This is a genomic window from Pirellulales bacterium (genome assembly GCA_019694435.1).
In the GTDB taxonomy this organism is placed as follows: domain Bacteria; phylum Planctomycetota; class Planctomycetia; order Pirellulales; family JAEUIK01; genus JAIBBZ01.
In genome coordinates this window covers 1-57,671 of sequence record JAIBBZ010000017.1, presented here as the reverse complement: position 1 = coordinate 57,671, position 57,671 = coordinate 1, and the positions used below count along the sequence as shown (strand labels likewise).

Here is a 57,671-nt window from a genome sequence, read left to right as displayed (position 1 = left end):
GCAGCCCAACGTACCTGGCGCGGTGCAGCAACACCCGGCAGCGCGTGCACCCCGCCGTGCGTGGCGATCGTATCGGTTTTGCGGCCGCCATGCTGGCATCCGGTGCGCGCCGTTGCTTGCCGCTCGGGGGAGCGAGGACTACATTGCGGGCTAACTTTTCTGGGTGCTCGTGCGTTGAACCACGCTTTCGTGACGCCGTGCACCGTGCTGTTCAGGGGTCGTCGTTCCAGGTGAGCTCGCGGCAATCATGCGGACTTTTCTCGTCACCGGCGGTGCAGGTTTCATCGGCTCACACATCGCAACGGCCCTGGTCGAGCGTGGCGACCGCGTGCGGGTGTTCGACGACTTCAGCACCGGTCATCGCCGCAACCTGGCCCACCTGGGCAACAAGATCGAGCTGGTCGAAGGCACGCTGACCGATCCGGCCGCCGTGCGCGGCGCCGTGGCCGGCATCGATTGCATCTTCCACGAGGCGGCCTTGGCGAGCGTGCCGCGCAGCGTCGAACGCCCTCTCGACACCAACGCAGCCTGCGTGACCGGCACGTTGTCGCTGATCGACGAGGCCCGCAAGGCGGGCGTGCGCCGGATCGTTTATGCAGCGTCGAGCAGCGCCTACGGCGATCAGCCGACCAGCTCGAAGCGCGAAAGCGATCTGCCCCGGCCGATCTCGCCGTATGGTGCCGCGAAGCTGGCCGGCGAGTTGTATTTGCAGGCGGCCTCGGCCACCTATGGCATCGAAACGGTGAGCCTGCGCTACTTCAACGTGTTCGGCCCGCGGCAAGATCCCGACAGCCAATATTCGGCCGTGATTCCACGGTTCATTACCGCGCTGTTAGCCGGCCGTCAGCCAGTGATTTACGGCGACGGACAACAGTCGCGCGACTTCACCTTCGTGGCGAACGTCGTTCACGGCAATCTCCTGGCGGCCGACGCTCCGAACGTCTCTGGCATGACGATCAATGTGGCCAATGGCCGCACGACGAACCTGTTGGAGCTGATTGGCGCGCTCAACGAGCTATTAGGCACGAAGGTCCAGCCGCTGCACGAACCGGCCCGGGCCGGCGATGTGCGCGAGAGCCTGGCCGACATCACGCTGGCGCGCAAGTACCTCGGCTACGAGCCCCAGGTCGGCTTTGAGGAAGGCCTGCGGCGGTCGATCAGCTACTACCGCGAGCTGGTCGGAGGGAAGAAATAGTCCCCCGGCGGCGACTCTGCCGCGGCGGCAGTGTAGCGGCCCGCAGCGGCGGATCTTCCGCCGTCAGTCATGAATTCCGCCGTGGCCGCCGTTATACTAGGCTGTTTTCCTGGCACCTGAGCCCGGCTCGTCGAAGCGTTTCCAGCCCCGGGCGAACCTTTCTCCGCACCCGCACCGCGCAATCCTATGTCTCAAGCACTTGAACAGGCGCTTCGCGAGAAGCGCGCCAAAATCGGCGTCGTGGGCCTTGGCTACGTGGGTCTGCCACTGATACAGGCCTTTACCAACGCTGGGTTCCGCACCCTCGGTTACGACGTCGATCAGAAGAAAGTCGACGCGCTGCTGCAGGGGAAGAGCTACATCGCGCACATCAAGTCGGAGTGGATCGCCGACTGCATTCGCAGCGAGAAATTCACGCCGACGGCAGACATGTCGCGGCTGGGAGAAGCCGACGCGGTGCTGATCTGCGTGCCGACGCCGCTGTCCGAGACGCGCGATCCCGATTTGAGCTATGTCGAGGGCACCGCCGAGCAGATCGCCAAGGCCTTACGGCCCGGGCAGCTGATCGTCCTGGAGAGCACGACGTATCCCGGCACGACGCGCGACGTGGTGCTGCCCATCCTGGAAAAGAGCGGTCTGAAGGCCGGCAAGGATTTCCACCTGGCCTATAGCCCCGAACGCGAAGACCCGGGCAACCCCCAGTTCGCCGCGAGCAACATTCCGAAAGTCGTCGGCGGCATCGACGCCACGAGCGCCCGTTTGGCCGAGCTGATGTACGGCGCGGCGGTCGTCCGCACCGTACCGGTCGGCAACTGTGAAGTGGCCGAGGCCTGCAAGATCCTGGAAAACACCTACCGCGCGATCAACATCGCCTTGGTCAACGAGCTGAAGGTGTTGTTCACGCGGATGGGGATCGACGTCTGGGAAGTGATCGACGCCGCCAAGACTAAGCCCTTCGGCTTCCAGGCGTTTTATCCCGGGCCGGGGCTCGGCGGGCACTGCATCCCGATCGACCCGTTCTATCTCACCTGGGTGGCGCGCAAATACGGGCAGAACACGAAGTTCATCGAGCTGGCCGGCGAGATCAATTCGTCGATGCCCGAATACGTCGTGGAACAGTGCATGGAGGTGCTCAACGCGCACGCCAAACCGCTGAAGGGAAGCAAGGTGGCGCTCTTGGGCGTCGCCTACAAGAAAGACGTCGACGACCCTCGCGAAAGCCCGTCGTTTGTGCTGATGGAAGGCCTGCTGGCGCGCGGGGCCGCATTGACCTATAACGACCCGCATGTGCCGAAGCTACCCAAGATGCGGGCCCACAACCTGCCGGCGATGGACAGCCAGGACCTCACGCCGGAGTATCTGGCTGCCCAGGACCTGGTGCTCATCGCCACGGATCACTCGGCCTACGATTACGACTTCATCGTCAAGCACGCGAAGTTGGTGATCGATACGCGCAACGCGACGAAGAACGTCACGCAGCACCGCGAGCGGATCCACAAGGCCTAAGCCGCGCGTGCCAGCACCGCGCATCGGGCTGACCGTCGGCCGCATTGGCGTTTACGCCGCCGGGAGCCGAGCGGTATCCTGCCGCGCAATCGGGCACCATCGCATTCCTGCGCGCACGGAGGCGCATGTCATGGCCACGGTTTCGCCACGTACCCCGGCGGCAATCGCCCTGGTCACAGTGCTGGCTGCTGTCAGTTCGATCCTGCCGGGGCCATCCGCGCAGGCACAATCGTGGCGGGCCGAGAATCGCGTCTATCGAGGCGACGAACGGAAGCCGATCAGCCACTCCGTCACCCTGGCTGAAGGCACGCAAATCTTCGACCAGCTAGTTGGCGAGGATCTGGCGACGGTTTACGACCAGGCCGGCAAACGCTGCACACTGCTCAACCCCGCCGGCGGCGTCCAAGTCGAGCTGAGTGCCGCGGAAGTCGCCGCGTTCGAACAGGGTCTCCGCACATGGTGCGGCCAGCAATCCGAGCCGGTGTTGCGATTCTTGGCCGACCCACGCTTCGAAGAGCGATTCGACGCGGAAGCGGGGCGACTTTCGCTCGAGCACCGCTGGCTGTCGTACCAGGCACAGGTAACCCCGGCACCGGCAGGCGTGACAGCCGCGGCTTATGTCGAATACACGAGCTTCCTCGCCCGAGTGAACGCCATGCTACATCCGGGTGGGCTGCCGCCGTTCGGGCGGCTGGCGCTCGATCGATCGCTGGCGGCGCATCGCGTGGTGGCCCAGTCGATCGAGCTGCGGTACACGGCGGGCACCGGCAAACAGGCGCGCACCGTCCGGCTGCGCAGCGAGCATGAGTTCTCCACCCAGCGCCTCGATGACGACGCTCAGCGCGTGCAAGGTCTGCGCCGGCAATTGGCGACGCTGCGCCGCGTTGGCTTCCCCGAATACCAGGCGAGCATTCAGCGCCAGGTGGCAAATCGTTAAGGTGCTACGCACCGTTTTGACTCCGCGGGCCCTGGGGCCAACAATGTCCGCGTGGGGGCCGGCGCTGTCGCCGGGGGGCCATTCAGCCACGGGGACGATTGCCGCATGGACCAGCGTCCGGAGTTTCTGGCCGCCTTGGGCTTGTTGCCGCCTTGCACGCCCGATGACGTTAAGCAGGCCTTTTTGCACAAGGTCAAAGCGGTGCATCCGGACCGCGGAGGCACGCGCGAACAATTCATCGCGCTGGAAGAGCATTACCAGCGGGCGCTGGAATATGCACAGTTTTTCGAAAGTCGGCGGCGTTGGATTGGTTCGGCCGTCGAGCGGTTCATCGTGCACGAGGCCTGCCTGGCCGACGTCGCGCGCTGGGGCGGCCACGTCGAGCTCGAACAGATCGACTGGTTGATCCACGAAATCGGTGAGGATTTCGCGCAGTTGCACGAGCGCATCGTCGGGATCGATCTATCGGCGCTGCCCGTGGGAGATGCCGAGTTGGAGACCCTGGCTCAGGAGCATCTTGCTTCGCTTTCGGCGCTGAGGCGGCTCGATCTGTCCGGAACCTTGGTCACCGACGAGGGCCTGGAAGTGCTGTTGCATTTTGTCAGCCTGCAACAAGTTGCCCTCGACGGCACCGACGTCGGTGGCGCCGTTCGGCAACTAGCAGAACTGCCGCGTCTCAACTGGCTGGGCGTTCGCGACACGCGCGTCGGCTGGCTCACGCTGCGGCACCTGAAAAAGGCCCTGCCCGACCTGGCGATCGGGCGTTAGCACGTGCGGCCCGCCCGGCGCCGGGTGTGTGGCGTCGCGCGGCCGGTTGGATTAGGATCGATCCCGCGCGGCGGCCAGGCGCCGTATCGAGCGCGAATCTTTGCAGAGGGAACAGGGAATATGAATCGGACCGTACTCACGCTTCCTGCGCCGTGCCGCGTTGTGGCCGTGGGCCTCGTGACGCTGGCATGCCTTGCCGTCGGCGCCGGACCGATCGTGGCCGCCGAATTGACCTTCGAGCAGGCCAACGACCGGGTCGTGATCCAGGTCGACGGCCAGCCCTTTGCGGAATACCTGACCAAGAGCGGGTCGAAGCCGATCGTCTGGCCGATTTTCGGTCCGCGGGGGCAGAAGATGACCAGGTCGTTCCCCATGGAAAAAGTCAAAGGCGAGAAGTTCGATCACGGCCATCACCGCTCGCTGTGGTTCACGCACGGCAGCGTCGACGGCGTCGACTTCTGGGCCGAGGGGCGCGGCAAGGGGCAAACCGTGCATCGCGAGTTCAAACGCGTCGAGCTGGCCGACGGCGCCGTGGTCGTCGAAACCGTCAACGACTGGGTCGATGCCGAGGGCAAAAAGCACCTCGAAGATCAGCGTGTGCTCGAGTTTCGTGCCGGTGATGATTGGCGCAGCATCGATTTCGACATCACGCTCCGCGCCGGCGACGCCGCGGTCGTGTTTGGCGACACGAAAGAAGGCACCCTGGGGCTGCGCGTCCCCACGGTGATGGACGTCGACGGTCGATTCCTGGACGAGAAGAAGTTTCGCCGCGAGCATGGCGACGAAGCGACGTTCACCGACCCGCTCGCTCGTCGCCTGGTCAACAGCCGTGGCCAGGCCGACGGCGAGGCCTGGGGCAAACCTGCCGAATGGGTCGACTACCAGGGCACCGTCGACGGACAACATGTCGGCGTCGCGATTCTCAATCACCCGTCGAGCTTCCGTTTCCCCACGTACTGGCACGTGCGGACCTATGGCCTGTTCGCGGCCAACCCGTTCGGCATTCGCGACTTCACCGGCGACGCAGCCGCGGATGGCTCCTACACGCTGCCGCCGGGCGAGTCGATCACGTTGCGCTATCGGTTCTTGTTCCACCTGGGCGAAGTCGAGCAGGGGCATGTCGCCGAGGCGTACGAGGAATACGCCAAGACACCGAAGTGACGCATCCGCGGCGCGCACGGAAGCAGCGCATTCGCTACCGCAGGGCGCCTTCGCTACAAGCGGCCTCGCGTCGGACCGCGCGCATCAGCGGCTGCAAGCACCCGTAAGACCAACTGCACCAAGCAGTACCGCGCACTAACACGAATCTTGCGCGTCAAATTTTTCGCAGCCCTCTTGGATTCGCCAAGCCAAGTAGCTTTCCCATTCTGCCGATAGCTATCTCTGGCGGCACCCACCCCACCCCCGCCGACCCATCGAGGTCAACTGGAATTGCATCCTTTGAGCATGTGCGAAGGAGCAGCCACCCTCATGCTGACCAGTTCTCCCGAACTGCACAACCTGGAACAACTCAGAACGTACGTCGTCGAAACGCTTAGCCAACACGATCAACTTGAACTCGGTGCCTTCCACCTGAGCGAACGCATTTTGGTTCGCGGAGGCCGGCCCTGTGGCATGTATTTCTGCCTGCATGGACCGCGTCAGGTGAAGTTCTCCGCGATCTGGGAAACCGATCGCAACACGATTCTGTTCTACGGCTCGACCGGAGAACGGTTTCAGAAGACGGTGCTTCGAGGCGCGCCGCAGCTCGCTGCGGCCGCGGCATGAAACTCCCAGAGCGACGGCTCGTGCTCTGCGAGGTGTGCACAAAACCAAAACACGCGCGGTGGCGACAAGCCGATGCGTCGCCGCGCAAGCAGCCGGATCGCTCATCGGCCAGCGGTTGGATTGCATCGCCCAGTACGCCGGGATGCTCGTCGACAGTGAGGTTGACGACGCCCCTGGGCTAAGTGTACATATATATACTATCATTCAACACGGAGGTGAATGCGATGTTGGTACTCTCGCGGAGGCAGAGCGAACGGATCAAATTGGGCGACTCGATCGTGGTCACCGTTGTCCGTGTTGCGGGCGACAAGGTGCGATTGGGCATCGAGGCTCCGGCCGACATGCTCGTGCTTCGCGCCGAGCTCGACGACGTCGAGTCGGCCCAGGCAATGTCGGTGGCTGCGAATCTGCCCGCCCGCTCGTAATCGGTCCGTCTGCCTGGCGCGGCGCTCGCGATCCGCGAAAATCCGAAAATCTTCCAGCCGGCCCGGGAAATCAGCTCCCGTGCCGGCTGTTCCTTTTCCCTCCCGGGGGGCCAAAGCGTTGGTGCCCATCTCGCAGTCCGTTGGCACCTCTGGGGGTCCTGCGTGCGAAACGGGGCGCTCGACCAATCTTGTCTGCGAAACTTGTTTGCGACATTGAACTTTGGACGTTCGACGGATCGCAAACCTTTGACAGCGCCCACCCGGTCGAGTAGTCTCAGTGGCGTTGCATCGTGGCAAGCGCCCGGCCGACGCGGACCATCGGCCAGGACTAAGCTTCGAGCAACCACGCCATCCGGTCCGCCACACCTACCCGAATCGATGCAGCAACCGGACTTGCGCATCGATTTTGCAGAGTTCACTCAACCAGGCACATGCGCGGCTGCGCTGACGCGCGCCCCCACGCGAGTTTGCGAATGGCTAAATTGTTTCATGCCGTGAATGCCATCAATTGGATGGAGAATCAACGATGATGGGACAGAGGATCTTGCAACGCGCCGTTCGACCCGGAGCGCTCGACCGGCGTGGATTTTTGACGGTGGGCGCCTTGGGCGGTCTGGGACTCACCCTCGGCGACTTGCTGCACATCAAGGCCGCGCGGGCTGACCAGAAGGCCTACGACTTTGTCGAGGCAAAGGCCAAGAGTGCAATCCACATCTTTCTGCCCGGTGGTATCGCCCATCAGGAAACGTTCGATCCGAAGCCGTACGCGCCCGTCGAATATCGCGGCGAGTTGGGCACGGTCCAGACGACAATTCCCGGCCAGGTGTTTTGCGACACGCTGCCCAACACGGCCCAGTTGGCCGACAAGCTGTGCGTCATCCGCTCGATGACCCACGGCGAAGCGGCGCACGAGCGCGGCACGCACAACATGTTTACCGGCTATCGGCCGAGCCCGGCGCTGGTGTTTCCCAGCATCGGCAGTGTGATCAGTCACGAGTATGGGCCGCGAAACAACCTGCCGCCTTATGTTTGCATCCCGAATCAGCCCAACGAGTTTGCCGGCACCGGCTATCTGAGTTCGTCGTTTGCCCCCTTCAGCCTGGGTTCGGACCCCGCCTCGAACGGTTTCCGCGTGCTCGATTTGAACCTGCCCGAGGGTGTCGACGATGCTCGCTTCGGCCGGCGCCGTTCGGCACTCGAGGCGGTGAACGACTATTTCGCCAAGCGCGAAAAGGCCGATTCGGTCGACGCGATGAACACGTTCTACGACCGGGCTTACAGCCTGATCAGCTCGCCGCAGGCCCGCGAGGCGTTTAATATCGACGCCGAACCTGCCGCGATTCGCGATGAATACGGTCGCCATGAAGCCGGCCAGCGGATGCTCATGGCGCGGCGGCTGGTGGCCGCAGGCGTGCGGCTTGTCACGCTGACCTACGGCGGCTGGGACATGCACAACTCGATCGCGTCGGGGATGCGTGGCCAGATGCCGGCCTTCGATCAGGCGTTTGCCACCCTGATTCGCGATCTCGACAGGAGCGGTCTATTGAGCGAGACGCTGGTGATGGTGTCGAGCGAATTCGGCCGCACGCCGAAGATCAACGGCACCGCCGGCCGCGATCACTGGCCGAAGGTATTCAGCGTGGTGCTCGCCGGTGGCGGCGTCAAACCGGGCACGATCTTCGGCAGCTCGAATTCGACGGCCAGCGAACCGGAGGACGACCCCATCGAGCCGGCCGACCTGTTCACCACGATTTACTACCAGATGGGCATCATTGCCGACAAAGAGCTGATGGCTCCCGGCAATCGCCCGATCGAGATTGTCGACGGCGGTAAGGTCCGCAAGAACCTGATCGTCTGACCCACACGCCTGAACTCGCGGGCACCGGCGCGCAGCGACGCCAACCGCGAGTCCTACCCACTTGAACGCTGCGCCGCCGGTGCTGGATGCGCCGCGCGTGATTCGGCGAATTGGCCCGGTCTCAATGTGCGCAGGAGCGCCACGGGCCCAATACGGCATGGTCGAGTCGCCGCACCGTCGCTGGGGCGATCGGTAGCGCGAACGGCAGTGCCCGTGGGGAATCGTGATGCACGTTCGCACGGCCTGTCAGGCAGCGGCGCTCGCCGCTGCATTGCAGTTCAGCGCTGCCTTCGTTTTCGCGGCCAGTCCGGCGCTGGGCTCGATCAGCCCCTGGGGCGCACAGCGCGGCACCCAAGTCGAAATCGCCTTCGGCGGGGCGCGCCTGGCCGACACGCAAGAGATCGTTCTCTACGAGCCGGGGATCCAGGTCGACAGCCTGCAGGCCGAGGACGGCGTGGTCCGGGCCAAGTTGACGATCGCCCCCGATTGCCGGCTTGGTCAACACGGCGTACGGCTGCGTACGGCCTCCGGCATCAGCAATCTGCGCACGTTCAGCATCGGCGCGATGCCCGAATTGCAAGAGACTGAGCCCAACAGCGATTACGAAGCGCCGCAGCAGATTCCGCTCAACGTGACCGTCAACGGCGTCGTTTTGTCCGAAGACGTCGATTACTTCGCCGTCGATTGCGCCAAGGGCCAGCGCCTGTCGGTCGAAATCGAAGGGATTCGCCTGGGGAATGTGTTCTTCGATCCCTATGTGGCCATCATGGACACCAAGCGGTTCGAGCTGAGCAACGCCGACGATTCGGCGCTGGTCTGGCAAGACGGCGTGGCGTCGCTGGTGGTCCCCGAGGACGGCCGTTACATCGTGCAGATCCGCGAAAGCTCGTACGGCGGCGACGGCAACTGCATGTATCGCGCACACATCGGCACGTACCCGCGCCCGACGGCCGTGCTGCCGGCCGGGGGCAAGCCGGGGCAAACGCTCGAAGTGCGCTGGCTGGGCGACGTGCTTGGCGAGCGCACCGAAAACGTAAAGCTGCCGGACGTGCTGTTGCCCAACTTCACGCTCACGACTCAGGACGGCAACGGCGTCTCGCCGTCGGGGCTGGTGTTCCGCCTGGGCAATCTCGACAACGCGCTGGAAACCGAACCGAACAACGGCCTCGGCGAGGCCACGCCCGTGACGGCGCCGATCGGCATCGGCGGCGTGATCGGCGCGGCCGGCGACGTCGATTGCTTCAAGTTCCACGCGACGGCCGGCCAGGCCTTCGATGTGCGAGTGTTTGCTCGGGGATTGCGTTCGCCGCTCGACCCGGTGTTGAACGTTTATCGCAGCGGCGGCGCAGGGATCGGCGGCAACGACGACAGCGCCGGGCCCGACAGCTACGTCCGGTTCACCGCGCCGGAAGAAGATGACTACGTCCTGGTGTTGAACGATCACCTCGGCAAGGGTGGCGTCAACTACGCCTATCGCATCGAAGTAACCCCGGTCACGCCCCTGTTGACGATGGGACTGCCGGAGCGGCAGCAATTCGTCGACATCGTGGCGCAAATTCCGAAGGGGAACCGTACCTCGTTCCTGGTGAGCGCCTCCCGCGCCGACTTTGGCGGCGATCTGGCGATTTCGCTGGCAGGCCTGCCCGCCGGCGTGTCGGCCGAAATCCCGTCGATGCCGGCTAATCAGACGATTGTGCCCGTGCTGTTGACCGCAGCAGATGACGCAGCAATGGCCGGTGGTCTGGTCGACGTCGTCGGCCGCCCCACGGACGCAAACCTGCAGAGCGTCGAGGGACACCTGGTGCAGATGACTTCGCTGGTGCGCGGTCAGAACAACATCCACGTGTGGCAGCATCCGACTTATCGCCTGGCCACGGCGGTCACCGAAGCCGCGCCGTTCAAACTCGAAATCGTGCAGCCACAGGTGCCGTTGGTGCGCGACGGCAACATGAATCTGAAAATCGTCGCCACGCGGGCCGAAGGTTTTACCGCGCCGATTTCTGTGTATCTGCTCTACGCGCCTTCCGGCGTCGGCGCCGCGGGTGGCATCGCGATTCCCGAGGGCCAGACCGAAGCGGTGATCCCGTTGAACGCCAACGGCGGCGCCGAGGTGCGGACCTGGAAGCTGCCCGTGTTGGGCGAGGCGACCGTGGGCAACGGCACCGTGCTGGTGTCGACGCAAATGGCCGACTTGACTGTCACCGAACCGTACCTGAGCTTCGCCTTCAACGGCGCGGCCGTCGAAAAAGGCCAGGAAACCGAGGTGGTGATCGCGGTGACCAAGAACAAGGATTTCGAGGGCGCGGCCACGGTCGAATTGCTCGGTCTGCCCAACGAAGTCACCGCCGAGCCGATTCAAATCACCAAGGATTCGACCGAAGCGATCTTCAAGGTCAAGACGACCGCCAACTCGCCGGTGGGGCGTCACAAGACGTTGCTCTGCCGCGCGGTGATCATGGCCAACGGCGAGCCCATCACGCACATGCTGGGCACCGGCGAATTGCGGATTGACGAACCGCTGCCACCGAAGGCCGACGCCGCACCGCAACCGGCCGCAGCCCCGATGCCCGAGGCCGCGCCGATGCCGATGGAGAAGCGTCTGACGCGGCTCGAGAAGCTGCGGCTGGATCGTGAACAAGCCAAGAAAAAGGCCGCCGAAGAACCGGCACCGGCGGAGCCCCCCGCCCCGGCCGACCCCCCTGCTGCACCCCAATAAACCTGCTGCAACCCCGCCGCTGGCCGGCGTAAAGGAACACGAACGTGGCCCGAATCAAATTCATCGCGTGCGCATGCGTCAGCGTCTTCGCCCTGGTGGCGACGACGCATGCCCAGGATCAGCCGTGGACGAAGCTCGAGGTCTTTCCGCCGGACGTCGCGCTCCACACCCAGCTCGATCGTCAGCAGTTGATCGTGCAAGCAACCCGCGCCGACGGCGTCACACAAGACGTGACGGCTGAAGCGCAATTCGCGCTGGCGCAGCCCGAATTTGCACGGCTCGATGGCCGCACGCTGTACCCGGTGGCCGACGGGCAAACGTCGCTCAAGGTCGAATTCGCCGGTATGGCGCATGAGATCCCCGTCGCAGTCGTCGGCGCCACGGCCGACCGGCCGATCAGCTTTCGCCTCGATGTGATGCCTGTCTTCATGCGGGCCGGCTGCAACACGGGAAGCTGCCACGGCGCGGCCCGCGGTAAGGACGGTTTCAACCTGTCGCTGTTCGGCTTCGATCCGGCGGGCGATCACCACCGTTTGACTCGGGAGATCGGCTTCCGCCGGATCAACCTCGCGGTGCCACAGGAGAGCCTGTTGTTGGAGAAATCCGTCGGCACCGTTCCGCACACGGGCGGTAAACGGTTCGAGGTTGGTTCGGAAATGTACCAGACGCTCGAACGCTGGCTCGCCGGTGGTGCGGCCAATGACCCCGGCGAGGTTCCGGCCGTCGTCTCGGTCGAACTGTTTCCGCGCCAGGCGGTCCTCGAAGGCGAAGGCGCCACGCAGCAGATGATCGTACGGGCCAAATACGCCGATGGCACGGACCGCGACGTCACGAGCCTGGCCTTGTTCCTGTCGAACAACGACAACTCGGCTGCGATCGACCCGAACGGCAAGATCACCGCGGCTGCACGGGGCGAGGCCTTCGTCATGGCCCGGTTTGCGACGCACACCGTCGGCAGCCAGGTGCTGGTCCTGCCGAAGGGATTGCAATACACGCCGCCGACCGAAACGCCGGTGAACTACATCGACGAGCTGGTCAACGCCAAGCTGCGCAAGCTCCGGATTCTGCCCAGCGAGATCTGCACCGACGAGGTGTTCCTGCGCCGGGCGACGCTCGATATCACCGGCCGGCTGCCGTCGGCTGAAGATTACCAGGCGTTTATGTCGGACCCGGCGTCCAACAAGCGGGCCTTGCTGGTCGACCGCTTGCTGGAGCGCAAGGAGTTTTCGGAGATCTGGGCACTGAAGTGGGCCGAGCTGTTGATGATCCGCTCGACGAACGAGGTCAGCTACAAATCGGCGTTTCTCTACAACAACTGGCTCACCGAACAGATTTCGTCGAACGTGCCGCTGAACAAGATGGTGCAGGACATGCTCAGCGCCACGGGCGGCACCTTTACCAGCCCGGCGACGAACTTCTATCAGATCGAGCGAAACACGCTGAAGCTGGCCGAAAACGTGGCGCAGGTGTTCATGGGCATTCGCACGCAGTGTGCCCAGTGCCACAACCATCCGTTCGATCGTTGGACGATGGACGATTACTACAGCTTCGCGGCGTTCTTCGCTCAGATCGGCCGCAAGACGGGAGAAGACTATCGCGAGACGATCGTCTTCAACGCCGGCGGCGGCGAAGTCACACATCTGGTGGGCGGACGCGTGATGGCGCCCAAGTTCCTCGGCGGACCGACGCCTGACGTGGCCGGCAAGGACCGCCGCGTGGTGCTGGCGCAATGGCTGGCGTCGCCTGAGAACCCCTATTTCGCCACCAGCATTGCCAACCGCGTGTGGCAGCACTTCTTCGGGGTCGGCATCGTCGAGCCGATCGACGATATCCGCGTCAGCAATCCGCCCAGCAACCCGGAGCTATTCGCCGAGCTGGGACACAAATTCACCGAGTACAACTACGACTTCAAGCAGCTCGTGCGCGACATCTGCAACTCGCAGACCTATCAACGTTCGACCCAGCGCAACGAGAGCAACGCCGGCGACGAGTTGAATTTCGCCCATTCGCGGATCCGGCGGATCAAGTCGGAGAACCTGCTGGATTGCATCAGCCAGGTCACCGGAACCAAGGACAAGTTCCAGGGGCTGCCACTGGGTGCCCGAGCCACACAGATCGCCGACGGTACGACGAGCACCTATTTCTTGACCACTTTCGGCCGCTCGAGCCGAGCCAGCGTGTGCACCTGCGAAGTGCGGACCGAGCCGACCTTGTCGCAGGCCCTGCACATGCTCAACGGCGACACGATCCAAGGCAAGATTCGCGGCGGCGGCTTGCTCAAGCAACTGCTCGACGCGGGCCGCACGCCCGAACAGGTGATCCAGGAGTTGTACGTCCGCAGCGTGAGCCGGCAGGCGACGCCCGAAGAAGTAACCAAGCTGAACGAGATCGTGGCCCAGGCCGGCGATCCGATGGCCGGCTTGGAGGACGTATTCTGGGCCATGCTCAATTCGCGCGAGTTTTTGTTCAACCATTAAGACAACGCGATCACGAAGGCAGCGACATACTGTGACAGGCAAACTGCAAGCGTGGCTGGTAGCGCTCGGCATGACGATGGCCGGTTTCACGCCGTCGGTCTGCGCCGATGAACCGGCGAAGATCAACTTCGAAGAGCATGTGAAGCCGATCTTTCGCGAGCACTGTTTCAGCTGCCACAACATGGACATGGCCAAGAGTGACCTGGCTTTGGACAACTTCTCGCGCATGATGCAGGGCGGCGCCAGCGGCGCGGTGGTCGAGCCGGGCGACCCGGACGCCTCGCGACTGTGGCTCCTTGTGGCGCATCAAGACACGCCCGAGATGCCGCCGAAACAAGACAAGCTGGCCGACGCCAAGCTGGAAATTATTAAGGCGTGGATCGCTGGCGGGGCGCTCGAAAACGCCGGCTCGACCGCCAAGATCAAGAAGAAGCCCAAGTTCGATCTGAAAGGCGGCGGCGGCTCGACGCGGCCCGATGGTCCGGCCATCCTGCCTGAAGGTTTGTCGCGGCAGCCGGTGGTCTATTCGCCGCGCGCAGCGGCCATTACAGCCCTGGCTGCCAGCCCTTGGGCACCGCTCGTGGCCGTGGCCGGGCAGAAGCAAATCGTCTTCTATCACAGCGAGACGTTTGAGCAACTGGGCGTATTGCCGTTTCCGGAAGGCATCCCCTACGTGCTCAAGTTCTCGCGGAACGGCTCGCTGTTGCTGGCCGGCGGCGGTCGTGGCGGGCACTCGGGCAAGGTCGTTGTGTTCGATGTGAAGACCGGTCAGCGCGTGTTCGAGGTCGGTGACGAATTGGACGTCGTGTTGGCCGCCGATATCAACGAGGATCACTCGCTGATCGCGTTGGGCGGGCCGGGGCGCGTGCTGCGCGTGTTCTCCACGGCCGACGGTTCGGTCGTCTACGAATCGCGCAAGCACACCGACTGGTTGTATGCCGTCGAGTTCAGCCCCGACGGCGTGCTCTTGGCTTCGGCCGATCGCAGCGGCGGCCTGTTCGTCTGGGAGGCCGACACCGGACGCGAATATCAGAATCTGCGCGGTCACGCGGGCGCCGTGAACGACGTCAGTTGGCGGGCCGATGGCAACCTGCTGGCCAGCGCGGGCGAAGACGGCAAGGTCTTTCTGTGGGAGATGGAAAACGGCACCGCCGTCAAGCAATGGGACGCTCACGGCGGCGGCACCTCGGCCGTGGAATATGCGCATGACGGTCGACTCGTTACGGTCGGTCGTGATCGCACCCCCAAGGTTTGGGACGGCAACGGGGCCTTGCAGCGCGCCTTCGACGCCTTGCCCGACGTCGCCTTGGAGGCCGTGTTTACGCACGACGATGCCCGGATCGTGGTGGGCGATTGGACCGGAGAGATTCGCGTCCTGCAGGCGGCAGAAGGGCAGATGCTGGCCACGCTCGCGGCGAATCCGCCCACGCTGGCGATGGTCGCCGAGGCCGCGGCCCAACGCGCAGCGGCCGCCCAGGCGGCCGCCGACCAGATCGCCGGCGAGATTGCCGGTGTGCAGTCCCAGGTGACCGCCGCCGCTGCCACGGCCGCTACGGCCGCCGCCGAAGCCGTGAGCGCTGCCAAGCGAGCGGAAGAGGCGGCCACCGCCTTGACAGCCGCGCAACAGGCGCTGACCGACAAGCAAGCCGCCGCCACCAAGGCCGCTGCCGACGCGCAAGCGGCCAGAGTCGCGGCAGAAGCGGCCGCGCAAGCCGCGGCGGCTGCCACGGCCGCGGCTCCCCAGGCCGCCGCAGGCAGCAGCTCGTAAACCGGCGATGCTTCCATCGCACGCGGACGCATGCAATGCCACCGTGGCGATCGTCCAATTCGCGCTTACGGGCGCACCACGGTTGGAATTGACCCCGCCGCTAGGGCAGGCCTACGATTCGCCCGCTCGGGGGTGAATTCTCCTACGGCACTTGCGCCGCTTTTCGCATGATGTCCCGCCGCACGCTGCTGTTGGCTGCCTTGGCGTCGGTATTCGGCGCCGCGCTGTTCGGCGGCGCCCTTGCAGGCGGGTTCTGGGCGCTTCGGCAACAGCCCGAGTTTTACGCCGCCTCGCTCCTGATCGACGAATCGCGCGCCAAACAGGCCAGCGATGACCTGTTGCGCCAAGTCGCCGCGGTGACGAGCGCAGCGCATCAGCGCGGCGCCTGGCAAGCCGTGTTTACGGCCGAGCAGATCAACGGCTGGCTGGCGTACGACGTGCGCAAGAACCATCCAAGGCTGTTGCCCAAGGCCTTTGGCCAGCCGCGGATCGCGATCGACAACGACCACGCCACGATCGCCTGCCGGTATCGCGACGGCAGCGTCGATACGGTGCTCTCGCTCGAAGTTCGGCTTTATCTGACACAGCCGGGGGAAGTGGCCTTGCAGGTTTGCCGGGCACGGGCCGGGTGGCTGCCTTTGCCCCTGGGAAAAGTTCTCGACGAGGTCGAAAAGGCCGCGGCCGAGGGCGGCTGGCGGCTCCGCTGGCTGCAATCCGACGGCCAGCCCGTCGCGGCCGTCCAAATCGTACCGAACGGTGAAGAATCGACCGAGCTCGTCCTTGAAGAAGCGGAAATCCGCGACGGCGCGCTGTGGGTCGCGGGCAGCTCGCGTGCGCCGGGGAGCACTCCGGCCTTGGCCACTCAGCCCGGCGAAAAGACCAACCGCCAGCGCTGAGATTCAGGGCCTTCGCGCTCCAGGCGAATCTCGCCGGAGAAACAAGCGCCGTCCAACCGCGCCGTCCAACGATCGGCCGTGCCGGCCAGCAGTTCGTAATGCCCTGCGTCGACTCGTGCGACGTGGCCGCGCCCCTGCGAGACGGGCCCCTCGTAGTCCAGGTAGGCCAGGCGATGGTCGGCCAGCGCCACGGCCATTTGCTCGGGCGCGTTAAGAGGCTCGCTCGACAGGGCCCACGTCTTGAGCACGCCTCGGTACTCGAACATCAGATCGACATGATCGGACCGCTCGGCGCCCGCAGGCATCGTATGCCGAAGAATCACGAACCGCGGCATCGACCCAGGTACTCCCGCGGCGGCTAGTCAACGAAGCTCAGTGCTGTGCCGCACGTAGAGCGGCAGCTCGCCAATCTGCTTGCCGTCGACATAGAACAGGTAAACGTGCTCGCCTTCGACCTGGCAAGCCAGCGTGGTGTCGAGAATCACGTTGACGCCTGCCTGACGCCGGGGCATCAAGACATTGGGCGTGGCAACCAATTGAATCGGCTGGCCCACCGGGTACGCCCCGCCCGACGGATCTTGCAGGCGTACCTGCAAGATGTGCGGCAGGTTGCACTCCTCCGGCTCCATACACACCTTGATGACCAGCGAGATGGGCCCGATGGTCGTCGGAAACTGCGCAATCTCGATCGTGTCGAAATCACCGGAAAACACGTGCAGTCGGCCTTCGTGTGCCTCGGCCCCGCGGGCCACGAAGGCAAATCCCAGTTTCATGCGCCACTTCCGCGTAGGAGGAAACCGCGAGGCTCAAGCCCGCCCCCGCATTCTAGCACAAGCGCCGTGACGCGCCCGGCCCGGCGATCGGCTACGGTTGAATCGTCGTCTGCTCCGACACGCTCGTACCCTGTGGTACAAGCCGGCTGGAAACCGTTGCGCGCACTTCGACCGCGCCTGGCTGCACTGCGCGCACGCGCAGACGGAAGTTGCGGACCTCTCCGGGCGCAAGCTGCGGAAGCGGTTGGAACCGCACGATCCGGCCTTCGATGCGATAGCCGGTCGGTCCGCCGGTGCCGATGGTGACCGGGGTCAATTGCGACGGCAAATCGATAGTCAGCACGACGTCCTGGTCGGGCGTTTGGCCAGGGTTGGTGACTTGCACGTCGTATTGCAACTCCTGGTTGATGGCGACGGGATCGTTGAGGTCGACAATCGACACCGTCGCGCCACTTTGCGCGGCGCCAACCGACAAGCACGCCTGCGCATCGGCTCGGACCCCTTCGGCCGCCGTGACGATCACGCGATTGCAGGCCTGAGCCACAGGTTGGTCGCAGCGGCAATGCACCTCGAGCTTCCGGGCCTCGCCCGGGCCGAGTTGCGGAATCCGCCACACCAGGTCTTGCCCGACCAGCTCGCGACCGGCCGTGGCCATCGTAGGCACCAGGCTGGGATCGTAGTTGTCGACGATTTTCACGTCGGTCAGCGGGACAGGACCACTGTTGGTCACGACGATGACGAACTCGGCCACTCCGCCGGCGGGGCGTTGGGTGGGTCCGGTCTTGGTGATTTGCACCCTGGCCTGACCCGCACTCGCCGTGCCGGGGGTCGTCGTGCCGGGCGGCGCAGCGGGCGAAGGCTGTCCTGGCGGTGGCTGTGTACTGCCCGCCGGCGGCGGAGGCGGCAAGGGGACGCCTGGCGCGGGCGACGTGACCGCAGTAACGCAGCCGCGCGCCGAGCCTGAGACCCCGCCCGCGCCGGTCACTTCGACCGTGTGGCAAAGCTGACCGGGTTGCGTCACGCGGAATCGCACCTGCACCGGAACCGATTGGCCGACGGCCAAGGTCCCCAGGGGACGTTCGATCGGGCTGGCCGACACTTCGTGCTGCAATCCGGCGTCAAACCGATCGACCAACAACAGATTTTCCAGCGGCGTCGCGCCGCGGTTGCTGACCAGGATGTCGAAGACCACGTCCTGACCGACGACCGCTTGCTGCGGTCCCGTCATGCTGACGTCGACTCCGGCGCCCATGATGGCCGTCGTCGCGCAGTTCTGCGCGGTGAGCCCGTCGGAGGTCTGCACGCTGGCACACACGTTGAAGCTCCCCGCCTGATCGGCGCGGAGCGAAAGATCGAGAGCGCGGCTTTCGCCAGGCTGCAAATCGCCCAACGACCATTGCACACGGTTGTCGGTTGGCGTCAGCGGAGGGCTGCTCGAGACAAACGTCAATCCGGCCGGCAGTTCGCTGATCACCGTCGCACCACGGGCGGCGATTGCGCCACGGTTGGCCACTTCGACACGGTAGCTGAGCGGGGTGCCTGCCGCGCCTTGCGGTGGACCGGTGACTTGAATCGAGATGTCCGGCGCGCTCCAAGACTTCGACGTCGTGCCCGCGGCAATGATTACCGGCGAGCCGCCGTTATCGACCGGGGGCCGGATAATCGTCACGTTGATCTGATTCGTGCCGGAGGCGGGCTGCGGCTGAAAGATCTCAGCGCTGCCTTGTCCGAGATCGTTCGTGGGCACCTCGATGCTCGGCGCGCCGTCCGGGGCAAACCCTGCGGACGGTCCGCCGGCAATCTCGTATTTCACTCGCCAGCCCTGGATCGGCGAGCCGGTCGACTGACGGGTAACCGTGGTTGTGAAGACGTGCCGCGTGCCGACGGGATTCGCCGCCGGCGGCGGAAACGCCCACAGCGCGTCGACCCACTCGATCGTGGCCGATTGATGATGCACATCCCAGCCGTAAACGTCGCGCGCATAGGCCGTCACATAGCTCGTGCCCTCGACCGGCGAGCTGACGCTGATCCACGACTGCCCGCGATAGACGATGATGTCGTCCGACGGCAGCGGTGTGCCGCGCGTCAGGGTCACGCCGCTGGTGGAGGTCACGGTGACGGCGCTGAGCGCATCGATCTTGCGCGGCCGGCGATCGCCCCACTTGAACATCCAGAAGCGATCGGCGCCGTCGACGCCCACGATGTGCCCCACGCCGCCCGCGTCGAGCATCCAATCGATGCGGCGGTCGGTTTGAAACGCCCCATTGATGCCCGTGACGCCGGCCACCAAGACCACCTCGGTCCCGACCGGCGCGAAGGAGCGTGGTGGCGCCAGAGCCAGTGCCACGGGCTGTCGTGAGCGCAATTTCGTCGGTGTTGGCGCCGGCACATTTGTCCGCCCGCTGGCCCCCGGTACCGGCAGACCAGGCAGCGCTCCTGCGGCTGCTGGAGCGGCCGGCGGCGTTACTGTCGCCGTCGGCGGCGGGACAGGGGCACCCGGCAGCGTGGCCCCTGGCGGCAAGGCAGGCGGAACCGCCGCGGCATTCGGGTCGGCCGGCGCCAGTGGCTGTGGAGCCGTGCCCGCGGCTCCGGCAGGCGGTGCGCCAAACGGATTGGCGGAAGCTGCGCCGGGCTGACCGGCGGGAGGCACATACGGTGGCGCGGTGAACGGCGGTGGCGCATAGGGCGCAGCCGGCGGATATTGTTGCGCCGCGTACGGCGCCACTTGAGCGATGGCGAGATTCTGGCGGCTGGGATCGATTGGGTTGACGCGCAGCTGCGCGCAGCCCGATGCGGCCAGCGCGCAGACCATGAGCGCATGCCGAACGGCACCCGAATACCGTGCTCGGGAAGCGGTTACCATGAGCCCATGGCTTCCCGCCCAGGGGGCTTCAGCATCTTCCGACTTTTCGTCCGGACCGTCGCGGGCGGCGTCAATGCCGCAAGGCGGAGTATCCCCGCCCCAGGCGGAGTCCACCTGCTGAAACGTAGCATGCGTTTGGTCAACACGTGGCCGGGATGCCACGTCGTGCGTTGACAAAACGCAACACCGCGAAGGAATTGGCGCCGGTGACTGCGGTCTTACCGGAGATGCGCCCGGCGCGGCGGCTGCGCAATCGGCCCACCACCGACAAAGCGCACAGCCATCGCGGCCGGCAGGCTCGGAGGAAGACGGCCGTTAGTTCCCGCCGGGCCCCTGCGATGTCGCCGCGGCGCTGGCCTGCTCGAGCGTGTCGAGCAGCTTGGTCGCGTCGTCGCGGTAGGCAAACGGCCCCGCCGCGGCCAACGCGTCTTTGAGCAACTGGCGCGAGCGGTCTTTGTTGCCGCGCGTCGATTCGATCACCGCGAGATAATATGCGGTGTCGGAAGAAACCTGCCGTACATCGTAGGCCTGGCGAATAAAGCGATAGGCCTGTTCGGTCTGGCCATTGCGATAGTGAGTCCAGGCCAAGGTCGCCATCGCCTCGCCGCGGCGAGGGTCACGCGCATCGACGCGATTGGCATTCAGCTGGGCCAGCTCAATCGCCTTTTTGCGTTTGGCTTCGTCGCCTTGCTCGCACAAGGCCAGGGCCAGTTGATTAGCCGCGGCAAAGCTGCCCGGCGATTGCGTCACGGCCGATTGCAACGGTTCTTCGGCCTTGGCAAACTCGCGCCGGTAGCGCAGCACGGTGCCCAGGATGATCTTGGCCTCGAGCATGTCGGGGGCCAATTGCAGGGCGCGGAAGGCGTGCGTGGCGGCGTTTTCCAAATGCTCAGGCTTGCCGGTCTGCCAGAGCCATTGCGCGATCGCCACATGCGTCTTGGGGTCATTGGGCGACCGCTTGGCGGCGAATTGGCGCCATTCATCGGCCTTGGCAGCATTGCCGGCCCGATCATACAACCGCGCGACCGCAACGCCCGGCGGCAGAAAGCGTTCGTCCTTGCCGTCGCCATACGCCGTTTCAAATTCCTTGAACGCCTCACTCGCCTTGTCGAGGCCAAACAACGCGATGCCCCGGTTGTAGCGGGCCACCGTGTCCGTGTTGTCAATTTCGAGGCACTTGTCGAGATACTTGAGCGCGGCATCCCACTGCTTGCGCACCAGCGCAACCTCTGCCTGCCCGCGCGCGGCACGTAAGACGAAGTCACGCTTTTTCTTCTCGTCGCCGCTGTAAGCGCCGGCAACATTGGCCGCCTTGGCGTAGACCAATTCGGCCTCGGTGACGCGACCTTCGCCAAACGCCAACCGAGCGATGATCAAGTACGCATCGGGATACGAGGGGTCGGTTTCGACCGCTTGCTCAAGCGCATCTCGGGCTTCGGCGAGCATGCCAGCCGTGACGCACAGCCGCGCGAACATCATGTCGGCCGGCGGCAGCGCCGGATGCTCTTTCGCAGCGATCTCCAACAGCGCCTTGGCGCCCTTGAAATCAGATTTCTTGAATCGCTCGATCGCGTCGTCGAGTTCTCGAATATCCGACTGCGTCGGCAGGCTGGCGACGCCGGGGTCGTTGATATCGATAGGGCCCGCGATCGCCAAACGCGGCGCCATCGAGCCGAGTGCCAGAATCATGGCAACGCGCAACAACCAACTGGCACATGTGCCCGGGCAACCGGCGAGTGGCAACTTCGTCATGGCATTTCCTGAGGGCTTGGACAGGGCAACGAGCCGCCGACGCGCAGGGCGAACTTGACCCCGAGCGCCTCGCGGTAACCGACAGGTCACGGCTTCGGGCCACCCCGTTCGTAGGATCAACAACGCATGCGACGCCTGCCCACGGACGCCCTTGCGCCCTACGCAGACTGGCGATCGCGCTTGCTAGGCCCGGTTTCGTTCCCCAACAACGGGCACAAAGCGACGTGAAGAGGTTGCGGAGATCCTCCGTACCCCAATTTCGCAGATTGAACGCCGAAGTCAAACCTCCAGTAACGCACCTCGGCGCGCGTATTCACCGCGTGCCACGGTGACGATTTTCCGATCTCCGAAACGATCGTTAAAGGCATGCTGAACGGACCGGGCGGCGGCGACTGCTTCCGATGAGCCCGGGGGTCACACTGCCGCAATCGTGGCACCCGGAAGGACGCTCTCGGTTTGGCAGCGCGAGACGCCAGACGGCCCCCACGCTCAGCCGTGTCCCCGGCGACGGACCCGCCGGGCGAGATCAAGGCACCTAAAAGAGTCGACCCGAACCCCTGGGAGTTGGTAGGCTTGGGCGATCCTGGAGGGTCGCACAACTCTGGAGGAAGTTGTCGGTCCCACAGGTCGGGGGAGATGCACGGTGCGGGACAGGCTTTAAATGCTGTTATACGGCCTGCGCCCGGCGTTGTCTGCGATGCCCGCGCGGCTGCCGGAACCGCCAGAACCTACGCTTTGTTACTGACTTCCGCCGTTGGACTTACGTTCTAACACACGGATCGTGGAGTTGACCACATGATGCGGTCTTTCGGCCCGCTGTTGCTTATCGCGAATTGCCTCGTTGTCTGCGCCGCCGCTCAGACTGCCGAGCCAGAATCGCGCAAGGCAGTTCATTCCGCGTTGGCGAGCCAGGAATCCTGGCTCGGCCAAGGGGCGAATGCAGACCGTTGGCGCGAGTTTCTCGACACGGCCGAGCTGCAGCGGCAGGTCGCCCAAGGGGCCGCCGCCGATCCGGTCGTCCTGTCGCAAATCTTGGGCAAGTACAGCGCCGGACTGAGCGGCCTGGAGAACCCCCGGTTCGCAGCGGTCCGCAGAGCACTAGCGGCCTGGCTCGACACCTTTCCCCGGATCGAATTGGGCCAGCTCGCGGAGCGGTTCGCCTCAGCAGAAGATCAGTTCGTTCCTACGACCGAAGCCGATGTCGAGCGTGCACGAAAGGCACTCGCCGATGCGGCCACGCGGCTCGATGCCTATCTGAGCCCCGGCGGAGAAAACGGGAGCAAATGGAAGGACTATCTCGAGTGGCACGCGCTCGAGGAGCAAATTGCGGCCGGCGCCAAGGCGGACCCCGCCGTCCTGGCCCGCTTGCTGCGGAACTACCGCAATGGATATGTCGGCCTGGAAATGCGCGTCTTCAGCGATGTGGCCGCCGCTTTGGAAACCTATTCTGACCGGGTGCAAAGTGCTCGGGTGGCCGATGCCCAGGCCGAATATGCGCAGGCCCGCAAGGTGATTGGCGACCGCCTGCGGAAGTATCTCGAATCGCCGAGCGGCGAAGGGTACGAGGACCTGTCCGAAGTTGTGGGCTTTTTCGAGCGTCGGCGTCACGCCCGCGGGCTGCTGAGCGAGATTCGCCGCCATTTCGGCCACGCCAACTTGTTCGTGCGCGTCTCCGAGCGCATCGTCAGCGCGGCCATGGCCGAACCGGTCTATGAAGTCACGCCGTTGAACGACTCGATTCTCGGCACCTCGATCCATGGCACCGGCGTGACCACCGGTGCGGTGCGCATCGACCTGGTGCCCTCGGACCAATATGCCGTGTTCGACGCCGTCTTCGAGGGGCAAACGCGTTCGCGCACCGTCGGCGTGAACGGGCCGGCCATCATCCATACGGCCGCCTGCACGAACTTTTCCGCCCTGCAGCCCATTTACCTCGACGCCGGCGGCCTGGCCACCCTGAGCGCCGATGCGCACGCACAGACCAACTCGACGACCCTGGGCATCGGTTCGACCAAGGGCCGACTGGTCGGAGGCATCGTACGGCGCGTGGCGACGAAGCGCGTGGCGAAGAGCAAAGGCGAGGCCGAATGGATTGGTGCCCGGCATGCGGAAAAACTATTGATTCCGCGGCTGGAGGAACGCGTTGCCGAATCGATTCTGAAAGCCAATCAGACTTACCGCGAACGGTTCCGCTACGCACTGGCCCGCCGGCATGCTCTCCCGGCCGTGCTTGATTTCCGTTCGTCGCACAACGCGCTGCTGATCGACTGGTTGCAACAAGGCCCGGGCTGGCTCGGCGCGCCCAGCCGCGGTCCGGCATTGCGGCGCGACGCGGACATCTCCGTGCGCCTGCACGAGACGATGATCAACAACCTGACTCAATCGGCGCTAGCCGGCGTTCGCCTGGACGAGGCGGAGATGCAGCGTTTGACCAAAGAGATCTACGGCGAGGTGCCCCGGCAGTTTGCCAGCAGCGAGGGGGAACAGCCCTGGTCGATTACGTTTGCCCGCCGCCGCCCGATCACGGTGCGTTTCGATGACGACCATGTGACCATCACCATCCGGGGCAGCCGCTACACCTCGGGCGAAACGGCCTACCAGGCCATGAACGTGACGACGGTCTATCGCGTCGAGCGTACCGGCGACCAGGTTTCGCTGGTCCGCCAGGGCGAAATCGACGTCTTGCCACCGGACTTCAAACCGGGTGACAAGCTCAGTTTGAAGGAAACGTCGCTCCGGCAGTTGCTCATCCGCCGTTTCGGCAAGATCTTCGAAGATCGCTACGATCTGGCGCAAGTTCCCATGACCGGTCGCCTGGCCGATGCAGGCGAACTGGCCGTGCTGGAATTCTCGCCGCAGGACGGATGGATGGCCACTAGTTGGCTGCTGGTGCCGAAGGGGTCGGGCAAGGCTCCGGCCCCCGCCGCGGCCGCATCTCCCTTCACGGGTGTGATCGGGTTGGCCCTGGGGCTGCCGCGCTAGATCGCCACGGCTGGGGACGGTTGACCCCACTCGCCAGGCGATAGAATGTCCCGGCACGCACTGTTCCATGTAGGACTCGCCTGGGCCGGAAACTCGCGATGAGCAATGCCGTTGATATCCGCTTCGATTGCCTGCCGCTGCGCAGCATCGGGCGATTGGACGTACCCGAGGACGCCTCGCCGAAGTTCCGGGAAAAGTGCGAACGCATTGCCGCGCACCTGGCACGGTATGGCACGCACAACAGCTATTACCTGCACAATGCCCGATGCGTGTTCCAGCTGACAAACAACGCGGCACTCGGCATGCTCGAGTTCCGCTTCGAGGGCACCTTGCTGACGGACAGCAGCGACGAAGCAACCAGTGCGGCCCACATCGACGTCGAACTGGTGCGTGAAACCTGTGAATGGCTGACCGAGCCGGCCGTGCAGTGGTTTCACGAGTCGGTACGCCGGGCCGTGATGGCCGAGTTCGACCGCTATATCGCCGCGGGCGATTTGGAGCAGACGCTCGCGCGCATGTCCAAGCTGCAAGCTGCCAGCGATGCCCAGGGCGGCTACCTGGGCATGTACCTCTAATCAGCGCCCGCGCGCCGCGCGCAACGGCCCGTTGGGCTGTACCGGCTTCCGCGCCGACTGCTAGCTGGCTCGACAGCGTGCTCCGACGCCAGCATTCGCCGCCGCCCTCGCAAGACGAGGGGTATGCGCGTTCTGCGAAAAGCTTGTCGGTCAGTTGAACCTTATCAATCGCGCGGATTTTTCCAAGTCTCGCGTCGGGGAGGTCGATATGAAGCCTGCCATTATTCCCGGTTGGAGGGAATGCGCAGAGTTTGCGGCCCCAGTGGCCGTGGCCATCCCTCCTCTCCTATGCAGGATGCGACTCAATGAGCCGGCAAGTGCAACGGAACGTCGCCTGGTTGCTCGTCACGGTAGCCTTCTTGACGGGCTGCCACCCCGTCCAGCCGGCCTACCTGTTCGAAGACGGCGACCTTTCGCACTACAAGGGCGTCGCCACGGAGATCGAGTACCCAGACGACCACACCTGCACGCTGGCCGAGGTCGAGGGCGCTCTGCCGCCGCTCACTTTGAGCAACGCCGATGCCCGCGAGATCTGGGATCTGCGTTTGGAAGAGGCCATTCAAATCACGCTAGCCAACAGCAAGGTCGTGCGCACGATCAACGGGCGTTCGGACCTGCCCAGCGACGTGCTGCTGCGTCTGGCCGACAGTTCGGTCACGGTCTACGGGCCGGCCTTGGTCGAGACCAACCCCATTCGCGGTGTGGAAGCCGCGCTCAGCGCGTTCGACGCCCAGTTACGAAGCAACGTGACCTGGCAGCGCAACGACCGGCCGGTGAACATCGGCGGGGTCGGTGGTTTGCTCTTCGCGCCGGTCTTCAAGCAAGACCTGGGCACCTTCCAGACCACTTTGCAAAAGATCAACGCCACGGGCGGTACGATGTCGTTCGCCCACAACGTGGCCTATGAGTGGAACAACAACCCGTCGCGGGCCATTCCCAGCGACTGGAACGTCAACTTCGAGGCCACGTTCCGCCAGCCGTTGTTGCAAGGCGCCGGCGTCGAGTTCAACCGCATCGCCGGTCCCAACGCTCAGCCGGGCTTCTTCTTCAGCAACGGTGTGATGATTGCCCGCATCAACATGGACGTTTCGCTGGCCGACTTCGAGCTCAGCATTCGCAACCTGGTCAGCGACGTCGAGATCTCCTACTGGGACTTGTACTTTGCCTATCGCCAATTGGACGCCGTGCTGGCCGGGCGCGACAGCGCGCTGGAAACCTGGCGCAAGGTTGCCGCGTTGCGCGACGAAGGCGCCAAGGGCGGCGAACTCGAAAACGAAGCCCAGGCCCGCGAACAGTACTACCTGTTCCGCGGCCAGGTCCAAGAGGCGCTGTCGCGGCTCTACGGCGTGGAAAACCGGCTCCGGTACTTGATGGGCCTGGCCGCCACCGACGGACGGTTGATTCGGCCCAGCGACGAACCGACCGTGGCCGAAGCGACCTTCGATTGGTACGAAATCCACTCCGAGGCCCTGACCCGCAGCGCGGAATTGCGCCGCCAGAAGTTCCGCGTCAAGCAGCGAGAACTGGAATTGGTCGCCTCGCGCAACTTCCTGCTGCCGCGGTTGGATGCCTTGGGAACATATCGCTGGATGGGCTTGGGCGACGACCTGATCGACCCGAACGGTAAGGGCTTCGGTGTGAACGAATCGAGCGGTAGCGCCGCCTTGCTAGGCACCGACGCCTACTCCACCCTGTTCGACGGCAACTTCGAGGAATGGCAATTGGGACTGCAATTGCAGGTTCCGATCGGCTTCCGCCAGGCCATGTCGTCGGTCCGCAATGCCCAGTTGCAACTGGCACGCGAGCGGGCCGTGTTGCAGGACCAGGAACTCGAGCTCTCGCACCTGTTGAGCGAAGCCAAACGGCAATTGGAGTTGACCTATGCCACGGCCGTCACCCAGTACAACCGCCGCGTGGCCGCGGTGGACGAAGTGCGGGCCGCACAGGTGCGATTCAACGTCGGTGCCGTGACGCTCGACCTGTTGCTCGACGCACAACGCCGGCTGGCCGATGCCGAAAGCGCTTACTTCCAGGCAATCACCGCCTACAACAAGGCGATTGCCCAGATGCACCTGCGCAAGGGCTCACTGCTCGAATACAACGGCGTTTACCTGGCCGAAGGTCCCTGGCCCGGCAAGGCCTACTTCGACGCACAGAAGCGTGCCCGCGAACGCGACGCGAGCTTCTACATGAACTACGGCTACACGCGTCCGTCGGTGATGAGCCGCGGCCCGTACCAGCAGATTGGCCCGAACGCCACGATCGGCGGTCCGCATCAGCCCGCCGAAGGCAGCTACGAAACGATCGTGCCCGGCGAACAGATGCAGCCCACCCCGGTCGAACCGACGAACGAGCCGCCGCTGCTGAACGGCTCGCCGATGGGCCGGCTGCCGCAGCCGGGCGTGCGTCGCGCGTCGGCCGAAATGCCGGTCGGCACGCAGCAATCATCGTTCAGTTGGGGTAAACTAGGACTCCCGGGAGAACAACCAGGAATCTCGCCGTCGGCCGACCCGGCCGTGCAGCCGGCCTCATTCAATCAGCCGCAGTTCGGGACACCGGCCGCGGCCGAGGCTCCGCAGCCGCTGAACCTTGGACCGCAAGCCATTCGGCCGTATGAATCTCGAGCGCGTGACGCGGCTGCTCCGACTGGTGCACCTGCTACAGGGTGGACGCGGCCATAACACGGCCTCGCTGGCGCTGGAATGCGGCGTCAGTCGCCGGACCATCTTTCGCGACCTCGATGTACTGCGGCAAGCGGGTGTCCCGCTGGTCTTCGACGACCGGTCGCAACATTACCGCATCCCTGAGCCATTTCTGCTGCCGGCGACGAGCTTCTCGCCACAGGAAGCGCTGGCCCTGATCCTGCTCTGCCAGCAGGCGGGCAATCACAAGGGCGTTCCGTTCCTGACCGCGGCCCAGAGTGCTGCGCTCAAACTGGAAAGCGTGTTTCCTGCGCGGCTGCGCGACTATCTGCAAGCCGTCAGCGGCGCGATCGACATCTCGCTCCCGCCGCGCAACCCGCTGACCACCGGGCAGGATCACTTCGACCAACTGGTCGCCGCCATTGCCGCGCGGCGGTGCGTGCGCATCGAGTACGACAGCCTGACCGAATGGACGCAGATCCGCACTAGGCTGAGCCCCTATCGCCTGATGTTCAGCCGCCGGAGCTGGTACATCATCGGCCGTTCGTCGCTGCATCGCGCCACGCGCACCTTCAACATCGGGCGTATCCTCCGGCTGGAAACCACCGACGATCGATACCAGGTGCCGCGAGGGTTCCATCTCGACCGCTATCTGCGCAACGCCTGGCACTTGATTCCCGAGCGGGGCAAGGACCAGGACGTCGTCATCCGGTTCCAGAAACAAGTGGCCCAAAACGTGGCCGAGGTGGCCTGGCACAAGACCCAGCGAGTCGCCTGGAACGAGGACGGCACGATGGATTTTCACGTGCGCGTCAGCGGGCTGCATGAGATCAGTTGGTGGATCCTGGGCTATGGCGATCAGGCCGAGGTGCTGCAGCCAAGTGCTTTGCGCGAGCTGATCGCGGGCCGAGTCCGGAAAATGGCCGAACACTACCGAATCGGCCGCGAACCGCCCCCCGATGCGCCGCGGCGGCGCAACGACCGTTGAGCGGCGGGGAATTGGCCCGGCGGCCTACTACGCCCCCGGCGAGGCCTCTTCTACAATGCGGCCGGGCTCCGTTCCTTTGCGGCTGTGGCAGGGCATGAATCGCGGTTGCTTTCTCTCGCTCGACGGCATCGACGGCGCCGGCAAAACGACGCAGCTCGAACTGCTCGTCGCGTGGCTGCGCTCGTTGGGCCACGACGTGCTCACCTGCCGTGATCCCGGCAGCACCGCCGTGGGCGAACAAATCCGCGCAATCCTGCTGTCGACCGACACCGTGGGGCTTTCGCGACGCGCGGAAATGCTGCTGTACATGGCGGCGCGGGCCCAATTGGTCGACGAACTGATTCGCCCAGCGCTGGCGGCCGGCCGCACGGTCATCTCCGACCGGTACCTGCTGGCGAATCTCGTCTACCAGGGATACGCCGGCGGGCTCGACGTCGAAGAGCTGCGCGAGATCGGTCGCGTGGCAACCGGAGGACTTGCGCCCGATTTGACGCTCGTGCTCGACCTGCCCGAAGACCTGTCGGCCGCGCGGATTGCCCAGCAGCGCTCGACCGACCGCATGGAACAGCAGGGCGACGATTTCCGGCGCCGGTTGCGTGCGGGATTTCGCGCCGAGGCTGATCACGATCCGGCGCGGATCGCCTGGATCGACGCGGCCGAATCGATCGACGCGGTCCACGCGGCGATTCGCGCGCAGGTCGCGAAGCTCCTGGCCCAACCGCCGTCCCGCCGCGCAGGAGCGACGCCGTGAGCTGGCAGGGAATTCGCGGCCAGGACTACGTCGTCGAACAGTTCCGTCGCGCGCTGGCCCAGGACAGCCTCGCCAGCACGTTTTTGTTCGTTGGCCCACCGGGCGTGGGCAAGCGGTCGTTTGCGTTGAAGCTGGCCCAAACGCTGCTGTGCCAGCGGCGGTCTCCCGAGGCGCTCGACCCCTGCGGCGAGTGCACCGGCTGCGTGCAGGTGCTATCGCGCTCGCATCCCGACTTGATGCTCGTGGCCAAACCGGCCGACAAGAGCAGCATTCCGCTGGACCTGCTGGTGGGGCCCGACGACAAGCGGATGCGCGAAGGTCTTTGCCACGACATCGCGCTGCGGCCGTTCATGGGGGGATACAAGGTCGCCGTGATCGACGACGCCGACGATTTGAATGTCGAAGGGGCGAATGCTCTGTTGAAGACGCTCGAAGAACCGCCGCCCCATTCGGTCATCATCCTGGTCGGCACTTCGGCCGAGAAACAGTTGCCGACGATCCGCTCGCGGAGCCAGATCGTGCGCTTTCGGCCCCTGACTGCGAGCGACGTCACGGCATTACTCGTCGCAGGCGGCCATGTTCCCGATCAGGCCACGGCCGAGCGCGTGGCCGCTTATGGCGAAGGCAGCCTGCAACTGGCGCTCGAATTGTGCGACGAAGAGCTATGGGAGTTTCGCCGCGAGTTGTTCGCGCTGCTCGTGGCCCCGCGACTCGACGCGCGGGCGGCGGTGGCGCAGTTCACCCAGTTCGTCGATGCCGCAGGCAAAGAGGCGCCGCTACGCCGCGCAAGGGCGCGGCGCGGCGTGATCTTTGCCTTGGAGTTGTTCCGGCAGTCGGTGCGCCAAGCGAGCGGCTCGACGCACGCGGGCGACCCGGAACTCGACGCGTCGCTGGCCACGCTCTTTCGCCACGGGCTCGACGTCGATACCGCGATGGCCGCGACCGAGCGTTGCCTGGCGACGCTCGAGCACATCGACCGAAACGCGAACCAGGCCAATTATATCGAGGCCTGGTTCGACGACCTGGCACAGATCCTGTCCGGACGGCGGCTGGTCTGGCAGGCCTGACGCCTGGCAGGCGCGACAGGTTCAGACTCCGTCAAACTCGCCCTGCAGGGTGGCAATCACCCGCCGTGGCGCGGTCGCGGTGTTCGCAGAGGTAGATGCCTTGCCAGATTCCCAGACAGAGCCGGCCGCCCCGCACCGGAATCGTCAGATTGGTATCGGTGAGTGCCGTCTTGACATGCGCGGGCATGTCGTCGGGGCCCTCGCAGGTGTGGCGATAGGGCGCGTCTTCCGGCGCCAGGCGATCGAGCGCTGCGGCCAAGTCGCGGGGAACGTCGGGGTCAGCGTTTTCGTTGAGTGTCAGCGATGCAGAGGTGTGCTGAATGAACACATGCAGCAGTCCCACGCGGCATCGCCCCAGTTCGGGTATCGCAGCCAGCACGCGTGGCGTGATCAAATGACAACCACGGCCGAGCCTTGGTAACTGAATTTCGGCCTGGTACCACGCCATGGCCCCCTCTCCCCGGCCCGGACAAATCGCAAATAACCCGCAGCAATGGGTAACCGGTAAGATATCATGGTCGCGGCCGAGGGGCCGCTGCGAGGTTGACACGTCTGGACCAGCGGAGAAACCAGCATGACCTGCGAGCATCTCAAACAGCTCTATCGCGTGTGCCAGCAACACGACCTGAAGCTGAGCAGTTCCGACCTGATCCGTCTGGTGTGCCCGCATTGCGGCGTCGAAGACGTGTGCCCCTCGGTGCTGACGCAGGAGTTCGACGCGCGTCATCAGACCGACGAGCCCGCTCCGAACGAGCCCACAGACGCTCGCCCCGCGCCGTCGTGAGTTGCCGCTTTGGCCCGTTCTTGGGTCAGAGGACTCGGTCAAGAAAAATGACCGCACAGCGGCTTTTCGGGTGCAACCAGCGGCGCGAGGTCCCGGCGCGGTAAACCTGAAGGTTTCTACGGATTTTCGCGGCAAACGGCGGTGTTTTCTGCTTGTGCGACAAAACGCCACTCGCCAATTTGCTTGACATTTGGGGCGTTCTGCTAAGAATCGGTTGTTTACCCCCTGGCGGCGACTGCCTCACTAAGCACACCGCTTTCGGACGGAAAGCCAGACCCACCGTGTCCGAAATTCGGCGTCGCCAACCAACCAGGCAACTCTGCTGACGCACTGCACGGCAGACCTTGCTGCGAGATCGTTTCTCACGGCAGGTCGTGTCAATCGCGTCCGAGTGCCGCACCGCACCTGCGGAAAGCGGCAGGATCGCCCCTGTGGCCGATCGCAGCGTTGATCGTTAGTCGTTTTGTGGGTCGGAGAGTTAACGCGATGCGGAATGTGTTTGAGGCCATTCAAGAGTGCGGGCACGATGAGGACTTTGTGCCGTCGGCTTCCGAGGATTTTTGCCCCACCGAGGCTCCGGCAGGTTCGCCGGACAAGATTGCGATTCTGGCGCGGCGGATCGAGCTGGGTCAGCCCCTGTGGCACCCGGAAGATCGCTCGGATTACACCGGCTTGACCGGCGTGGTCCGTCCTCGGGAGTAGGATCGCCGCGAGGGCCTGCCGCCGGCAGATCACGATCGGTCGCAACGGTCGCCCGTAAAACTGCAGCGAAACCACCGACGGCCGGAGTCGAGCGAGTGCTCGGCTCCGGCCGGTGTGTTTTGCTGGACTCCCTGGTTGGACTCCCGCTGCGGCCCGCCGGCGCTCGTCGCGCTCTTTGAGTCGGCGAGATTCTAAAGAAACCAACTGTCCGAAATCGCGCGTCACACGGCCGCGAAGCGCAGCAAAGCGTATTTTTTCTTGCCGGCTCGCAAGACGATCATCGTTTCGCTGGCCAGGTCGGCGGCCGTCACCCGGGCATCGATGTTCGCCACGCGGCGATTATTGACGTAGGCCCCCCCCTGTTGAATCGTGCGACGAGCCTCGCCCTTCGACGCAGCCAGGCCCGAATGGCACAGTACGTCGATCAGGCTGAATCCCTCGCCATCGAGCTGCGACCTTGAAAGCTCGCAGCTCGGGACGTCTGCAAAGATACCGACCAGTTCGACGTCGGACAGCTTGTCGATCTCGGCGCCGAAAAAGATCTCCGTCGCCTGCTGTGCCGTTTGCAGACCCGACTCGCCGTGGACCAGTCGGGTCAGCTCCTCGGCCAGCCGGCGCTGGCTGTCGCGAGCCTCGGGGGCTTCCGTGCGGCGCTTGTCGAGCGCCATGATCTCCGGTTCGGACAGATCAGTCAGCAACCGCAGGCACCGGCCCGCGTCGGAATCCTCGACGTTGATCCAGTACTGGAAGAACGCGTAGGGCGACGTGCGGTCGGCAGCCAGCCAGACCGTGCCCGACTCGGTCTTGCCCATCTTCGTGCCATCCGACTTGGTAAGCAGCGGCCAGGTGAGCCCGAAGAGCTGCTTGCCGTCCATGCGCCGAGCCAGGTCGATGCCGGCCGTGATGTTGCCCCATTGGTCGCTGCCGCCCAGTTGCAATTCGCAGCCGTACTGGCGATGCAGGTGCACGAAATCGAAGGCCTGCAGCAGCATGTAGCTGAACTCGGTGTAGCTCAGGCCCGCGTCGCTCCGTTCGAGCCGGGCTTTGACCGAATCCTTGGCCAGCATCACGTTGACCGGAAAGTTTTTGCCGACGTCGCGCAGGAAGTCGAGGTAACTGTAATTGCGCATCCAATCGAAGTTGTTCACCAGCCGCGCCGCGTTGGGGCCGGAAAAATCGAGAAACCGCTGAGCCTGCTGGCTGATCCCTGCGACGTTGGCCTCGAGCGCTTCGAGGGACAGCAAGTTGCGCTCTTCGCTCTTTCCGGTCGGATCGCCGATCATGCCCGTGGCCCCGCCGACGAGCAGCAGCGGGCGATGGCCCGCGCGCTGAAAACGCCGCAACGTCAACAGGCCAAGGAGCGACCCGACATGTAAGCTGTCCGCCGTGGGATCGAAACCGGCGTACAGCACGCGCGGCTGTTGGGCCAACCAATTGGGCAGCCCGGCGTCGTCGGTCATCTGATGGATCAAACCGCGCCAGCGGAGTTCGGCGAACAAGTCGGTCACGACAACAATCCCTGGAACTTCAAGAGGCCTGGAACTTCGAGACGCACGACGCCCTGCGCCGTCGGGCACGGCGTCAACGCCACAGGTCGTCGCCGGCGAACGGGTGGGCGGGCCCCGTGAGCTTCGGCTTGGGCAATGCCTTGAGGGCCTGCTCGGCCAGGCGCAAATCTTCCTGTGTCGTAATTTTCAGGTTGACGGGCGAGCCCGGCACGATGCTCACCGCATGTCCGGCGTGTTCCATCACCTGGGCGTCGTCGGTCATGTTCTGGCCTTGGCGCTGGGAGTAAGCGGCCAATAACAAGTCACGGCGAAACACCTGCGGCGTCTGGGCTTCCCAGAGCCCCTCGCGCGAGACGGTTTGCTCGATGACGTGCTGCGACGAGACGCGTTTCAGCGTGCCGGACACGGGAACGGCCAAGATGGCCGCGCCGGTCCTCACGGCCTCGGCAAACACGGCGTCGATCCAGACATCGGCCACGCACGGGCGGGCCGCGTCGTGCACGCAGACGTAATCGCACTCGGCGGGGACGCGCGCCAGGGCCCTCTCCACTGAATCGGCGCGTTCCTGTCCGCCCTCGATCAGTTGAATGCCGAGGATGGCCAGGTTCGCGGCGAATTTCGACTCGACGTATTCGCGGTCTTCCGGCGCGATCACCAGGCTGACTTGCTTGACGTCGTCGCGATTCAAAAATCGCTCGGCCGAATACATCCACACCGGCCGATTCGCCAACGGCGCAAACGGCTTCTTGTAGTTCTGGTCGCGAAACCGGCTGCTGCGGCCCGCGGCAGGCAAAATGACGGCGAATTTTGGCACGCGGGCAAGCCTCCTCGACGGGAATGCGCTTCGATTCTCGGCTTTCGCCAGGGTGCGTCAAGCCGCGGCGTGGGGCACGCTAGGCCAGCCGTGCGGCGACCAGTTCGGCCACATCTTTCACCGCGATGCCGGCCGCCTCGTCGTTCTTGCTCGCATCGTCCAGCATGGTCATGCAAAACGGGCAGCCGACGGCCACGGTCTTGGCTCCCGTCGCCTTGAGCTGCGCAAAACGCCGGAAATTGACCCGTTTGTCGATGTCCTCTTCCATCCACATCCGCCCGCCTCCGGCCCCGCAGCAGAAACCGTTGGGCCCGTGCTGCTCCGGCTCGACGATCGGCAATCGCTTATCGGCCACGGCGCCGAGCACGGCCCGGGGAGCGTCGGCGCCGCCGTTATGCCGCGACAGGTAACACGGATCGTGGAAGGTAACCGCCCCAGTTTCGGCACCCGGCGCAAACTGCAAGCGACCTGCCGCGAGTAAGTCGGCGATGAACTTCGTATGGTGTTCGACCTGCCAGTGGCCACCGTAATCGGGATATTCATTCGACAACGTATTGAAGCAATGTGCGCACGCGGTGACGATCCGCCGGCAACCGGTGGCGTTGATCGTTTCGACATTCGCCTGGGCTGCCTCGAGAAAGGTGAAATCGTCGCCCAGCCGCCGGGCCGGGTCGCCGGTGCATTGTTCGTGGCGCCCCAGGATGGCGAACTTGACGCCGGCTGCTTGCATGATTTGGGCCAACGCGCGGCTTACCTGTTGGTTCCGCCGATCGTAGCTTCCAGCACATCCGACCCAGAACAGCACCTCCGGGTTCGGCATTTCGTCGATCGTCGGGACGTCGAGCCCTGCGGCCCAGGCCGCGCGATCGGCCCGCGGCAAACCCCAAGGGTTACCCGTCGCCGCGATGCTGCGCAGCGCGCCCTGCGCACTGCCGAGCACATGCCCCTCGCCCACCAAGTGCCGGCGCAACTCAACGATCGCTCCCAGCTGATTGATCAGCACGGGGCATTGTCGCACGCACGCGCCGCACGTCGTACACGACCAGAGCGTCTCGGCCGAGATGACCGAATCGTGCAGCGACCCTTCGTGTTCGCCGGCCGCGGCCAGATCGAGAACGACACGCATCGGCGACAGCGGCTTCGCGGTATTCCAAGCGGGACAAGCCGTCTCGCATCGCCGGCATTGGGTGCAAGCATCGAAGCTGATCAGTTCGGCCTGGGTAAAGTCGGCCATCGTGCCGACCCCGACGCGACCTGTCTCTTCAACCTCCTCCAGGCTCACCGGCGAAAAATGGCCCGAGGCATGCTCGGGAGTGCGCGCAATGTGCATCGGAGCAATCAGAAAATGCAGCAGCTTGGTGTAGGGCACCAGCGCGATGAACCCAAACACCAGCAGCATGTGCAACCACCAGAACGCAAAGTGCGGGAGCACAGCGGCCTGTGGCGAGAAGCCTGCGCGGGCCCACGCCCCGGCGAGCGCCCAGCCGACGAACGAGACTTGCTCGAAATCAGGCCGCAGCGCCGCGATGCGCAACCCTTCGATGAGAAAACCGCTGATCCCGATCGCCATCAGCAACCAGAGAATCGCCGCATCGACCGGCGTGCTCGAAGGCCGCACTTGCGTCACTCCGGCACGGCGCGCCATCGCCATCGCCAGCGCCACGACGAACCCCAGCCCGAACAAGTCGAGCAGGCAGGAAAGCGTGAGATAGAAGGTCCCGTAGAAGAAATGGAAGACGCCGTAGTCTTCGAGGGCCACGCACACAGTACCGATGAACAGCACGATGAAGCCGTAGAACAGCAGCATGTGGCTGCTCCAGGCCCAGGGGATTCGCGCGATGCGCCGCTGCAAAAACACGTGGCGCAGCAAGCGTCGGCAGGCCGCCGAGAGATTCAGGGGCGCGGAAGTCTGCCTGCCGCGCCGCCAGACTTTGATGCGCCGCGATAGACCGTAGCCGAACACGGCCAACGACACCGCCAGGAGCACGTACATGGCGATCTTCGTCGGCAGGCCCACGTTCCAGAGAATGGGCCGCGTGATTTGCTCGGGGCTCATGGGCGGCGACTACGGGGTGCTTGCCGGCGGGTTTTCCGTCGGTGCTGCCTCCGCTCCGCCCATCTTGACCGGCTTGTACTCGTGATCGCGCTTGCGCAGCACCGTGGCCTCGATAATCTTGTCGGGCTTGGCGTTCGGTCGCCCCTCGGTGCGCTCGAGCAAGGGCAATACGTCCATCCCCTCGATGACCCGGCCAAACACCGTGTGCTTGCCGTTCAGGTGCGCCGTAGGCACGAACGTCAGGAAGAACTGCGAGCCGCCCGTGTCGCGACCGGCATGCGCCATGCTGAGCGAGCCGCGAAAATGATTGCGGTGATTCGGCTGGTAGCTTTCGCAGGCGATTTCGTAGCCGGGACCGCCCGAGCCGTCGCCCTTGGGATCGCCGCCTTGGGCCATGAAGTTGCCAATCACGCGGTGGAAGGTGAGCCCGTTGTAGAGGCCCGATTCGACCAGGCTGATAAAGTTGGCCACCGTGTTGGGGGCCTCGTTCTCGAACAACTCGATCGTGATGTCACCCTTGGTCGTTTTCAGCAGCACGCGCGGCAGGTCGTTCGCCGTGGCTTCGGCGGCGCGCAAGGCCTGCTCCTGCTTGCTCAACTCGCGGTATTCGGCAACCAGGCCCAAGTAATTCTTACCCAAGGGATTCAGCGCCCCGGCGGCTTCGCCTTCCTTGAGCAGCCGTTCGGCCTTGTCGTAATCGCCCAGCACAAACGCGGCGATGCCGGCCTCGTTGCACAGGGCCTTGTTCGGATAGTTGCCGTCGAACAAGATCTGCGCCACGCGATCGGCTTCTTCGTACCGATCGTCGGCCGCCGCGGCTGCCACGACCGACGCGAGGAAATTCGCACAATCGGCGTCCTCGTTCGGCGCGGCCTTGAATTCGGCTTCGGCGGCGGCCTGCAACTGCGGCGTCAGTTCGTTGCCCTGGGCCAGCGCCGCGTTGAACTCGGCCTCGACTCCCGGCCGCTCATCGGGCTTCGTGAGCTTGTACTTTTCCTGCAACGTGCGCAATTGGACGATCAGTTCCTTGAACTTGGCGAACAGCGCCTTGAAGTCGCCGCCCGGCGCAGCGGCAGGCTGGTCGGCCGGCGGTTGTTCGGCCGGCGTCTCAGCCGGTTGCTCGGCGGCCGGCGCCGGTTCGGCGGGCGGGGTCTCGGCAGGCGGGGTCTCGGCGGGCGGCGATTCGGCGGGAGGCTGGTCGGCCGGCGGATCGGTCGCAGCAGGCGTTTCGGGGGCCGGCGGGTCTTGAGCCGATGCGGCAGGAGTCGCTGCAACCCACCAGGCGAGTGCAACGGCGACGAGCAACCAACGATTCCAGCAAGAGCACGAGTTCGCGGCACGGGCAGACATCGAGGTATACACCTTGGAAAACGAGGACAAACCAAGCGACGAAGCGGCGTTAGGCTACCATAACGAAGAGCGAATTATAAGCGTCCAGCCGCGGCGGCGAAGTACTCGGCTCGCGGCCCGTCGCGGCAGCATCCCGAACGGTGGCCATGAAACGTAAATCTTCTGCTCGGCGACGAACCGCACCGGCCGAATCAAGCGGTAGCGAGATCCCCTTGCGGATCGTGGGGGGCGAATTCCGCGGCCGCAAACTCGCCTATAGCGGCGATCTGCGTACCAGACCGATGAAGGATCGCCTGCGCGAGGCCACCTTCAATCGCCTCGGAACGGCCGTACGCGGCAAATTGGCCCTCGATCTGTTTGCTGGGACCGGGGCGATGGGCCTGGAAGCTCTCAGCCGCGGCGCAACCAAGGCTCTGTTTCTCGAACTTCATCGGCCGACTGCCGAAGTGATCGAGCGCAATGCCGCAACGCTGGCGGTCGGCGCACGCACCGAGGTCATTGCGGCTGACACCTTTGCCTGGTTCGACCGTGCGGAGCTGCCGGCCGATCGTCCATGGCTGGTATTCGTGTGTCCCCCCTACGAGCTGTACCGTTCGCAGCCTGACTCGATGATCGCGCTGGTCGCAGGGCTCGTCGCTCGCGCGCCGGCCGACAGCCTGCTCGTGCTCGAAAGCGACCTGGACTGGGATTGGACGCGCATCCCCCGGTCCAGCGATTGGGATCGCCGGCCTTATCCGCCGTCGGTCATCGGCATCCTGGAGATCGAGCCGCGCAATCCATAAACTCGCTCCTCGGAGGTCCCTGCATGGACATCAAGAACATCGATCAGGTGCCGGCGTTTATCACGGCCGATGGTTCCGAGATTCGAGAACTGCTCGCGCATCGCAATTCCGTGATTCGTAACCAAAGCCTCGCCGAGGCTCGCCTTGCGCCCGGCCAATCGACTACGCCGCACTACCATCCCGCGACGGAAGAGATTTACTACCTGACCCGTGGCCTGGGGCGCATGCAGATCGGTCCAGAAGTGTGCGCGGTGGGCCCTGGCGATGCGATTGCAATTCCGCCCGGGGCTCCCCACATGATCACCAACATTGGCGACGAGACCCTGTGTTTCCTCTGCTGCTGTGCTCCCGCCTATGAGCACGTCGACACCGTCTTGCTCGACTCTATCCCCTCGGCCGGCTGATCTGGCCGGACTCCTTCCCGGGGCAGCGCACTCGGCTTGATGCCAGCGTGCATGCCGACCTAAGTGCAAGCGGCGACCCAACTAATACAGTCACCGCAATCACTTCATAACTCTCATTTCACTTAGAGCACGCAAGCTACCGATACCTGCTGTACTTCGAGAGTGCGCAATTTGGGAAAGCGCGCGCAGAATCGCCTTAATGGATTAGGGACTCTCATGGACCGTCCAAGGCAGACCCCTACCTGGCCATTTTTGAGCATTCTTGCCTGCTTGTTCATCCTTAGCCTGGGTGCGCCCCGGGGCTGGGAGAGCGTGGCCCGCAAGAACAGGGTAGGCCGTCTGTGGGCAGCCCGAGGCAGTTACGTGGCGGCGCCCGCGTCGCCCTCTGCGGCCGCCCCGGTCGTGGTGGTCCTGTCCGAACCCGTCGCGGCCGCCCCACCTCAGGCACCGCTACGTGCCGAGGTGGCCCCGATCGATCCGCCGGCCGCTCGGCAATGCTCGATCGAACCGCTGCCGGCGATTCCGGCCGACTCCCCCGCGCGTCCGGTCCAAGGCCCCGAGCCTGATCCCGCGCTGTTGGCATCGCGGACGACCCGCAAGTCGTATTCCGCGCCCAGCGAGCTGCAGGTCGATCCTCGGTTCGACTTGGACGTGTTGACCGAGCCCACCCCGACGCCAAGCCAGCCTGCCGCGACCGCCTCGGTCGCCGCGCCGCAAACTTGGCAAGAACCGGTCGCGCTCTTGCGGATGCTCGATCGGCTGGCTGCCGATGAGCACGCCGGGGTCTGGGCACTGCGGGCGAGCAGCCTGGTGCGCGAGGTCGTCGCCGGCCGCATGTCGACTGCGGACCGGGCGGCGGCGCTCGCCGCGCTGCGCGATGCTATGGCCGATGCGCAACGTCTCGCCACGCATGGGGCGACGGTCCCGACGGCCAGCCAACTGCACAGGGTCCGGCATGCCCTGGAGCGCCGGCTGGCTGTCTGGGACCTCGCCATGCGGGCCACGGCGGCAACCGAGTCGATCGCAGCGGTGCCCGACCCGGATCGGTTGGCGCTGGCGCTCACGGCCGTCGAGCGACAAACGGCCGGCAGCGTGCAGGGCAAAGATTGGCGTGCGTACCTGATGGTCGACGCGCTCGATCAATTGGCCTCGGGCCGCAGCTTGCCGGCCGACAAGCAGCGCGAACTCGCGGTCCGGGTGCTCGAACGGTTGGCCGCCAAGGGGCTGGGCAGCGACCAGCGGGCGTTCGTCAGCGCGGGTCCCCTGGCGGCGCTGGCGGCCGAACTGCGCCCCTGGGCCATGGAGCCGGTGCGCAGCGGCGATCTGCTGGCGAGCATCGAGCGCTACGAAGCCTCGGGCCTGACGAGCGATGCCGCCCGGCTGGCCAATGCCGCACAGGTGCTCGTCGCCTCGCAGTCGACCGAGGGGCTGGCACTCGGACGCCACCTGGAGAACAACTATCGCAACGCCAATCTGCGTGTAGCGCTGAGCGATGAGCTGCTGGCACGTTTCATTCCGAGCCAGCCGGTGATCGAGACCACGGTGCGCGACACGATCCTGGGCCTGCCCGTGCGTGGCCGCAGCACGATTTTTACGCGGATGAACGTGCGCCTCGAACCCGATCCGACTCGCTTGCGGCTGGCGCTGGAAGCGAGCGGCTCGATCTCGGCCCACACGGGTACGACCAGCGGTCCGGCGACGATCTACGCGAACAGCAATTCGGTGTACACGGTGCGGCAATTGTTGGCCCTCGGACCGCAGGGTCTGGAAATCGACGAACCACGGGCCACGGCCAACACGGAAGTCCGGCTGCGCGACGTCCGGACGGACTTCGACAACGTGCCCTTCATGGGCATGTTCGCTCAGCGCATCGCCCGGAATCGCCAGGCGGAAAGCACGCCGGCCGCCCGGCGCGAGTCGGAGCGCAAGATTGCCCAGCAGGCGGCCTCGCGCATCCAGCGCGAAGCGGGCGACAAAGTCCGCGCCGCCAGCGCGCGATTCCATCACGAAGTGTTCGACACGCTCGTCGAACTGGGCCTGGACCCGCAAATTGTCGAAATGCAGACGACCGAGCATCGGCTCGTGGCCCGGGCACGGCTGGCCGGCATCGAGCAATTGGCCGCGCATACGCCGCGTCCGCAGGCGCCCAGCGACAGCCTAGCGAGCGTGCAGATCCACCAATCGGCGTTGAACAACCTGCTCGAACAGCTCGACCTGGCCGGCCGGCAGATGAGCCTGGCCGAAGCCTATGCTCAGATCCGGGCGAAATTGAATCGCCCCGCCAAGCCGGCGCCCGCCGATCTGCGCGACGACGTCACGGTGCGGTTCGCGACGAACGACGCCCTGAACGTCCGCTGCGACGACGGCCTGTTGCGGCTTTCGTTGTCGATTGCCGAAATGAAGGCCGACGGACATGCCTGGCGCAATTTCACCGTGCTGGTCGATTATCGCCCGAGCCTCGATCGCGCCGAGCCCGCGCTGGTGCGTGAAGGTGTCGTGCGGTTGGCCGGTCCGCGGCTGTCGACCAAATCGCAGGTGGCCCTGCGCGGCGTGTTCAGCAAGATCTTCGCCAAGGATCGCACGATCAGCCTGTGGCCCGCGCAACTGAGCGAAGACCCGCGTCTCGACGGCCTGACCCTGACGCAGTTCGTCGTGACCGACGGCTGGTTGGGCGCCGCCTTGGGGCCGCAACGGAAGCTCGCGCCGGCCGTCATGGCGAGTCGCCAGCCGGCGGGCAACTAAAGCACCGCACGCCGGGCTAAGGGCCCAGCAAGTCGGCCAGCTCGATCGGGGCCGAGCGGCGATCGACGACCGTACGCAGCGCGGCCATCGACGTGCTCGCCAACAAACGCGCACGTACCAGTCGCGATGATTCGGCCGCCACGTTGACCTCGTCGAGTTGTGCGAGCGCGGCTGTCAGGCCGACTTGTTTCGCCGCGTTGACTTCACGGGACGAATCGAGCGTGAATCGGGCAAAGGCACCCAGACCAGCCCGCGCGGACGCCACCTGGCGGCGTGCCGATTCGACGACGGAAGCCGCCTGGGCGATGTTCCCGCTGGCCAGGTTGAGCGAACCGCCAGTAGCCAACTCGGCCAAGCGCGCGGCGGTACTGCCCAGCGACGTGCGGCTGACCACCGGCAGATCGAGCCGGGCGGTCTGGTCGGCTCGGGCCGCCAGCACATAGGTCAAACCGTCGCCGAGCGAGCCGTCGAGCAGGTTGACGCCGTTGAATTCGGTGGTCCGGCCGATGCGGTCGATCGCGTCGATGGCGGCATCGACCTCGATTTGCAGCGCTGCGCGTTCGTCCTCGCTGATGGTATCGCCGGCGGCGCTGACGACGTGCCCATCGATCCGCCGCAGCAGCTCGCCGACCTGCGCCAGCGCGCTGTCGGCCACGTCGACGACCGCCCCGGCCGAGTCGGTGCCGTGGTCCGCGGCCTCGAGGGCCGAAAGCTCGTCTTCGATCTGCGTCACGGCGATCAGTCCCGCCGGGTCGTCGGCGGCCGAGTTGATGCGTCTCAAACTCGCCAGCCGTAGCGTCACGGCGCTCATTTCGCCGACCGCGTCATTCAGGTTCTGGATGGCCCTGACTTGCACGCCCGACAAGCCCAACATGCCTTAGCTTCTCACGATTGGGGCGAACACACGTTGCGGGCCGGCTCCGAACGGAGCATGGGTGACAGGCGCCCGCAGATTCGCCACGCAAGCATAGCTTGCGACATGGCCGGCACCTTCAAAGCCTCAGCGCCTGCGGAAGGCGAGGGGTCGCGGTCGTGCTAGTCGCACCGGCCAAATCGCGGTAGGCTTGCCAGGTGTCGCATCGGTGTTGTGTTTGGGCATCGTGGTCGTGAGGCATAGCGGCAGAGTGATGGCTTTTCGCGTCGATCTCGATATCTTTCGCGGCCCCCTCGACTTGCTGCTCTACCTGGTGCGCAAGCACGAGGTAGAAATCACGGATATCCCGGTCGCCTTGATCGCCGAGCAGTACCTGGCCTATCTCGAAGTGCTCAAGTTACTCGACGTCAACGCGGTCGGCGATTTCCTCGAAATGGCCAGCACGCTGATCGAAATCAAATCGCGGATGGTGCTGCCGCACGCAGAAGAGGAAGAAACGCCGATCGAGGACCCGCGGCAAGAGCTGGTGCGGCAGTTGCTCGAGTACAAGCGGTTCAAAGACGCCGCGAGCCTGCTCGACGAGCGGAGCCGGCAATGGCAGGAACGCTTTGCCCGCAGCGCCCACGATGCGCCGCGCGGCCGCGATTGGGCCAATGAGCCTCTCAAAGAAGTCGAGCTCTGGGACCTGGTCAGCGCCCTGGCCCGGATGATTCGCGACAGCCAGACGTCGCAGCCCTCGAACATCATCTACGACGAGACGCCGATCCATGTGTTCATGGGCCGCATCCATCAGCGACTGTTAGCCGAACGCCAAGTATCGCTGGCCGACCTGTTCGAACAGGGAATGCACAAATCGACCTTGATCGGCATCTTTCTGGCGATCCTCGAATTGGTGCGGCACCACGACGTACGGGCGGAACAGGACCAGCTATTCGGCAACATCTGGCTGTTGCCCGGTGAACGCACCGGCGCGACGCTGGATTTGAGCGCGGCGGACAACTACCAGCCGCCCCCGGTCGCCGATGCTCCGGACCCCACGGCCGATACGGAAGACGAGCCCTTGGCCGAAGAACCGCCGGTTGAGTCCGACTCTTGACTCGCCACCCCCGTTGTCCCGGCATCGCGCTCGTCTAAACTGGGTGGTTTGCTCGCCGGGCAGGGGGTGTCTGGCAATCTCGCGAACGGGCGATGACCGCTCGCAAGTTCCTCCTTCAGGCGAGCTGGTTTGCGGTCGCCGCTGTGCCCACGATGATACAAAACCTGCCCGTCAAGACGCTCGAGCACAAGGGACTGACCATCGAAGGTTATTCCCGCGCGGCCGTGCAGACCTATTGGCGGCTGCCCGAATTGAAGCTCGGTTTCGATCTCGGCGGGCAGCCCTGGGCTTTCATGGGCACGCAAACGTGGTTCGTGAGCCATGCCCACCTCGATCATATCGCGGCCCTGCCCGTCTATATCGCCCGGCGGCGGATGATGAAGATGGAGCCGCCGGTCATCTACTTGCCCGAGTCGACGGTCGAACACGTCGAGCGGATCTTGCGACTGTTCACCCGGCTGGACCGCGGCCGGATGCCATGCCAACTCGTGCCGACCAAGCCCGGCGACGAGATCGAACTGTCGCGCGAGCACGTGGTGTCGGTTTCCGAAACGCGCCATACGGTCCCCTCGCTGGGATTCGTCGTATGGGAACGTCGGCGCAAGCTGAAGACGGAGTACCAAGGGCTCGCCGGCGAGCAGATTCGCGACCTGCGGCTCTCGGGCGTCGACGTGACCGAAGAACGCCGCGTGCCGATCGTGGCCTACGTCGGCGATAGCGCACCGGCCGGACTCGACAACTGTCCCGCGATGTTCGAAGCTCAAATCCTGATCACCGAGCTGACATTTGTCGCGCCCGGCCATCGCAAGGAAAAGATCCACCGTTTCGGCCATATGCATCTCGACGACCTGATCGAACGCCGGGACCGGTTCAAGAACGAGTTGATCGTCGCGTCGCACTTCAGCACCCGGTACCATCAAAAGCAGATTCGTGAGATCGTGGGCCGGGCCCTGCCCGACATGCTGGGCGGCCGGCTGCATCTTTGGCTGTGAGGTGCCCCGATGGCCGCTGTGACGAGCCCGTTCTCCGGTCCCCCGATCCAGCGAAGACAGTGGCTCAAGCAGGCCACACTGCTGGCTGCGGGGGCGAGCCTTTCGCTCTGGCGACGTGCGGCGGCTGCCGCGACGCCCGCTAACGGCTTCGTCGACGTCCACACGCATCTGGGCCGCACGTGGAATTCGACCGAAGTGCTGTCGGCCGAGGCCTTGCTACGCTGGATGGACGCGCACGAGATCGCGCAAGCGGTCGTCTTGCCGCTGGTCTCGCCCGAGGCGTCGAGTTTTCCGTTGTCGACCGATTTCGTCTTGGCTCAGACACAGCCCTACCGCGAGCGGCTGATTCCCTTCTGCTCGGTCGATCCGCGCACCAGTTACAGCGGCGGACAGCGCGGTCTGAACGAGATGCTGAAACGCTATGCCGAGGCCGGGGCCAAAGGATTTGGCGAGCACAAACCAGGCGTGCGAATCGATGATCCACGCAATCTGCGGCTCTACGAAGCCTGCTCCGAAGTCGGGTTGCCCGTGCTGTTCCACCTCGACAACGAACGCAACCTCGACGAGCCCGGTTTGCCGGGCCTGGCCCGCGTCTTGGCGCAGTTTCCAAATGCGACGTTCATCGGCCACGGCCCGGGCTGGTGGGCGTCGATCTCAGGGCAGGTAACCCAGGCCGATCTGGGCGGTTACCCAACGGGCACCGTCGCACCGGGCGGAGCGATCGACGCTTTGATGGACAAACACCCCAACTTGTATGGCGATCTGTCGGCCGGCAGCGGCGCCCGGGCCATCGAGCGCGACGCAACGTTCGGCCGTGAATTCCTGGTTCGCCGCGCCGACCGACTGCTCTTCGGTACCGATTACCTTTCGCCGGGGCAGGAGGTCCCGCAATTCGATTTGCTGGCCCGCATCGACGTCCCCGAGGACGTGCGCGCCAAGATCAGTCGTGAAAACGCGCGCCGGCTGTTGCAGTTGAATTCGTGATGACCCATCCGTTGACGGCCACGCCCGAGCCGCGGGCAGCCTATGTGCACGTGCCGTTCTGCGTGCATCGTTGCGGCTACTGCAATTTCACGGTCGTCGCCGCGCGGGACGATCTGATCGAACCGTATCTCGACGCCTTGCAGATCGAATTGCAGGCGCTCGAGCAACCACGGACAGTCGCGACGCTGTTTCTCGGCGGTGGCACGCCGACGCGGCTGCCACCCGAGCCGTTAGAACGGTTGTTGCGCTTGGTGACGCAATGGTTTGTCTTGGCCCCTGGGGGCGAATTCTCGGTCGAGGCCAACCCCGGCGATCTCGACCGGCCGCGCGCGGATGTGCTCGCTGCCGCGGGAGTGAACCGCGTCAGCCTAGGCGTGCAATCGTTTCGAATCGAAAAACTGCAGACACTCGAACGTGACCACACGGCCGCAGACATCGGCCGCAGCGTCGAGCTGGCCAGGGGGTTCGCCAGGAGCGTCGCAATCGACCTGATCTTCGCCGCGCCAGGCGAATCGCTGAATGATTGGCAACACGATCTGGCCGAAGCCGTGACCCTGCCGGTCGATCATGTCTCGACCTACGGACTGACCTACGAAAAGGGCACGAGATTCTGGTCAAGACGCGAACACGGCGCGCTCGTGGAACGCGACGAAGAGACCCAGCGATCGATGTACCTGGCCGCGATCGATCGGTTGGCCGACGCCGGGTTCGAACACTACGAAATCTCAAACTTTGCCCGGCCAGGTCATCGCTGCCGGCACAACGAGGTGTACTGGGCCGGGGCCAGTTACTGGGCCGCAGGCCCCGGCGCCGCGCGCTATGTCGCCGGACGCCGCGAGGTGAATCACCGCAGCACCACGAACTGGATCAAACGACTTCGGGCAGGCGAATCGCCGGTGGCCGAACGCGAAACGCTGGGCAGCGAAGACCGTGCCCGCGAAGCCCTGGTGCTCGGGCTGCGACGCGTCGAGGGCATCGAGCGCGCCAGTTTCGCGGCGCAATGGGGCTTTGAAATCGACGAGCTGCTGGGACCTGAGCTGCCGCGCTTGCGGCACCTGGCACTGCTGGCCGACGACGGTCGTCGCATCGCCCTGACCCGCGCTGGGTTGGTCGTCAGCGATGCGATCTGGCCGCGCGTGCTGCGGCGCTAGTCCGGAGTTTTAGACTCGAGCCTTCGGGCGTATTCCCGGGCCTGCTCGGCAAAGTCGAGCCCCACCGCGGCATGCAGCGCCGCGCGCAAGCGGCGCGTGACCGGTCCGATGGTGCCGTCGCCCACGCGCTGCCCGTTGAAGCTGCGGCCGTGCAGCACGCCGATGCTCGTCGAGGTGACGAACAACTCTGCGGCCGCTGCGGCCTGGGCGACCGTGATATTCGCCTCGCGCCAGGGCGTATCGGTCGTGGCGGCCAGGTGCAAGACCGTGTCGCGCGTGATGCCGGGAAGCAGATTCCGCGGCTCGGGGGTCAGCAGTACGCCGCGCTCGACGATGAACACGTTGCCGCTGGTGCTCTCGGTCAGAAAGCCGTCGGGATCGACCATGATGGGCGTGCTGCCCGCGCAGCGTTCGGCAGCCTGCAGGTTGGCTAGTTGATAGTGCAACCGGCTCCGGGTCTTGATGCCGAGGTCGAGCAGCTCGTGTGGCAAGGCCCGCTGCGGCGGCACCACCAGTTCGATGCCCGTGTCATACGCCGGGGCAAGCTGCGCGAGCTTGCGGAACATCGGAAAGCAACTGATCAACACCGTGGGACGAAGATCCTCCGGCGCGAACGCTTCCTGGAATGCGGCGGCGGGACCACGGGACACGTTGTGAATGATATTCCAGTCGACGCTCGGATCGGCCGTGGGCAAATTGCGCGCAAGCGTCGCTTCCGTGGCTGCACGCAATTCGCCGAGCGACAGTCCCGGATCGATCTGCAGGCACGACAGCGAGTGAAACAGCCGGGCCAGGTGATCGTCGAGGCGATACGGAGCGTGGCGTATCGTCCGCGTGACTTCGAACGCCATGTCGCCCATCGTTAACGCCGAGTCGTAGATCGAGAGCCGGGCCTCGGCCTCGGGCACCAAACGACCGTTCCAATAGACAACGCGTTCGCTCATCCGCGACGGTGCTCCCGGGGTCGGGCTAAGTGGGTTGATCGTCGCTCAACGTGCGCAATTGATCGAGGGTCTCGGCCAGGCTCAGGTTCGCCTGCGGCACGAGAATCTCGACAATGCTCAACTGGGCCACGCCGCGCGGCGCCGACAACTCCTGCTCCTCTTCCTCCAAGGCACTCAGCCAATCGGGCACGTCGAGCCCGACGCCGGTCGGCTGCTCGGTGAACTCGACAAGTTCCTGTTCGAGCTGCTCGACCAGGCCGGTGCCCCCGGTCGACTTGCCCGTTTGTGGATCGATCCTTACGAGCGACAGTAGGGCGCGCACGCGATCGACGGCCAGGGGCCGGGTGAAGTTCTCCGCGATGCGATCGGCCACGGTCGGTAGCCGCACGCCGTATTTGTCAACCAGTTGGCCCAAGCGGCGCCGATGCCAACCGGCAATATCAGCGGTCCGCTCGGCCACGGCTTGCTGCCACAGCTCGGCCGCCTCGGTCCGGCCATGGCGCACGAGCACTTCGTGGGCCTGAAACACCGGGCGCAAGTTCCAGGCGATGCGTTGGTAGTTGGCCTTCAATCGCAGAAAGTCCAAGAGCACGAACAACAGCTCGCCGCGGTCGGATTGCGTGGTGGTGCTGTTGTAGTCGCGGTATTCGACATAGTTCTCCACGACCGCTTCGAGCACGACTTCGAGATGCGAAATGGCCGTGTCGCGCGAAATCCGGCTGTCGAGTTCATCGAGCAGGCGAAACCGGTGTTCGCGCTCCGGGTCGGCGACCAATGCTTCGAGCCAGGCGCCGACGCCTTGGTGCAGAATCGCGCGGACGTGTCCAAAATTGAGAAACCGCTGCGTGAACAGGTCGTGGCCATAGCGCTCGATGAACGACTTGAGCTGATTCCAGCTTTCCTCGTCCGAAACGCGTTCGAGCACCGACAAGCGTAGCGAGCGGCTGTGCTCGAGCCACCGCTGCAGGGCCAGCTCGGTGAGGTGATGCAGCCCGTCGACGATCTCGGCATCCGAGGCATTGTCGCCGGCGCTGCGGAGCAGCCCCTCGACCATGCCCGTGAACCCGAGCTGATACAGCCGGTCGAACTCGGTGACCGCGCCTGCGCCGGGCACAAATTCGCGCTCGATGCGTTGCACGGAAGCCAGGAGCTGGAAAGCCTCGGCGTGCAGGCCGCTGCGAGGCAATGCGACCAGCAGTTGGCGCACGACCTTCAGAACGTGCTGTGCGGCTTGCACCCGTTGTGGGCCACCGCCGCGCGACAAGGGGACATATAACACGGGCTGTTGTTCGAGTACGGCGAGCACTTCGGCGAATCGTGCCTGCGCCACTGCACGATCGGCCAGCGACAAGGCGCGCAATAGGCCGACGACGGGGCGCTCCCAACGGGCGAGTCCCTTGCCGCGTTCGGTCTCGCCCGACGGTTCGGCGCCCGCGGCCCCCAACGATGCGCTGATCACCCGCACGGCGTCGCCATATTCGACGCCGGCCGCGACGATTCGTTCGAGCAGCGCGAGCTTGACCTGGCGGCGGCGGTCGAATTCGACCATGGCCTGCTGATTGCCAGAGAGCGGCTCGAGCGGGTGCCGATGCACGACACGGAGCAGCTCGGCGAGCCGGCGGCGATTCTCCTCGGCACGGCGGCACCAGATGGTCAGCACCTCGCGCTGGGCGTCGTCGATCTGCCCCTTGGTGTTGCGTAGCAGGTTGGCCGAGGCGATTCGCCAGATCCGGGCCAAGGTGACCAGGAAGCCGAGCCGATCACGAATTCGCCCTGCTTCGAGGTCGAGCTCGAACTCCGTCTCGAGACTGCCGGCCTCGAGCAGTTCCGACTCGTTGTCGTCGTCCGTGCTGTCGCGATAGGTGACGTCGTCATAGGCGGCCGAATAGATCCCGTCTTCGTCCTCCTCGGCCTCGCCTTCCTCGCCCCACTCGTTGTGCATCCATTCCCAGAGCTCCTCGCTGGAGATTTCCGGGCCCAGCTCGAAAACGGGAACGTCCCAGTACTCCTCGGCGTTCGCCTCGAAGAAGTCCAAGAGCCGGCACGACTGCTGCCAGCTCTGCCGGACCGCCTCGGGCGACGTAGCGTCGAGCGGCTGGATTTCTTGCACCCAGCGGATCGCGAGATTGTGGAACGAATGCTCGGCGTCGGCCAGTGGCAGCTCGTCGGCCACGCTGAGCCATTGCACGAGCAGCGCCAGGGCCGAGACATGATCGTGCTTGTCCAGCAACGTCTCGACCACGAGGGCAAACGCCTTGGGGGAATCGAACTTGTCGACGTGATTGCGCCAGAAGGCCACGTCGCCGGCAGCGGCGCCCGCCTCGTGCCAGGCCCGCAGTGCGGCGGCCACGTGCACGCCCGATTCCCACAATTCCAGGCCGGAAAAACTGTCAAGGGATTCGACCTCGACCGAAGCAAACTGGTCCCACCACGAGGCCAGAGACTCGGTTTGATCGGCCAATTCGCCGACTAGCGCCGTGTTGCCGGCCGCCGCGGCTTCGCGCATGGCCCGGGTGCAGAGGCCGAAGATCCGCTCGACCAGCTCGATCAACTCGTCGACGCGGTGATCGTGCACCGTGTTTTCGACCGCGGGAAACAGGCTGAAATTCCCGGCAAACCCCAGCATGTTCCAGGGATCGACCAGGGCCCCACAATGAATGGCCCGGTGCAGCAGGTCGATGGCCGCGGTGAGGCGGTTCCGGGCCTCGCCCACTTCGCCTCGCGCCAGTTCATAATGCCCTGCCGTGAGCATGCAGTCGATCTCGCAGCGCATGCGGGCCGAGGCCACTTGCACGACGGCGACCTGTCGCCGCGCCGAATCGGGATATCCCAGCCGGGCAAACAACCCGGCCAGGTGTACGTGTTGCAATTGAATGGCCCGGCGCCGGGCCAAGGCTCGATTCAGATGCTGCCGCGCGCCGGCGAACGGCTGTCGCAGCGAAACGGCCTCGGCCTTCAGCCGGCGACGGTGGTCGGGCGGCAATTGCTCGATCAGCCGCTCATAGAAGCGATCGCGTAGCTGCGCCACCTTGGGAACGAGCGACGCCAGCGTGACGCTCGAATCGTGCGCGGCGGGGCCTGAACCGGTGATGGCCGCCGCCATCAACATGACGCCCGCCAAGACGGCCGCGGCCTCGGCCACGAGTTCCTCGCGCGGCATGGCCCCTTGCAACTCGTCGACGCGTTCCAAGAGCGAATCGAGCGTGACCTGGGTCAACACGAAACGGCGGTAATTGCCCGCGTTGTCGACCAGGTCGGGGTCCCATTGGCCGAAGTGATAGTTCAGCCGCTTGTTTGCCGGATGATCGAAGTCGTAAGCGCGCGGATCGAGCGACAATTCGTCCAGGAGATTGACGTCCAATCCGGCGTTGGTGAGCAGCTCGCTGGGTGTGTCTTGCAGCGTGGCCAACGCCAGGGTGACGATTTCCGCGTAGCGACCGACGGCGACGCCCACGCCGCGAAAGTACAGCGGCACAGGGGCCACGCGCTCGTGGTCGTAGGGCTCGAGCTTCTTGCGTTCCAGGACCGCCAGGGGACGGTAGCCCAGGAACACGTTCAATTGCTCAAGCGCCGTCCGCTGGAGCCGGTCCTGCTCTTCCCAGGGCGGACCCGCCTTCAAATACGCCTCGCAGGCCCGGGCCAGGAACAAGGGGCGGAACAACGCCTCGTCCGGCTGGTGGGCGAGCAAATCGCGATGATGTTGGCGGTAGGCCGGCAGCAGTGACGAAAACACGGCCGCCACGACGGACCGGGCCTGGGCCAGCTCAGCAAACGCGGGTGTGCTGCCTTCGACCTCGTCGATGCGCCGGGCCCACAGGCGGCCCAGGTGGCCCCAGGGCGCCTCCGCACAGCGTGTCGCGGATTTCTTCGATTTCCCCGTCGCGCAGGCCGCTTCGATCGCGGCAAACACGTCGGCCAGTCGGCGCTGAAACTTCTGGTCCGGCGCGCCCGACGAGAAATTCACATAGCCGATCATCTCGTCCAATGCCCCCGCAACGTCGGGGCCGAGCTGATCGAATTGGACCATGGGAAACCCTCGGCATGCGCTAGCCGCCCGTCCGCGGCCCATCGAACCCAAGCCGGCTCAAAGGGGGGTCGCCCGCCGGGGGCTTATTGCCCCGAGACGGCAGACGTCCAGCCGTATCGTAGAAAATGGCAGTAGCGATGGTCTAGGAGGGGGTCGGCCGGGGTGTTTTCGGCCGTTTTCCGTCGACCCTCCCGCAGAGCCCGCATAATGGGAGTCACTGGCACGGCCGGGGCGGCGGTTTGGCGGGCACCACCCTCCGCCTGCGAACGCGGCGTGGCGGGGCTGAGTATGATGGAATCCATCTAGGAGCCCCGTTTCGCCTCGAAGCGGGCGAATCGTCAGCCATTCGTGCCCCCCTGCGAGTTTTCATGCGCACCCGCACCGGTTTCGCGTTCGTTTGCCTCGTGTTGGCACTTGCCGGCCGCCCCGCGGTGGCGGCAGCCCAGGCGGTGGGCCGCAGCGCGGTCATCGCCGAGCCAACCGCCCAGCGGTACGGACTGCATCGCGCCTGGGTCGTGCACGTCGACCTCGATTCTGCGATCGACCGCATCGAACGCGTCCTCGTCGATCGCGATGCGGTGTTTGTCCAGACCGTGCGCGGGGTCGTCCAATGCCTCGACTCGGAGACCGGCGTCAGCCGATGGAGCGTCCGCCTCGCGAATCCCAATCAGCCTTCCTCCGGCGTGGGGGCGAACGACAAATACGCGGCGGTTGCCAATGGCGTGACGCTCTACCTGATCGATCGGGTGACCGGCCAGATCGCCTGGTCGAAAAAGATTCATCACACGCCGGCCCATTCGCCCGCGGTGTCGTTCGAGCGCGTGTTCATGCCCTGCCTCGACGGCACGATGGTTTCGGTGAGCATCGATGAACCGCGGTCGGAAGACCACGCGCAACGTGGATCGGGCATCATCTTCGGCCGGCCGATCGTCACGCCCCACTCGATCGTCTGGGGCACGGAAACCGGCCGCGTCATGAGTTTTTCGCTGGTGCGATTCCAAAACGAATACCAGGTCAAGACCGGCGGCCCCGTGACGGCCGTCAGCTATGGGAACGACGCGGTTTATGCGTCGTCCCGAGACTGGTATGTCTATGCCCTTCGCGATGGCGAAGGCACCGAACTGTGGCGGTTTGCGGCGGGGAACCCGGTTTCGCACGTCCCCGTTCCCGTCGGTGACAGTGTCTATATCCTCGCCGAGCAAGGCGGCATGTTCCGTGTCGCGGCGGCCGATGGCAGCGAACGGTGGTGGTCGCCGGGGATTACCCAACTACTGGCTGCCAACGAGTCGCGTCTCTATGCGGGTGACGAGCACGATCAGCTCACCGTGATCGACGCCAACTCCGGATCACGCCTGGCTTCCGTGCCGGCGGTGGGGCTGACGCTGCGCGTGACGAACGTCACCACCGACCGCATCTACCTGGGCACGGAATCGGGCATCTTGCAGTGCCTCCACGAGATCGGTCGCGACAAACCGCTGGTCCACCAAAAGCTTCCCGATCGTCCCGTGCGACGGCCTTCGCGGATTGGAACCTCGTCGCCGGCCGCAGACGAAGGGGCCCCGGCCGACGAACCCGCCGCTGAGGCACCTGCTGCAGATGACGCACCCGCCGGCGATGCACCCGCCGCTGACGATGCCCCGCCCGCGGATGCACCCGCGGACGAGCCACCCGCAGAAGACGATCCGTTCGCTCCCAAGTGAGCGGCACCTGAGCGGTCTTCTCCTCGCCGGTCAACCAGGGGCATCTTGGACGCGCGCCGCCGCCCCGATACCCTAGGCCGCTTGTGTGCGCGGCCCCGGGCGGCCGGTTCACTCGAGCGTCGCTTCCTTTTCTTTGCTCCGGCCCAACGTCATGGACCTCGGATTCACCATCCTGCTGGGGATTGTTCAGGGCATTACCGAGTTTCTGCCCATCAGTTCCGATGGCCACTTGGCCATTCTCAACGCGCTGTTCCGGCAATACAGCCAACGCACGCTGCCCGATTCCATCACGATGACCATCGCTCTCCACGTGGGCACGCTGGCCAGCGTGTTCGTCGTCTACTGGAATCGCATCTGGCGGCTGCTCTACGAGGACCGGCGCGTCCTGGCCTTGATGGTCGTCGGGACCGTCCCGGCCGTCGTGCTGGGGCTGCCGCTGCGGCACTACGGCAAAGAGTTTCTCGAAAGCCCCCTGGCCGCCGGCTGCTTCCTGCCGGTGACGGGCCTGGTGCTGCTGTGGTCGTCGCGTTTTCCGTCGGGTCCGACGCTGTATCCGAACATCTCGTTCAAGCAGGCGCTGGTGATCGGACTGTTTCAAGCCACGGCGATCTTGCCGGGCATTTCGCGCAGCGGCACGACGATTACGGCCGGGCTGATGATGGGCCTCTCGCGTGAATCGTCGGCCACGTTTTCATTCCTGCTGGTGATTCCGGCGATCGTCGGCGCGGCGGTGCTCGAAATCGCCGAACTGGCGTTGGGCGGCGCGACCGTTTCCGACTCGCCCGGCACGCTCGCCTTGGGGGCGCTCGTGTCGTTTGTCGTCGGCGTAGCGGCCCTGACGCTGCTGCTGCGCCTTCTGAACCGCGGGCGCTTCGCCCAATTCGCCTGGTGGTGCATCCCGGTCGGGATGCTCGCAGTCATCTGGCAACTTTCGCTGCGGTAGAGGCGCATTGCATGTTTGAATCCGTTCAGCGAACTCCTCTGACCGTTATTCAGGGCCCAAGTGCTGACGCCAAACACCAATTCCATCGCGTGAATACGGACCGCAGTGAAACATCCGACCGTTGTGCGAACCGGCTGGTTGCGCGTGTTGCTTGACAAGGGCTTATTGCCCCCCTACTCTCGCGATTGGTTTCTCGATCTTCTCTTGAAGATGTTGCCCGTGAACGCACCGCATTCCCGCCAGGCCTGAACTGCCTGGCGGCAAATCCTACGCAAGCGACCAAGCCCGTGGATCTGGCGTGGCGCGAGCGGTGCAACGATCGGCTTCGGTTCTTCGCCAGGCATCTCGCCTGGAGCGATCTGCCCGGCAGCGAAGCGTTCGCATCTCGCCCCCTTCCGGCAAGGAACGGCTCGCGCCTTGGTCGCCCGTCGGCGATGCCCTGACACAGGCGTCGTGGCATCCCTGAAGTTGCTGTGCGTTGCTTACGATACAAAGGGGACACGATCATGATCCGCGCAGCGCTACGTCGTTGCCTCCTCTGGTTTGGGGCGACGCTGGCCGTCCTCGGCCTCGCTTCCGGAACGCTGTTGGCCGACAACCATCGCACGGCCGACTATTGGACCTATCGACTGGTGGCGGATGCCGACCAACTCGGGCTGAGCTCTCTCTACGGCCCGCTCCACCTCAACGATCGTGGTTCGTTGCTGTTCGTCGGCGTCGATTCCAACGGCGTCGAGGGCCTGTATCTCAGCCGCCGCGGCATGGTGTCGACGATTTACTCGGACGGCGACGTGCTTCCCTCGGGCGGCGTCGTGACCACGATGGGCGAGCAGCAGTTGAACAACCTGGACCAGGTCCTGTTTCCGGGCGCCGACTCGCCCACGGTCTACAACCTGTGGGACAACGGCACCACGACCCAGGTGACGATTGGCTCCACGACCGGCAACCCACTGACCGAAGCGTTCGCGGTTCCCTCGTTGAACGACGCGGGACAAGTCCTGGCGCTGGGCGCCACGGCCAGTGTTGCGCATGGGCTGTTTTTGTCCGACGTCAGCGGCGCGGGGCCCACGACAGTGACGACGTCGAACTCGGTTCCCAACTTCGTGCGTCCGCAGATCGATCAGCAGGGCAACGTCTACACCTTGCGTTTTCAGAGCGGCGTGGCCGCCTTGACGCGCTACGACGCGGTCTCGAGCAATGCGGTCGACGTCTACAACTCGGCAACGGATGCCCTCGGGTGGCCATACGGATTCGACGTGAACGCAGCGGGGCAGGTCTTGTTCAATGCTCCCTGGTTCTCGGCAGGTTTCGCGTTCCCACACACGGTTTACTTGGCCGACGAAACCGGAATCACGCCCGTAGCAACTCGCAACTTCGGCGGACCTGGCTTCGATCCCCTAGTCGACGGCACGGTGAGCGAGCCGGCGATCAACGATTTCGGCCAGATGGTCTATGTGGCCGAAAACGTCGAGGCGGGTGTCCGGTTTATCGACAACGGTCAGGACGTGGGACTGCTCACTTCGGGCGATGCGATCGACGGTCGCCAGGTAGTTGCCGTGGACTTCACGCATCAAGGTTTCAACAACCACGGTCAACTGGCCCTCGCGGTCGTCACGCAATCGCTTGTTGCCGGCCCGGGAGATCCCTTGCAATCGTTGCTCTACGTAGCCACGCGGCCCGAGCTCGAAGACTGCACCTTGGAAGTCATCGACGACGAATCGTCTCTGAATGTCAGCCTGATCGCGGGTGCAGATCCCATCAGCCAGGTCGTTCACAGCTCGCTCGAGGGACACCTCGACACGACCATCGAACTGATCCCGCACTCGACGCCTGAAAACATCGATGCGTTTTACATCAACGCTTCCCTGCTGACCGCACCGGATGCCTCAGGGGTGCTCGATCTAGGCGGACTAGGAACGGTTACGTTCAACATGACTGGCGCCCAGATCCGAATCTCGGCCGACGAGCGTATCGAGCTCGATTTGGCCGACATGTCTTTTTCGACCGCGGGCATTCGATTCCAGACAGTCGCCGGCCAAATCGATTACGATTCGATGGGGCCGATTCACGATCTGGTCGGCTCGGATTCGTTTCCGCTCGACGGGGCCGTGAACGCACTGGGCAGCGACGAAATCCGCGGCCACTTCGAGGGAGTGCCGGATGGGCACGGCGGCCTCAAGTACCGGCTGGTATTTCCCTACGCGTTCGACGTGCCGTTTGAAGGCTTCGAGCCCTTTGGCGCGCGTCTCTCGGGCCAGGTTGTCGCCGAATGCCTGGTCGCCGTGCCCGAGCCGAGTGGGATTGTGCTGCTGGGGATGGGCGCCGTAGGCCTGCTGATGCGCGAACTACGGCGGAGACGCCGCCTGGCGCCGCACGACGCCGGAGCGTAACGCCGCCCGAGTCGACGCGTGGACGACCGGTCGATCGCCTGCCGGCCCACGCTACCGGCGTCCTTGCAGCCCGAATCGCAGGGGTGTCCGGCACTATCGAGACTCGACCGCCCCGAGGAGCCAATTTCTGCCGCAAGCCAGGGGCTTTTTCAGGCCAGGCGTGAGGGGGGAAGGCACGCCCGGCCACCAGGCAGCCGTGGCCCCGGCCCCAAAGTTCTCCTATAATTGTGCCGAAGAGAGATTGCTTACGGCACTTCGTGCCCGTCGGGGGCGAAATGGTATCGACCGGACAGCTAGAAGTGTTGGTGGCGTGTCGTGGTTGGTCAGTTGGCCACGTTAAAAGCTGACCGCATCTTCAATTGCCGAAGATTCGTTTGCTCTGGCTGCCTAAACACAGGTAGTCCCGACTGCGGGCCTTAGTCGGAGAGGCCCAAAAGTCGGACGCTAAATCCGAATCGCCTTGGTTCACTGCTGGGCACGGCCAAGGCTAAAACAAGTTCCCGGATAGCCGCTGCCCAACCCGGCCGGTAGGGGAGCCGCGGCGAAGGAGTAAATCAACCCGGCTACACACGTAGAAGCCGACATGGAAATGTCGCGGGACGCGGGTTCGATTCCCGCCGCCTCCACTATTTGCCAATTGTGACTCTGGATGAGCCTCGGCGTCATCCAACGCCAAAAGCCCTTCCCCGGAAGGGCTTGCGTCGTTTATGGATTCAGCGCCA

The 57,671-nt window shown here is 64.9% G+C and carries 42 protein-coding genes and 1 other RNA gene; 31 read left to right on the top strand and 12 right to left on the bottom strand.

Features of this window, described 5'->3' with window-relative positions:
* Nucleotides 1-247: 247 nt before the first annotated feature.
* The 12 genes from K1X74_13905 (at nucleotide 248) to K1X74_13850 (ending at nucleotide 16,313) form a co-directional block, all read left to right on the top strand.
* Nucleotides 248-1,195 (top strand): SDR family oxidoreductase, encoded by a 948-nt coding sequence (locus tag K1X74_13905; protein MBX7167419.1) that lies wholly within the window; start codon nucleotides 248-250, stop codon nucleotides 1,193-1,195.
* A 186-nt stretch (nucleotides 1,196-1,381) separates the two neighbouring features.
* Nucleotides 1,382-2,701, top strand: coding sequence for a nucleotide sugar dehydrogenase (locus tag K1X74_13900; protein MBX7167418.1), 1,320 nt, complete (start codon nucleotides 1,382-1,384; stop codon nucleotides 2,699-2,701).
* A gap of 130 nt (nucleotides 2,702-2,831) precedes the next feature.
* On the top strand, nucleotides 2,832-3,638 hold the full coding sequence (locus tag K1X74_13895; protein MBX7167417.1) for a hypothetical protein: 807 nt from the start codon (nucleotides 2,832-2,834) through the stop codon (nucleotides 3,636-3,638).
* A gap of 105 nt (nucleotides 3,639-3,743) precedes the next feature.
* Nucleotides 3,744-4,406: a J domain-containing protein gene (locus K1X74_13890; protein ID MBX7167416.1), complete on the top strand. Its 663-nt coding sequence runs from the start codon at nucleotides 3,744-3,746 to the stop codon at nucleotides 4,404-4,406.
* Between the two features lie 120 nt (nucleotides 4,407-4,526).
* The gene (locus K1X74_13885; GenBank protein ID MBX7167415.1) at nucleotides 4,527-5,567 is read left to right on the top strand and encodes a PmoA family protein; all 1,041 of its coding nucleotides are present in this window, start codon (nucleotides 4,527-4,529) and stop codon (nucleotides 5,565-5,567) included.
* A gap of 309 nt (nucleotides 5,568-5,876) precedes the next feature.
* On the top strand, nucleotides 5,877-6,173 hold the full coding sequence (locus tag K1X74_13880) for a hypothetical protein (GenBank protein ID MBX7167414.1): 297 nt from the start codon (nucleotides 5,877-5,879) through the stop codon (nucleotides 6,171-6,173).
* Between the two features lie 224 nt (nucleotides 6,174-6,397).
* The gene (locus K1X74_13875; GenBank protein MBX7167413.1) at nucleotides 6,398-6,598 is read left to right on the top strand and encodes a carbon storage regulator; all 201 of its coding nucleotides are present in this window, start codon (nucleotides 6,398-6,400) and stop codon (nucleotides 6,596-6,598) included.
* Between the two features lie 529 nt (nucleotides 6,599-7,127).
* Nucleotides 7,128-8,456 carry a DUF1501 domain-containing protein gene (locus K1X74_13870; GenBank protein MBX7167412.1) on the top strand — a complete coding sequence of 443 codons (1,329 nt, stop codon included), beginning with the start codon at nucleotides 7,128-7,130 and terminating at the stop codon, nucleotides 8,454-8,456.
* A gap of 226 nt (nucleotides 8,457-8,682) precedes the next feature.
* A complete protein-coding gene (locus K1X74_13865; protein MBX7167411.1) occupies nucleotides 8,683-11,172 on the top strand; it encodes a PPC domain-containing protein in 2,490 nt (829 codons plus the stop codon).
* 44 nt (nucleotides 11,173-11,216) lie between these two features.
* On the top strand, nucleotides 11,217-13,649 hold the full coding sequence (locus K1X74_13860) for a DUF1549 domain-containing protein (GenBank protein MBX7167410.1): 2,433 nt from the start codon (nucleotides 11,217-11,219) through the stop codon (nucleotides 13,647-13,649).
* A 31-nt stretch (nucleotides 13,650-13,680) separates the two neighbouring features.
* The gene (locus K1X74_13855; protein MBX7167409.1) at nucleotides 13,681-15,417 is read left to right on the top strand and encodes a hypothetical protein; all 1,737 of its coding nucleotides are present in this window, start codon (nucleotides 13,681-13,683) and stop codon (nucleotides 15,415-15,417) included.
* A 167-nt stretch (nucleotides 15,418-15,584) separates the two neighbouring features.
* A complete protein-coding gene (locus K1X74_13850) occupies nucleotides 15,585-16,313 on the top strand; it encodes a hypothetical protein (protein MBX7167408.1) in 729 nt (242 codons plus the stop codon).
* Here K1X74_13850 and K1X74_13845 read toward each other — a convergent pair.
* From K1X74_13845 to K1X74_13830, 4 genes are all read right to left on the bottom strand, one after another.
* Nucleotides 16,280-16,648 (bottom strand): hypothetical protein, encoded by a 369-nt coding sequence (locus K1X74_13845; protein ID MBX7167407.1) that lies wholly within the window; start codon nucleotides 16,646-16,648, stop codon nucleotides 16,280-16,282. The two genes, K1X74_13850 and K1X74_13845, sit on opposite strands and share 34 nt — an antisense overlap.
* Before the next feature lie 27 nt (nucleotides 16,649-16,675).
* Nucleotides 16,676-17,086: a hypothetical protein gene (locus K1X74_13840; GenBank protein MBX7167406.1), complete on the bottom strand. Its 411-nt coding sequence runs from the start codon at nucleotides 17,084-17,086 to the stop codon at nucleotides 16,676-16,678.
* Nucleotides 17,087-17,177: 91 nt separating this feature from the next.
* The gene (locus tag K1X74_13835) at nucleotides 17,178-19,433 is read right to left on the bottom strand and encodes a DUF11 domain-containing protein (protein MBX7167405.1); all 2,256 of its coding nucleotides are present in this window, start codon (nucleotides 19,431-19,433) and stop codon (nucleotides 17,178-17,180) included.
* A gap of 831 nt (nucleotides 19,434-20,264) precedes the next feature.
* The gene (locus K1X74_13830) at nucleotides 20,265-21,701 is read right to left on the bottom strand and encodes a tetratricopeptide repeat protein (GenBank protein MBX7167404.1); all 1,437 of its coding nucleotides are present in this window, start codon (nucleotides 21,699-21,701) and stop codon (nucleotides 20,265-20,267) included.
* A gap of 795 nt (nucleotides 21,702-22,496) precedes the next feature.
* Here K1X74_13830 and K1X74_13825 point away from each other — a divergent pair.
* The 6 genes from K1X74_13825 to K1X74_13800 all read left to right on the top strand — a co-directional run bounded on the left by K1X74_13825 (nucleotide 22,497) and on the right by K1X74_13800 (nucleotide 30,706).
* On the top strand, nucleotides 22,497-24,683 hold the full coding sequence (locus tag K1X74_13825; protein ID MBX7167403.1) for a hypothetical protein: 2,187 nt from the start codon (nucleotides 22,497-22,499) through the stop codon (nucleotides 24,681-24,683).
* 98 nt (nucleotides 24,684-24,781) lie between these two features.
* Nucleotides 24,782-25,258 (top strand): hypothetical protein, encoded by a 477-nt coding sequence (locus K1X74_13820; protein ID MBX7167402.1) that lies wholly within the window; start codon nucleotides 24,782-24,784, stop codon nucleotides 25,256-25,258.
* A gap of 305 nt (nucleotides 25,259-25,563) precedes the next feature.
* Nucleotides 25,564-27,939: a TolC family protein gene (locus tag K1X74_13815; protein ID MBX7167401.1), complete on the top strand. Its 2,376-nt coding sequence runs from the start codon at nucleotides 25,564-25,566 to the stop codon at nucleotides 27,937-27,939.
* Nucleotides 27,872-28,888 (top strand): WYL domain-containing protein, encoded by a 1,017-nt coding sequence (locus K1X74_13810; GenBank protein MBX7167400.1) that lies wholly within the window; start codon nucleotides 27,872-27,874, stop codon nucleotides 28,886-28,888. Before K1X74_13815 ends, K1X74_13810 begins: the two co-directional genes overlap by 68 nt.
* 94 nt (nucleotides 28,889-28,982) lie before the next feature.
* On the top strand, nucleotides 28,983-29,639 hold the full coding sequence (gene tmk, locus K1X74_13805) for a dTMP kinase (GenBank protein ID MBX7167399.1): 657 nt from the start codon (nucleotides 28,983-28,985) through the stop codon (nucleotides 29,637-29,639).
* Nucleotides 29,636-30,706, top strand: coding sequence for a DNA polymerase III subunit (locus K1X74_13800; GenBank protein MBX7167398.1), 1,071 nt, complete (start codon nucleotides 29,636-29,638; stop codon nucleotides 30,704-30,706). The genes tmk and K1X74_13800 overlap by 4 nt, the downstream gene beginning before the upstream one ends.
* A gap of 31 nt (nucleotides 30,707-30,737) precedes the next feature.
* On the opposite strand, the gene K1X74_13795 is transcribed toward K1X74_13800, so the two are convergent.
* Complete coding sequence (locus tag K1X74_13795; GenBank protein MBX7167397.1) at nucleotides 30,738-31,154, bottom strand: secondary thiamine-phosphate synthase enzyme YjbQ; 417 nt, start codon at nucleotides 31,152-31,154, stop codon at nucleotides 30,738-30,740.
* A 126-nt stretch (nucleotides 31,155-31,280) separates the two neighbouring features.
* On the opposite strand from K1X74_13795, the gene K1X74_13790 reads away from it, so the two are divergent.
* Entirely contained in the window at nucleotides 31,281-31,490 is a 210-nt protein-coding gene (locus K1X74_13790; GenBank protein MBX7167396.1) for a hypothetical protein, read from the top strand.
* Between the two features lie 486 nt (nucleotides 31,491-31,976).
* Nucleotides 31,977-32,192 carry a hypothetical protein gene (locus K1X74_13785; GenBank protein ID MBX7167395.1) on the top strand — a complete coding sequence of 72 codons (216 nt, stop codon included), beginning with the start codon at nucleotides 31,977-31,979 and terminating at the stop codon, nucleotides 32,190-32,192.
* A gap of 221 nt (nucleotides 32,193-32,413) precedes the next feature.
* Here K1X74_13785 and tyrS read toward each other — a convergent pair whose 3' ends face one another.
* The 4 genes from tyrS to K1X74_13765 form a co-directional block, all read right to left on the bottom strand.
* Nucleotides 32,414-33,700, bottom strand: a complete 1,287-nt coding sequence (gene tyrS / locus K1X74_13780; protein ID MBX7167394.1) for a tyrosine--tRNA ligase — start codon at nucleotides 33,698-33,700, stop codon at nucleotides 32,414-32,416.
* 73 nt (nucleotides 33,701-33,773) lie between these two features.
* A complete protein-coding gene (gene ispD, locus K1X74_13775; GenBank protein MBX7167393.1) occupies nucleotides 33,774-34,514 on the bottom strand; it encodes a 2-C-methyl-D-erythritol 4-phosphate cytidylyltransferase in 741 nt (246 codons plus the stop codon).
* Between the two features lie 79 nt (nucleotides 34,515-34,593).
* Nucleotides 34,594-36,570, bottom strand: coding sequence for a 4Fe-4S dicluster domain-containing protein (locus tag K1X74_13770; protein ID MBX7167392.1), 1,977 nt, complete (start codon nucleotides 36,568-36,570; stop codon nucleotides 34,594-34,596).
* A gap of 9 nt (nucleotides 36,571-36,579) precedes the next feature.
* Nucleotides 36,580-37,920 carry a peptidylprolyl isomerase gene (locus K1X74_13765; GenBank protein MBX7167391.1) on the bottom strand — a complete coding sequence of 447 codons (1,341 nt, stop codon included), beginning with the start codon at nucleotides 37,918-37,920 and terminating at the stop codon, nucleotides 36,580-36,582.
* A 146-nt stretch (nucleotides 37,921-38,066) separates the two neighbouring features.
* Between K1X74_13765 and rlmJ the strand changes: the two genes are divergently transcribed.
* From rlmJ to K1X74_13750, 3 genes are all read left to right on the top strand, one after another.
* A complete protein-coding gene (gene rlmJ / locus K1X74_13760) occupies nucleotides 38,067-38,702 on the top strand; it encodes a 23S rRNA (adenine(2030)-N(6))-methyltransferase RlmJ (protein ID MBX7167390.1) in 636 nt (211 codons plus the stop codon).
* A gap of 23 nt (nucleotides 38,703-38,725) precedes the next feature.
* Entirely contained in the window at nucleotides 38,726-39,106 is a 381-nt protein-coding gene (locus K1X74_13755) for a cupin domain-containing protein (protein ID MBX7167389.1), read from the top strand.
* Between the two features lie 270 nt (nucleotides 39,107-39,376).
* Nucleotides 39,377-41,848 (top strand): hypothetical protein, encoded by a 2,472-nt coding sequence (locus K1X74_13750; GenBank protein MBX7167388.1) that lies wholly within the window; start codon nucleotides 39,377-39,379, stop codon nucleotides 41,846-41,848.
* A gap of 16 nt (nucleotides 41,849-41,864) precedes the next feature.
* Here K1X74_13750 and K1X74_13745 read toward each other — a convergent pair whose 3' ends face one another.
* Nucleotides 41,865-42,722: a hypothetical protein gene (locus K1X74_13745; protein MBX7167387.1), complete on the bottom strand. Its 858-nt coding sequence runs from the start codon at nucleotides 42,720-42,722 to the stop codon at nucleotides 41,865-41,867.
* Nucleotides 42,723-42,975: 253 nt separating this feature from the next.
* Between K1X74_13745 and K1X74_13740 the strand changes: the two genes are divergently transcribed.
* From K1X74_13740 to hemW, 4 genes are all read left to right on the top strand, one after another.
* The gene (locus K1X74_13740; protein MBX7167386.1) at nucleotides 42,976-43,818 is read left to right on the top strand and encodes a segregation/condensation protein A; all 843 of its coding nucleotides are present in this window, start codon (nucleotides 42,976-42,978) and stop codon (nucleotides 43,816-43,818) included.
* Between the two features lie 152 nt (nucleotides 43,819-43,970).
* Entirely contained in the window at nucleotides 43,971-44,810 is an 840-nt protein-coding gene (locus tag K1X74_13735; protein MBX7167385.1) for a metal-dependent hydrolase, read from the top strand.
* A gap of 9 nt (nucleotides 44,811-44,819) precedes the next feature.
* A complete protein-coding gene (locus tag K1X74_13730) occupies nucleotides 44,820-45,794 on the top strand; it encodes an amidohydrolase family protein (GenBank protein MBX7167384.1) in 975 nt (324 codons plus the stop codon).
* Nucleotides 45,794-46,945 carry a radical SAM family heme chaperone HemW gene (gene hemW / locus K1X74_13725; GenBank protein ID MBX7167383.1) on the top strand — a complete coding sequence of 384 codons (1,152 nt, stop codon included), beginning with the start codon at nucleotides 45,794-45,796 and terminating at the stop codon, nucleotides 46,943-46,945. Before K1X74_13730 ends, hemW begins: the two co-directional genes overlap by 1 nt.
* Here the strand turns inward: hemW and K1X74_13720 are convergent.
* Complete coding sequence (locus tag K1X74_13720; protein MBX7167382.1) at nucleotides 46,942-47,889, bottom strand: aminotransferase class IV; 948 nt, start codon at nucleotides 47,887-47,889, stop codon at nucleotides 46,942-46,944. The genes hemW and K1X74_13720 overlap by 4 nt on opposite strands.
* 25 nt (nucleotides 47,890-47,914) lie before the next feature.
* The gene (locus K1X74_13715; protein MBX7167381.1) at nucleotides 47,915-51,916 is read right to left on the bottom strand and encodes a hypothetical protein; all 4,002 of its coding nucleotides are present in this window, start codon (nucleotides 51,914-51,916) and stop codon (nucleotides 47,915-47,917) included.
* 368 nt (nucleotides 51,917-52,284) lie between these two features.
* Between K1X74_13715 and K1X74_13710 the strand changes: the two genes are divergently transcribed.
* From K1X74_13710 to ssrA, 4 genes are all read left to right on the top strand, one after another.
* Entirely contained in the window at nucleotides 52,285-53,616 is a 1,332-nt protein-coding gene (locus tag K1X74_13710; GenBank protein MBX7167380.1) for a PQQ-binding-like beta-propeller repeat protein, read from the top strand.
* A gap of 151 nt (nucleotides 53,617-53,767) precedes the next feature.
* Complete coding sequence (locus K1X74_13705) at nucleotides 53,768-54,559, top strand: undecaprenyl-diphosphate phosphatase (protein ID MBX7167379.1); 792 nt, start codon at nucleotides 53,768-53,770, stop codon at nucleotides 54,557-54,559.
* 506 nt (nucleotides 54,560-55,065) lie between these two features.
* A complete protein-coding gene (locus K1X74_13700) occupies nucleotides 55,066-56,949 on the top strand; it encodes a hypothetical protein (protein ID MBX7167378.1) in 1,884 nt (627 codons plus the stop codon).
* 266 nt (nucleotides 56,950-57,215) lie between these two features.
* Nucleotides 57,216-57,578: a transfer-messenger RNA gene (gene ssrA, locus K1X74_13695) on the top strand.
* Nucleotides 57,579-57,671: the final 93 nt, after the last annotated feature.

Excerpts from the sequence above, each read along its gene's own strand:
- K1X74_13795 (MBX7167397.1), bottom strand. The coding sequence starts at position 31,154 with ATGGCGTGGTACCAGGCCGAAATTCAGTTACCAAGGCTCGGCCGTGGT.
- K1X74_13715 (MBX7167381.1), bottom strand. The coding sequence starts at position 51,916 with ATGGTCCAATTCGATCAGCTCGGCCCCGACGTTGCGGGGGCATTGGAC.
- K1X74_13885 (MBX7167415.1), top strand. The coding sequence starts at position 4,527 with ATGAATCGGACCGTACTCACGCTTCCTGCGCCGTGCCGCGTTGTGGCC.
- K1X74_13905 (MBX7167419.1), top strand. The coding sequence starts at position 248 with ATGCGGACTTTTCTCGTCACCGGCGGTGCAGGTTTCATCGGCTCACAC.
- K1X74_13895 (MBX7167417.1), top strand. The coding sequence starts at position 2,832 with ATGGCCACGGTTTCGCCACGTACCCCGGCGGCAATCGCCCTGGTCACA.
- rlmJ (MBX7167390.1), top strand. The coding sequence starts at position 38,067 with ATGAAACGTAAATCTTCTGCTCGGCGACGAACCGCACCGGCCGAATCA.
- tmk (MBX7167399.1), top strand. The coding sequence starts at position 28,983 with ATGAATCGCGGTTGCTTTCTCTCGCTCGACGGCATCGACGGCGCCGGC.
- K1X74_13865 (MBX7167411.1), top strand. The coding sequence starts at position 8,683 with ATGCACGTTCGCACGGCCTGTCAGGCAGCGGCGCTCGCCGCTGCATTG.
- K1X74_13785 (MBX7167395.1), top strand. The coding sequence starts at position 31,977 with ATGCGGAATGTGTTTGAGGCCATTCAAGAGTGCGGGCACGATGAGGAC.
- K1X74_13740 (MBX7167386.1), top strand. The coding sequence starts at position 42,976 with ATGGCTTTTCGCGTCGATCTCGATATCTTTCGCGGCCCCCTCGACTTG.
- K1X74_13730 (MBX7167384.1), top strand. The coding sequence starts at position 44,820 with ATGGCCGCTGTGACGAGCCCGTTCTCCGGTCCCCCGATCCAGCGAAGA.
- K1X74_13875 (MBX7167413.1), top strand. The coding sequence starts at position 6,398 with ATGTTGGTACTCTCGCGGAGGCAGAGCGAACGGATCAAATTGGGCGAC.
- K1X74_13810 (MBX7167400.1), top strand. The coding sequence starts at position 27,872 with ATGAATCTCGAGCGCGTGACGCGGCTGCTCCGACTGGTGCACCTGCTA.
- K1X74_13890 (MBX7167416.1), top strand. The coding sequence starts at position 3,744 with ATGGACCAGCGTCCGGAGTTTCTGGCCGCCTTGGGCTTGTTGCCGCCT.
- K1X74_13815 (MBX7167401.1), top strand. The coding sequence starts at position 25,564 with ATGAGCCGGCAAGTGCAACGGAACGTCGCCTGGTTGCTCGTCACGGTA.
- K1X74_13825 (MBX7167403.1), top strand. The coding sequence starts at position 22,497 with ATGATGCGGTCTTTCGGCCCGCTGTTGCTTATCGCGAATTGCCTCGTT.
- K1X74_13755 (MBX7167389.1), top strand. The coding sequence starts at position 38,726 with ATGGACATCAAGAACATCGATCAGGTGCCGGCGTTTATCACGGCCGAT.
- K1X74_13830 (MBX7167404.1), bottom strand. The coding sequence starts at position 21,701 with ATGACGAAGTTGCCACTCGCCGGTTGCCCGGGCACATGTGCCAGTTGG.
- hemW (MBX7167383.1), top strand. The coding sequence starts at position 45,794 with ATGACCCATCCGTTGACGGCCACGCCCGAGCCGCGGGCAGCCTATGTG.
- K1X74_13840 (MBX7167406.1), bottom strand. The coding sequence starts at position 17,086 with ATGAAACTGGGATTTGCCTTCGTGGCCCGCGGGGCCGAGGCACACGAA.
- K1X74_13850 (MBX7167408.1), top strand. The coding sequence starts at position 15,585 with ATGATGTCCCGCCGCACGCTGCTGTTGGCTGCCTTGGCGTCGGTATTC.
- K1X74_13710 (MBX7167380.1), top strand. The coding sequence starts at position 52,285 with ATGCGCACCCGCACCGGTTTCGCGTTCGTTTGCCTCGTGTTGGCACTT.
- K1X74_13790 (MBX7167396.1), top strand. The coding sequence starts at position 31,281 with ATGACCTGCGAGCATCTCAAACAGCTCTATCGCGTGTGCCAGCAACAC.
- K1X74_13720 (MBX7167382.1), bottom strand. The coding sequence starts at position 47,889 with ATGAGCGAACGCGTTGTCTATTGGAACGGTCGTTTGGTGCCCGAGGCC.
- K1X74_13735 (MBX7167385.1), top strand. The coding sequence starts at position 43,971 with ATGATACAAAACCTGCCCGTCAAGACGCTCGAGCACAAGGGACTGACC.
- K1X74_13900 (MBX7167418.1), top strand. The coding sequence starts at position 1,382 with ATGTCTCAAGCACTTGAACAGGCGCTTCGCGAGAAGCGCGCCAAAATC.
- K1X74_13745 (MBX7167387.1), bottom strand. The coding sequence starts at position 42,722 with ATGTTGGGCTTGTCGGGCGTGCAAGTCAGGGCCATCCAGAACCTGAAT.
- K1X74_13700 (MBX7167378.1), top strand. The coding sequence starts at position 55,066 with ATGATCCGCGCAGCGCTACGTCGTTGCCTCCTCTGGTTTGGGGCGACG.
- K1X74_13820 (MBX7167402.1), top strand. The coding sequence starts at position 24,782 with ATGAGCAATGCCGTTGATATCCGCTTCGATTGCCTGCCGCTGCGCAGC.
- K1X74_13845 (MBX7167407.1), bottom strand. The coding sequence starts at position 16,648 with ATGCCGCGGTTCGTGATTCTTCGGCATACGATGCCTGCGGGCGCCGAG.
- K1X74_13880 (MBX7167414.1), top strand. The coding sequence starts at position 5,877 with ATGCTGACCAGTTCTCCCGAACTGCACAACCTGGAACAACTCAGAACG.
- K1X74_13705 (MBX7167379.1), top strand. The coding sequence starts at position 53,768 with ATGGACCTCGGATTCACCATCCTGCTGGGGATTGTTCAGGGCATTACC.
- K1X74_13770 (MBX7167392.1), bottom strand. The coding sequence starts at position 36,570 with ATGAGCCCCGAGCAAATCACGCGGCCCATTCTCTGGAACGTGGGCCTG.
- K1X74_13870 (MBX7167412.1), top strand. The coding sequence starts at position 7,128 with ATGGGACAGAGGATCTTGCAACGCGCCGTTCGACCCGGAGCGCTCGAC.
- K1X74_13765 (MBX7167391.1), bottom strand. The coding sequence starts at position 37,920 with ATGTCTGCCCGTGCCGCGAACTCGTGCTCTTGCTGGAATCGTTGGTTG.